Annotated in this window: 52 protein-coding genes and 1 pseudogene (1 of these 53 running past the window's edge); 33 read left to right on the top strand and 20 right to left on the bottom strand. The window is 71.6% G+C overall.

Annotation, left to right across the window (positions count from 1 at the left end):
• The 3 genes in view from efeB to NQU54_RS08470 are tightly spaced (at most 38 nt apart) and all read left to right on the top strand, a layout consistent with a single transcriptional unit that may run on beyond the window.
• On the top strand, positions 1-1,127 hold the 3' portion of the coding sequence (gene efeB / locus NQU54_RS08480) for an iron uptake transporter deferrochelatase/peroxidase subunit (protein WP_257630531.1). Its footprint begins 133 nt before the window's first position; the window shows 1,127 of its 1,260 coding nt (coding positions 134-1,260); its start codon lies off the left edge, out of view; it ends in the stop codon at positions 1,125-1,127.
• A 38-nt stretch (positions 1,128-1,165) separates the two neighbouring features.
• Positions 1,166-2,143: an iron uptake transporter permease EfeU gene (efeU, locus tag NQU54_RS08475; protein WP_100807429.1), complete on the top strand. Its 978-nt coding sequence runs from the start codon at positions 1,166-1,168 to the stop codon at positions 2,141-2,143.
• On the top strand, positions 2,076-2,999 hold the full coding sequence (locus NQU54_RS08470; protein WP_502362194.1) for an SCO2278 family lipoprotein: 924 nt from the start codon (positions 2,076-2,078) through the stop codon (positions 2,997-2,999). Before efeU ends, NQU54_RS08470 begins: the two co-directional genes overlap by 68 nt.
• Positions 3,000-3,115: 116 nt before the next feature.
• On the opposite strand, the gene NQU54_RS08465 is transcribed toward NQU54_RS08470, so the two are convergent.
• Positions 3,116-3,850: a bifunctional DNA primase/polymerase gene (locus NQU54_RS08465; RefSeq protein ID WP_079257379.1), complete on the bottom strand. Its 735-nt coding sequence runs from the start codon at positions 3,848-3,850 to the stop codon at positions 3,116-3,118.
• Between the two features lie 160 nt (positions 3,851-4,010).
• Between NQU54_RS08465 and NQU54_RS08460 the strand changes: the two genes are divergently transcribed.
• From NQU54_RS08460 to NQU54_RS08450, 3 genes are all read left to right on the top strand, one after another.
• Positions 4,011-4,913 (top strand): glycerophosphodiester phosphodiesterase, encoded by a 903-nt coding sequence (locus tag NQU54_RS08460; RefSeq protein ID WP_257630529.1) that lies wholly within the window; start codon positions 4,011-4,013, stop codon positions 4,911-4,913.
• A gap of 110 nt (positions 4,914-5,023) precedes the next feature.
• On the top strand, positions 5,024-6,040 hold the full coding sequence (locus NQU54_RS08455; RefSeq protein ID WP_257630528.1) for a small ribosomal subunit Rsm22 family protein: 1,017 nt from the start codon (positions 5,024-5,026) through the stop codon (positions 6,038-6,040).
• Between the two features lie 515 nt (positions 6,041-6,555).
• Positions 6,556-7,677: a methyltransferase domain-containing protein gene (locus tag NQU54_RS08450; protein WP_257630630.1), complete on the top strand. Its 1,122-nt coding sequence runs from the start codon at positions 6,556-6,558 to the stop codon at positions 7,675-7,677.
• A 25-nt stretch (positions 7,678-7,702) separates the two neighbouring features.
• On the opposite strand, the gene NQU54_RS08445 is transcribed toward NQU54_RS08450, so the two are convergent.
• The 3 genes from NQU54_RS08445 to NQU54_RS08435 all read right to left on the bottom strand — a co-directional run bounded on the left by NQU54_RS08445 (position 7,703) and on the right by NQU54_RS08435 (position 11,600).
• Positions 7,703-9,034: a cytochrome P450 gene (locus NQU54_RS08445; RefSeq protein WP_257630527.1), complete on the bottom strand. Its 1,332-nt coding sequence runs from the start codon at positions 9,032-9,034 to the stop codon at positions 7,703-7,705.
• Positions 9,035-9,183: 149 nt separating this feature from the next.
• On the bottom strand, positions 9,184-10,200 hold the full coding sequence (locus tag NQU54_RS08440) for a serine hydrolase domain-containing protein (RefSeq protein ID WP_257630629.1): 1,017 nt from the start codon (positions 10,198-10,200) through the stop codon (positions 9,184-9,186).
• Between the two features lie 59 nt (positions 10,201-10,259).
• The gene (locus NQU54_RS08435) at positions 10,260-11,600 is read right to left on the bottom strand and encodes a multidrug effflux MFS transporter (protein WP_257630526.1); all 1,341 of its coding nucleotides are present in this window, start codon (positions 11,598-11,600) and stop codon (positions 10,260-10,262) included.
• A gap of 91 nt (positions 11,601-11,691) precedes the next feature.
• Between NQU54_RS08435 and NQU54_RS08430 the strand changes: the two genes are divergently transcribed.
• Positions 11,692-12,717: a Gfo/Idh/MocA family protein gene (locus tag NQU54_RS08430; RefSeq protein WP_257630525.1), complete on the top strand. Its 1,026-nt coding sequence runs from the start codon at positions 11,692-11,694 to the stop codon at positions 12,715-12,717.
• A 201-nt stretch (positions 12,718-12,918) separates the two neighbouring features.
• On the opposite strand, the gene NQU54_RS08425 is transcribed toward NQU54_RS08430, so the two are convergent.
• The 5 genes from NQU54_RS08425 to NQU54_RS08405 form a co-directional block, all read right to left on the bottom strand.
• A complete protein-coding gene (locus tag NQU54_RS08425) occupies positions 12,919-13,218 on the bottom strand; it encodes a DUF6087 family protein (RefSeq protein WP_257630524.1) in 300 nt (99 codons plus the stop codon).
• Between the two features lie 26 nt (positions 13,219-13,244).
• Positions 13,245-14,369, bottom strand: coding sequence for an ATP-grasp peptide maturase system methyltransferase (gene tgmC, locus NQU54_RS08420; protein WP_257630523.1), 1,125 nt, complete (start codon positions 14,367-14,369; stop codon positions 13,245-13,247).
• Complete coding sequence (tgmB, locus tag NQU54_RS08415) at positions 14,366-15,325, bottom strand: ATP-grasp ribosomal peptide maturase (RefSeq protein ID WP_257630522.1); 960 nt, start codon at positions 15,323-15,325, stop codon at positions 14,366-14,368. Before tgmB ends, tgmC begins: the two co-directional genes overlap by 4 nt.
• Positions 15,322-15,633 (bottom strand): putative ATP-grasp-modified RiPP, encoded by a 312-nt coding sequence (gene tgmA, locus NQU54_RS08410; RefSeq protein ID WP_257630521.1) that lies wholly within the window; start codon positions 15,631-15,633, stop codon positions 15,322-15,324. The genes tgmB and tgmA overlap by 4 nt, the downstream gene beginning before the upstream one ends.
• A gap of 598 nt (positions 15,634-16,231) precedes the next feature.
• Positions 16,232-16,693 carry an ATP-binding protein gene (locus tag NQU54_RS08405; protein WP_257630520.1) on the bottom strand — a complete coding sequence of 154 codons (462 nt, stop codon included), beginning with the start codon at positions 16,691-16,693 and terminating at the stop codon, positions 16,232-16,234.
• Positions 16,694-16,987: 294 nt separating this feature from the next.
• Here NQU54_RS08405 and NQU54_RS08400 point away from each other — a divergent pair, with 294 nt between their 5' ends.
• Positions 16,988-18,307 carry an NsdA family TPR-like regulatory protein gene (locus tag NQU54_RS08400; RefSeq protein WP_257630519.1) on the top strand — a complete coding sequence of 440 codons (1,320 nt, stop codon included), beginning with the start codon at positions 16,988-16,990 and terminating at the stop codon, positions 18,305-18,307.
• A gap of 9 nt (positions 18,308-18,316) precedes the next feature.
• Here NQU54_RS08400 and NQU54_RS08395 read toward each other — a convergent pair whose 3' ends face one another.
• Positions 18,317-19,348, bottom strand: coding sequence for an NAD-dependent epimerase/dehydratase family protein (locus tag NQU54_RS08395; RefSeq protein WP_257630518.1), 1,032 nt, complete (start codon positions 19,346-19,348; stop codon positions 18,317-18,319).
• A gap of 458 nt (positions 19,349-19,806) precedes the next feature.
• Positions 19,807-21,429 (bottom strand): alkaline phosphatase D family protein, encoded by a 1,623-nt coding sequence (locus tag NQU54_RS08390; RefSeq protein ID WP_257630517.1) that lies wholly within the window; start codon positions 21,427-21,429, stop codon positions 19,807-19,809.
• A 184-nt stretch (positions 21,430-21,613) separates the two neighbouring features.
• Between NQU54_RS08390 and NQU54_RS08385 the strand changes: the two genes are divergently transcribed.
• The 3 genes from NQU54_RS08385 to NQU54_RS08375 all read left to right on the top strand — a co-directional run bounded on the left by NQU54_RS08385 (position 21,614) and on the right by NQU54_RS08375 (position 24,230).
• Complete coding sequence (locus tag NQU54_RS08385; protein WP_257630516.1) at positions 21,614-22,387, top strand: SDR family oxidoreductase; 774 nt, start codon at positions 21,614-21,616, stop codon at positions 22,385-22,387.
• Between the two features lie 228 nt (positions 22,388-22,615).
• Positions 22,616-23,227, top strand: coding sequence for a hypothetical protein (locus tag NQU54_RS08380; protein WP_257630515.1), 612 nt, complete (start codon positions 22,616-22,618; stop codon positions 23,225-23,227).
• 163 nt (positions 23,228-23,390) lie between these two features.
• The gene (locus tag NQU54_RS08375; protein WP_257630628.1) at positions 23,391-24,230 is read left to right on the top strand and encodes a glycosyltransferase family 2 protein; all 840 of its coding nucleotides are present in this window, start codon (positions 23,391-23,393) and stop codon (positions 24,228-24,230) included.
• A gap of 31 nt (positions 24,231-24,261) precedes the next feature.
• Here the strand turns inward: NQU54_RS08375 and NQU54_RS08370 are convergent, their stop codons facing one another.
• A complete protein-coding gene (locus tag NQU54_RS08370; protein WP_257630514.1) occupies positions 24,262-24,885 on the bottom strand; it encodes a TetR/AcrR family transcriptional regulator in 624 nt (207 codons plus the stop codon).
• Between the two features lie 171 nt (positions 24,886-25,056).
• On the opposite strand from NQU54_RS08370, the gene NQU54_RS08365 reads away from it, so the two are divergent.
• The 13 genes from NQU54_RS08365 to NQU54_RS08305 all read left to right on the top strand — a co-directional run bounded on the left by NQU54_RS08365 (position 25,057) and on the right by NQU54_RS08305 (position 40,355).
• Positions 25,057-26,226, top strand: coding sequence for a DMT family transporter (locus NQU54_RS08365; RefSeq protein ID WP_257630513.1), 1,170 nt, complete (start codon positions 25,057-25,059; stop codon positions 26,224-26,226).
• Positions 26,227-26,268: 42 nt separating this feature from the next.
• A complete protein-coding gene (locus NQU54_RS08360) occupies positions 26,269-27,471 on the top strand; it encodes a PP2C family protein-serine/threonine phosphatase (protein WP_257630512.1) in 1,203 nt (400 codons plus the stop codon).
• A gap of 25 nt (positions 27,472-27,496) precedes the next feature.
• The gene (locus NQU54_RS08355) at positions 27,497-29,941 is read left to right on the top strand and encodes a SpoIIE family protein phosphatase (RefSeq protein ID WP_257630511.1); all 2,445 of its coding nucleotides are present in this window, start codon (positions 27,497-27,499) and stop codon (positions 29,939-29,941) included.
• Between the two features lie 209 nt (positions 29,942-30,150).
• Positions 30,151-32,076 (top strand): molecular chaperone DnaK, encoded by a 1,926-nt coding sequence (gene dnaK, locus NQU54_RS08350; protein WP_257630510.1) that lies wholly within the window; start codon positions 30,151-30,153, stop codon positions 32,074-32,076.
• A gap of 42 nt (positions 32,077-32,118) precedes the next feature.
• Positions 32,119-32,724, top strand: coding sequence for a nucleotide exchange factor GrpE (locus NQU54_RS08345; RefSeq protein ID WP_257630509.1), 606 nt, complete (start codon positions 32,119-32,121; stop codon positions 32,722-32,724).
• A gap of 7 nt (positions 32,725-32,731) precedes the next feature.
• A complete protein-coding gene (locus tag NQU54_RS08340; RefSeq protein WP_257630508.1) occupies positions 32,732-33,712 on the top strand; it encodes a DnaJ C-terminal domain-containing protein in 981 nt (326 codons plus the stop codon).
• Positions 33,709-34,077 (top strand): chaperone modulator CbpM, encoded by a 369-nt coding sequence (locus tag NQU54_RS08335; RefSeq protein ID WP_257630507.1) that lies wholly within the window; start codon positions 33,709-33,711, stop codon positions 34,075-34,077. The genes NQU54_RS08340 and NQU54_RS08335 overlap by 4 nt, the downstream gene beginning before the upstream one ends.
• The gene (gene clpB, locus NQU54_RS08330) at positions 34,068-36,710 is read left to right on the top strand and encodes an ATP-dependent chaperone ClpB (protein ID WP_257630506.1); all 2,643 of its coding nucleotides are present in this window, start codon (positions 34,068-34,070) and stop codon (positions 36,708-36,710) included. The genes NQU54_RS08335 and clpB overlap by 10 nt, the downstream gene beginning before the upstream one ends.
• A gap of 5 nt (positions 36,711-36,715) precedes the next feature.
• A complete protein-coding gene (gene trxA / locus NQU54_RS08325) occupies positions 36,716-37,177 on the top strand; it encodes a thioredoxin (protein ID WP_257630505.1) in 462 nt (153 codons plus the stop codon).
• Positions 37,178-37,182: 5 nt separating this feature from the next.
• Positions 37,183-37,446: a UBP-type zinc finger domain-containing protein gene (locus NQU54_RS08320; protein ID WP_257630504.1), complete on the top strand. Its 264-nt coding sequence runs from the start codon at positions 37,183-37,185 to the stop codon at positions 37,444-37,446.
• The gene (locus tag NQU54_RS08315) at positions 37,446-39,278 is read left to right on the top strand and encodes an FAD-dependent oxidoreductase (protein WP_257630503.1); all 1,833 of its coding nucleotides are present in this window, start codon (positions 37,446-37,448) and stop codon (positions 39,276-39,278) included. The genes NQU54_RS08320 and NQU54_RS08315 overlap by 1 nt, the downstream gene beginning before the upstream one ends.
• Complete coding sequence (locus tag NQU54_RS08310) at positions 39,275-39,832, top strand: Hsp20/alpha crystallin family protein (RefSeq protein ID WP_257630502.1); 558 nt, start codon at positions 39,275-39,277, stop codon at positions 39,830-39,832. The genes NQU54_RS08315 and NQU54_RS08310 overlap by 4 nt, the downstream gene beginning before the upstream one ends.
• Before the next feature lie 16 nt (positions 39,833-39,848).
• Positions 39,849-40,355 (top strand): DUF2267 domain-containing protein, encoded by a 507-nt coding sequence (locus NQU54_RS08305; protein WP_257630501.1) that lies wholly within the window; start codon positions 39,849-39,851, stop codon positions 40,353-40,355.
• Between the two features lie 36 nt (positions 40,356-40,391).
• On the opposite strand, the gene NQU54_RS08300 is transcribed toward NQU54_RS08305, so the two are convergent.
• The gene (locus NQU54_RS08300) at positions 40,392-41,294 is read right to left on the bottom strand and encodes an alpha/beta fold hydrolase (protein WP_069869212.1); all 903 of its coding nucleotides are present in this window, start codon (positions 41,292-41,294) and stop codon (positions 40,392-40,394) included.
• 111 nt (positions 41,295-41,405) lie between these two features.
• On the opposite strand from NQU54_RS08300, the gene NQU54_RS08295 reads away from it, so the two are divergent.
• The 3 genes from NQU54_RS08295 to NQU54_RS08285 all read left to right on the top strand — a co-directional run bounded on the left by NQU54_RS08295 (position 41,406) and on the right by NQU54_RS08285 (position 44,863).
• Positions 41,406-42,284, top strand: a complete 879-nt coding sequence (locus tag NQU54_RS08295; protein WP_257630500.1) for a LysR family transcriptional regulator — start codon at positions 41,406-41,408, stop codon at positions 42,282-42,284.
• 70 nt (positions 42,285-42,354) lie between these two features.
• Positions 42,355-43,440: a tartrate dehydrogenase gene (locus NQU54_RS08290; RefSeq protein ID WP_257630499.1), complete on the top strand. Its 1,086-nt coding sequence runs from the start codon at positions 42,355-42,357 to the stop codon at positions 43,438-43,440.
• A 205-nt stretch (positions 43,441-43,645) separates the two neighbouring features.
• Positions 43,646-44,863 (top strand): serine hydrolase domain-containing protein, encoded by a 1,218-nt coding sequence (locus NQU54_RS08285; RefSeq protein WP_257630498.1) that lies wholly within the window; start codon positions 43,646-43,648, stop codon positions 44,861-44,863.
• Here NQU54_RS08285 and NQU54_RS08280 read toward each other — a convergent pair.
• From NQU54_RS08280 to NQU54_RS08260, 5 genes are all read right to left on the bottom strand, one after another.
• Positions 44,860-45,246: a VOC family protein gene (locus NQU54_RS08280; RefSeq protein ID WP_093707646.1), complete on the bottom strand. Its 387-nt coding sequence runs from the start codon at positions 45,244-45,246 to the stop codon at positions 44,860-44,862. The two genes, NQU54_RS08285 and NQU54_RS08280, sit on opposite strands and share 4 nt — an antisense overlap.
• Positions 45,247-45,386: 140 nt before the next feature.
• On the bottom strand, positions 45,387-45,980 hold the full coding sequence (locus tag NQU54_RS08275; RefSeq protein ID WP_306278496.1) for a hypothetical protein: 594 nt from the start codon (positions 45,978-45,980) through the stop codon (positions 45,387-45,389).
• 140 nt (positions 45,981-46,120) lie between these two features.
• Positions 46,121-46,777: a hypothetical protein gene (locus tag NQU54_RS08270; protein ID WP_257630497.1), complete on the bottom strand. Its 657-nt coding sequence runs from the start codon at positions 46,775-46,777 to the stop codon at positions 46,121-46,123.
• A gap of 61 nt (positions 46,778-46,838) precedes the next feature.
• Complete coding sequence (locus NQU54_RS08265; protein WP_372505833.1) at positions 46,839-47,474, bottom strand: response regulator; 636 nt, start codon at positions 47,472-47,474, stop codon at positions 46,839-46,841.
• 147 nt (positions 47,475-47,621) lie between these two features.
• Complete coding sequence (locus NQU54_RS08260) at positions 47,622-48,818, bottom strand: sensor histidine kinase (RefSeq protein ID WP_257630495.1); 1,197 nt, start codon at positions 48,816-48,818, stop codon at positions 47,622-47,624.
• Between the two features lie 256 nt (positions 48,819-49,074).
• On the opposite strand from NQU54_RS08260, the gene NQU54_RS08255 reads away from it, so the two are divergent.
• Positions 49,075-51,420 carry an MMPL family transporter gene (locus NQU54_RS08255; protein ID WP_257630494.1) on the top strand — a complete coding sequence of 782 codons (2,346 nt, stop codon included), beginning with the start codon at positions 49,075-49,077 and terminating at the stop codon, positions 51,418-51,420.
• A 376-nt stretch (positions 51,421-51,796) separates the two neighbouring features.
• Here the strand turns inward: NQU54_RS08255 and NQU54_RS08250 are convergent, their stop codons facing one another.
• Complete coding sequence (locus NQU54_RS08250) at positions 51,797-52,408, bottom strand: TetR/AcrR family transcriptional regulator (RefSeq protein WP_257630493.1); 612 nt, start codon at positions 52,406-52,408, stop codon at positions 51,797-51,799.
• A gap of 144 nt (positions 52,409-52,552) precedes the next feature.
• Here NQU54_RS08250 and NQU54_RS08245 point away from each other — a divergent pair, with 144 nt between their 5' ends.
• The 5 genes and pseudogenes from NQU54_RS08245 to NQU54_RS08225 all read left to right on the top strand — a co-directional run bounded on the left by NQU54_RS08245 (position 52,553) and on the right by NQU54_RS08225 (position 55,385).
• Complete coding sequence (locus tag NQU54_RS08245) at positions 52,553-53,287, top strand: SDR family NAD(P)-dependent oxidoreductase (RefSeq protein ID WP_257630492.1); 735 nt, start codon at positions 52,553-52,555, stop codon at positions 53,285-53,287.
• A 33-nt stretch (positions 53,288-53,320) separates the two neighbouring features.
• Positions 53,321-53,944, top strand: coding sequence for an NADPH-dependent F420 reductase (locus tag NQU54_RS08240; protein WP_257630491.1), 624 nt, complete (start codon positions 53,321-53,323; stop codon positions 53,942-53,944).
• Positions 53,945-53,985: 41 nt separating this feature from the next.
• Positions 53,986-54,492, top strand: a pseudogene (locus NQU54_RS08235) (arsenic resistance protein); the annotation flags it as partial.
• Positions 54,493-54,547: 55 nt separating this feature from the next.
• Positions 54,548-54,901 carry an arsenate reductase ArsC gene (locus NQU54_RS08230; RefSeq protein WP_372505832.1) on the top strand — a complete coding sequence of 118 codons (354 nt, stop codon included), beginning with the start codon at positions 54,548-54,550 and terminating at the stop codon, positions 54,899-54,901.
• A gap of 133 nt (positions 54,902-55,034) precedes the next feature.
• Complete coding sequence (locus NQU54_RS08225) at positions 55,035-55,385, top strand: DUF8825 domain-containing protein (RefSeq protein WP_257630489.1); 351 nt, start codon at positions 55,035-55,037, stop codon at positions 55,383-55,385.
• A gap of 398 nt (positions 55,386-55,783) precedes the next feature.
• Here the strand turns inward: NQU54_RS08225 and NQU54_RS08220 are convergent.
• The coding region (locus NQU54_RS08220; protein WP_502362193.1) for a site-specific integrase at positions 55,784-56,357 on the bottom strand (574 nt) is incomplete at its 5' end.

Below are 56,357 nucleotides of genomic sequence, written 5' to 3'. Positions count from 1 at the left end.
CGGTCGCCGACAGCGGCGCCGCGGTGCCCTTCCACGGGGCTCACCAGGCGGGCATCGCCACCGCGGTGCAGGACCGGCTGCACTTCGCGGCGTTCGACGTCACGACCGACGACCGCGCCGAGCTGATCGCGCTGCTGAAGGAGTGGACCAAGGCCGCGGCCCGGATGACCCAGGGGCACGCGGTCGGCGGCGGCGCGGTGAGCGATCTGGCGGAGGCCCCGCCGGACGACACCGGCGAGGCGCTCGGCCTCAAGGCGTCCCGGCTCACCCTCACCATCGGCTTCGGGCCCACGCTCTTCACCGACAAGAAGGGCAAGGACCGCTTCGGCATCGCCAGCCGCCGCCCCGAGGCGCTGATCGACCTGCCCGCCTTCCCGGGCGACAACCTCGAACCGGCGCGCAGCGACGGGGATCTGTGCGTGCAGGCGTGCGCGGACGACCCGCAGGTGGCCGTGCACGCCATCCGCAACCTGGCCCGCATCGGCATGGGCAAGGTGGCCATCCGCTGGTCGCAGCTGGGCTTCGGCAAGACCTCCTCGACCACGCCGGACGCGCAGACCCCGCGCAACATGATGGGCTTCAAGGACGGCACCCGGAACATCGCGGGCACCGACACCGCCGACCTGGACCAGCATGTGTGGGTGAGCGAGAAGGCGGGCCCGGCGTGGCTGGCGGGTGGCTCGTACCTGGTGGCGCGCCGCATCCGGATGCACATCGAGACCTGGGACCGCACCTCGCTGAGGGAGCAGGAGGACGTCTTCGGCCGGGACAAGGGCGAGGGCGCGCCGCAGGGCAAGCAGCGCGAGCACGACGAGCCCAACTTGAAGGCGATGCTGCCGGACGCGCACGTCCGGCTGGCGCATCCGGACTCCAACGGCGGGGTCCGGATCCTGCGCCGCGGCTACTCCTTCACCGATGGCACGGACGGTCTGGGGCGGCTGGACGCGGGGCTGTTCTTCCTCGCCTACCAGCACGACGTACGCGACGGATTCGTACCCGTACAGCGGCGGCTGGCGCGCTCCGACGCGCTCAACGAGTACATCCAGCACGTGGGTTCGGCGCTCTTCGCGATCCCGCCGGGCGTCCGGGACGCGGACGACTGGTGGGGCAGGGCGCTGTTCTCCTGACGGACTCCTGCTGGATCCCTGAAAGGAAGGCGAACCTCGTGTTCGGCAATTACCTGATCGGACTGCGCGAAGGGCTCGAAGCCAGCCTGGTGGTCTGCATTCTGGTCGCCTATCTGGTCAAGACCGAGCGCCGGGACGCGCTGCGCCCGGTATGGCTCGGGATCGCCGTCGCGGTCGCCCTGAGCATGTCCTTCGGCGCGGCGCTGGAGTTCGGCTCGCAGGAGCTGACCTTCGAGGCGCAGGAGGCGCTGGGCGGCTCGCTGTCGATCCTGTCGGTGGGCCTGGTGACCTGGATGGTGTTCTGGATGCGGCGCACCGCCCGCCATCTGAGGTCCGAACTGCACAGCAAGCTGGACGCGGCGCTCGCGATGGGCACCGGGGCGCTGGTGGCCACGGCCTTTCTCGCGGTCGGCCGGGAGGGCCTGGAGACCGCGCTGTTCGTGTGGACGGCGGTGCGGGCGAGCAACGACGGTACGGCGGACCCGCTGATCGGCGTGATCCTGGGCCTGGTCACCGCGGTGGTGCTGGGCTGGCTGTTCTACCGGGGCGCGCTCAGGATCAACCTGGCGAAGTTCTTCACCTGGACCGGTGCGATGCTGGTCGTGGTGGCGGCCGGGGTGCTCGCGTACGGCTTCCACGACCTCCAGGAGGCCGACTGGCTGCCCGGACTGCACTCGGTGGCCTTCGACATCAGCTCCACCATCGCGCCGGACTCCTGGTACGGCACGGTGCTCAAGGGCGTCTTCAACTTCCAGCCGGACCCGACCCGGCTTCAGGTGTGGATGTGGGCGCTCTACCTGGTCCCCACGCTCGCGCTGTTCCTGCGCCCCGGTAGGGTGTCGCCGTCCACAGCAGCCCCCAGGAATCGGGAGCCGGAGCCCCATGACACGCAGGACGCCCCGTCGGCAGGTGGCAGTTCCGACCGCAGCGGTGGTACTGACGCTGGGGATGACGCTCACGGGGTGCATGACGGTGCACGGCGAGCGGGAGAACATTCCGTCGGTGGACAAGGCTGAGGCGCCCGAGGCGCTCGAGCGGTTCACCGATACCTACAACAAGGCGTACCGGGAGCTGGATCCGGCGCTGGCGAGCCAGGTCGAGACGGGCCCGCTGGAGGCCATCACCACGGCCGACCTCAAGGCCCAGCACGCGACCTCCCCCGGCGGCAACCCCAAGTACCCGGCGCTGAAGCTGTCCGACGTCACCTACCGCATCCCCAGGCAGGTGGGCTGGCCGAAGTTCTTCGTCGCGGACACCGACAGCAACCGCGACGACAACCGCTGGCTGTTCGTCTTCACCCGCGGCGGCGCCGACGAGCCCTGGAAGGCGGCGTATCTGTCGATCCTCAGCCAGGACGAGGTGCCGGACTTCGCGACCGACAAGGACGGCTGGGCCGAGCCGGTCCCGGCCGAGGGGCCGACCCCGAAGCTGGCCACCCGGCCGGACAAGCTGAGCGCGGAGTACACCGACTACCTGATGACGGGCGAGGGCTCGGTCTTCGCCGACGGCCAGTCGACCTCGGGGATGCGGGAGACCCGGAAGAAGTTCCTGCGCACCCCGAAGTTCTGGACGGAGTACATCGACACCCCGGCGCAGGGCGCGCAGGACGCCCCGGTGGGGCTGCGCACCTCCGACGGCGGGGCGATCGTGTTCTTCAGCTCGCACCACCGGCAGAAGCAGACCATGGCGAAGGGGTTCCGGCCCAACCCGGACCCGCAGATCAAGGCGCTGATGACGGGCGAGGCGAAGAAGGCGGTGACGCTGACGAGGGTGGCCGAGTCGGCGGTGCGGGTCCCCGCGAAGGACGCGGCCGACCCGAAGGTGGTCTTCCTCAACCGCCTGGAAGGCGTAACCGCCGCGAAGGGCGAATAGCCCCGGAGGGTTTCGTTGTCGGGTGCGGGCCGGTGGGTGGGGTGTGCCCACCCGTTCCTCCCCCAGCTACCGCTGGGAGGTGCCCCCTCCGCGGAACGATTGCCCACACCCCTGCCCTACCGCCCCATGGGCCAAGCAGCAGCCTGATCCTGGTCCGAGCCCGCGAAGCGGGCACACGCGTCGGTGAGCGCCTCCAGCAGCGTCAGCGGATCCGGCAGCGGTCGCTCCGGCCCGAGCACCCACCCCACATGCCCGTCCCCGGGCAACCTCGCGGGCGGCACCAGCACATAGCTCCCCCGGCAGTGCCACCGCAGCCCCGGATGCTCGTCCATGGTCTCCGGATGGCAGTCCAGCTCACAGGGCCACCACTCGTCCTCGTCGTCGGGCGTGCCCCGCGTGGCCGAGAAGAACAGCATCCGGCCCTGCTGGAGATCGCCGCTGCTGGTGGCCACGGGCCCGACCTCGACCTCGGCCGCGCCCAGCCGCTCCAGGGCCAGCCGCCCGGCGTCCGCGGGCACGTCGAGCACATCGTGGACGATGCCGGTGGCGGTGATGAAGTTGGCCTGCGGATCGGCGCGCAGCCACTGCTCGACCTTGTCGGGGTCGGTGGTCGCCTGGGTCTGCCAGGCGAAGGAGACGGGGTGGCGGGCCGGGGTGGGACAGCCGATGCGGTCACAGGAACAGCCGTAGCCGGACGGGTGGGCGGCAGGTGCCAGCGGGAATCCGGCCGCCGCGGCGGCCATGAGCAGGTCCTCGCGGACGCCCCCGGCGCCCGCTCCCGTGCCCTTCTCGCCGCCCGCTCCGCTCCTCGGCCGACGCAGCCACTGGGAGAACCTGCCCTTGCGTTCCATCTACCGCCTCGCTTCACCGCCGGTACCGCCGGTACCCGATCAATGCTGCCACCATCCTGCTCCCGAAGTAGCCGGTGTCCGCATCCGGGGTGGGTGAGACCACCCCGACCGGGTGTCGATATCAGGGCATAACGGAATTCACGCCCCTAGCGTTCCCTTTATGATCAGCAGGCGTTTTCTGACCGCGATCGCGGTTCTCGGCCTCTCCATACCGGCCGCCGTCGCGGCCCACCCCACCGCTCGTCCGTCCGTACGACGCCTCATACCCCCGGCCGCGGAACCGGCGCGCCCGCGGCCCGCGCTCATGACACCGTCGGCCCGGAAGCCCGCCGTCGTCTACACGGCGCACCGCGGCGGCGCCCTGGAAGTGCCCGAGAACAGCATGTCCGGGCTGGCCACCGCCTTCAGCAGGCATGATGTCCAGGTCCTGGACTTCGACAGCCGGATGCTGCGGGACGGCACGCTCGTGGTGATGCACGACGCGACGCTGGACCGCACCACCGACCGGACCGGGCCGGTGCGGGCCCTGACCGCCGCCCAGTGGCGGAACGTCCGGCTGCGCCCCGACCCGTCCCTGCGCGGCACCTGGCGGCCCGAGCGGCCGCCGACCGTCGCCGAGGTGCTGGACCGGTTCGGCGGCCGGATCACCTTGATGGTGGAGGCCAAGGACCCGGAGAGCCTGCCGCGGCTGGCGAGGATGATCCGCGACCGGGGCCTGATCCGCTCCGTCTACGTCAACAGCAACCGCCCCGAGGTGGCCCGGGAGGCCCACCGGAAGGGGCTGCTGACCCAGCTGTGGCGGTCCGCCCGGCAGATGCGCACCGACACCCCGCGCGACTGGCGCGGCGTCGTCGATCTGCTGGACGTGGACTACCGGGCGCGCGACAAGGACGTACGGCGGGCCGCCGCCTCCGGGATACCGCGGGTGTGGGCGCACACCGTGGACACCCCGGCACAGCGGGACCGGATGGTGCGGCTGGGGTGCGACGGCATCATCACCGACGCGCCCGCCCGGCTGGTCTTCACGCCCGTAGGGCAGCCGCGGGCGCTCGGCGGAGGGTGAGGCAGCAGGCGCCGGCCCCGACGGTGAGGTACGCCGGCCCCGGCGGTGAGGACGCCGACCCCGGCGGTGAGGCGGAGTCGCCGCACGTCCCGGCCGGTAGAATCCGCCGAATGCACGCCCCCGACGCCATCCGCACCGACGAGACGCCGCCCACCGCCCTCGCCGGCCTTCTCGACGGTCTGCCGCCCCGCCAGGCGGCCCAGGCGGTCGACCGGCTGATCGGCCACTACCGGGGGCGCACCCCGACCGACGCGCCCGTGCTGCGCGACCGCTCCGACGTCGCCGCCTACGCCGCGTACCGGATGCCCGCGACCTTCGAGGCCGTGCGCGCCGCACTCGCCGCCTTCCACGCCCGGACGCCCGGCTGGGCCCCGGCCTCGCATATCGACATCGGCGGCGGTACGGGCGCGGCCGGCTGGGCGGTGGCCGCCACCTGGCCGCGGGGCGCGCACACCACGACGGTGCTGGACTGGGCCGAACCCGCGCTGACCCTCGGCCGCGAGCTGGCCCGGCAGGCGCCCTCCGAGGCGCTGCGCACCGCCCGCTGGCAGCGCCGGGCCATCGGTGACGGCCTCGCGCTGCCGGACGGCACCGACCTGGTCACGGTCTCCTACGTACTGGGCGAGCTGACCGAGGCCGACCGGCACGCCGTCGTGGCCGAGGCGGCGCGCGCGGCCCGCGCCGTGGTGCTGGTCGAACCGGGCACCCCGGACGGCTATCTGCGCATCCGCGAGGCCCGGGACCGGCTGCTGGCGGCCGGGCTGCGGATCGTCGCCCCCTGCCCGCACGGCGCGCTCTGCCCGATCGAGCCCGGCGCCGACTGGTGCCACTTCGCCGCCCGGGTCCGCCGCTCCTCCCTCCACCGGCGGGTCAAGGGCGGTTCGCTGCCGTACGAGGACGAGAAGTTCAGCTATGTCGCGGCCGTACGGTTCGACGCGGCGCCCGCCGCGGGGCGGGTGGTGCGCCGCCCGCAGATCCGCAAGGGCCAGGTGCTGCTGGATCTGTGCGGCCCCGAGGAGGGGCTGGGCCGGACCACGGTGACCAAGCGTCAGGGGCCGCTGTACCGGGCCGCCCGCGATGTCTCCTGGGGCGATGTCTGGCCGCCGGAGGAGGAGCCGCCCCGCTAGGCCCTCCGCTGGGAGTGCCCTGACCTCGCCGGAGGCGCGGGGCTGTATGCATGGGCGGCTCCGCCGCGTGGGCGCGTATGTGACGACCAAGCTTCTTGAGCCCCACCACGTCCACGGCGTCCCGGTACCTTCCAGCGGGCAGCGGCGACGGCGGGCGTCAGCGTCACCGCACTCAAGCGGGCGTTGACCGGACGTACGGCAACATGGACATGAAGCGGCCGAAGCCGTGTGTCCATGGGGCGGTACTGACACCGCGGTGGAGATCCGGACTCTCGGGAGGGGAAAACGATGAGCATGCAATTGGGTATTTTATTCGCACAAGGCGGCGGGCATGGAAAGGGCGACGACGGAGACGATGGGCACCCCGGGCAGCCGTGGACACCCACTGACGAGCCTCACCCGGACGGTTCGACGTCTCCCGGCGATGGGACGCACAAGAAGTGACAAGCTCGGCTGAGCAGACGGGGCGGCCCACTCGTGAGGAACTGGGCCGCCTCCTCCTCAACGCGGGCGCCATGTCGGCCGAGTGGGCCCCGGCTTATGAGGCCGTGCCTCGCTCCCGCTTCCTGCCTGCCCTGATATGGCCGCATGACATGGCCACCGGCCGATACTCCACGGTCAGTGCAGAGCAGGATCCGGAAGCGTGGCAGCGATACGCCGACTCTGACGACCCCATCGTCACGCAATGGGACGACGGCGCGCACGAGGGCCCCGAGCCGGGCAAGTCCTTCAGCTCCTCGTCGTCCATGCCGAGCCTGGTGTTCTCCATGCTGGCCGACCTGGATGTGAAGCCGGGACAGCGGGTGTTGGAGATCGGTACGGGGACGGGGTGGAACGCGGCTTTGCTGGCGTATCGTCTGGGCGCCGAGAACATCGTCACCGTGGAAGTGGACAGCGCCGTTGCCTCGGAGGCCCGGAAGTCCCTGGACCGCTTCGGGCTATCGGTGCAGGTGGTGCACGGGGATGGGCTCCTCGGGTACGGCGCACGGGCTCCGTACGATCGTGTCATCGCCACGTGCGGGTTGCGGAAGATCCCGTTCGCGTGGGTGGAGCAGTCGAAGCCAGGCGGGGTGCTCCTTGTTCCCTGGGGGACGTACTACGGTCCTGGCGAGGCGGCCGCCCGACTCGTGGTCGCTCGGAACGGACAGAGCGCGTCAGGGCCGTTCACGCGGCCCGTGGCGTTCATGCGTCTGCGCGCTCAACGGTTCGTGTGGCCCCGGCACGACGAGTACGTCCCGCCGGGGGCACTGGACGCTGCGGACACGTCAACCACGACGCTCACTGAGGCGCAGCTCTGCGGCACCGGGAGTTTCGACGCGGTCGGTTTCGCCTTGGGCCTTCGTGTCCCTGACGTTGCGCACAACCCCGACCGCAGGCGGGATGGTCGGCGGGCCGTGTGGTTCTACGGAACTGGGGGCAGCATGGACAGGTCCTGGGCGGTCGTCGTCTTCCGCGATGACCGCGAGGAAGCCAAGGTCTACCAGTCCGGCCCTCGCCGACTGTGGGGCGAGGTGGAGAGCGCCTACCACTGGTGGCTCAGCCATGGCGAACCGGATCACTCCCGGTTCGGTCTCACGGTCACGGCCGAAGAGACACACGCTTGGCTTGACGACCCGGTGAACTCCTGGTCCCTCTGAACTCTGAAACCAACAACGACATCGCCTAACCCGCGGCCGGCGCCGGGGTGAAGGTGACCGGGAGGGAGACCAGGCAGCGGTACCAGAGGGAGTCCATCCACTGGAGCTCATCGGGCTCGACAGCCAGCTCCAGATCCGGCACCCGGTCCAGCAGCACCTCGACCGCCGTCTCCGAGATGATTTTGCCGAGGTCGGGCGCGCCCGCCGGGCATCCGTAGTCGCCACCGGTGAAGGACACATACGCGTTGTTCCCGGCGTACCCCGCCCCGGTGTCGGGCCACAGCAGCGGGTCCGCGTTGGCGGCGGCGAGGCCGAGGACGAGGAGGTCGCCGGCGCGGATGCGCTGGCCCCCGAGCGTGGTGTCCCGGGTGGCGAAGCGCCCGATGACGTTCTGGAGCGGGGAGTCCGCCCACAGCACCTCGTGCATGGCCGCGCCGATGCTGCGGCGGTTGCCCGCGAGAGTCATGGTGAACCGGTCGTCGGTGAGCATCAGCCGGACGGTGTTGCCGATCCAGTAGGACGTGGCGGGCATGCCCGCGGCGATCATCACCATCAGGTCCCCGACGAGTTGCTCGTCGGTGAGGTCCGGGGAGTTCTGGATGAACCGGGAGGTGACGTCCGGGCCCGGCTCCCCGCGCTTCGCCGCCACCAGCCGCCACACCACCTCGGCGGCCCGCTGCTGCGCCGCCATGGCCTCGTTATTGGAGAGCAGCGAGACGGTCACCGCCTCCGCCATGTACTCCAGCTGGTCCTCGGGCAGGCCGAACATCTGCCCCATGGCGAGGGCGGGCACCGAGTAGACGTAGTCGAAGACCAGGTCGGCCTTGCCGCTGCCGACGAACTTGTCGATCAGCGAGTCGGCGAAGCGCTCGCAGTGCCGGCGCAGTTCGAAGGGGTCGACGGAGGCGAGGGCGTCGCTGACGGCCGCCGAGCGCCGCCGGTGCTCGTCCCCCTCCGTGAAGTGAATCATGGGGCTGTGGGCCACCCAGGGCATGAGGGGCCAGTCGGACGGCACCTCGTCCCAGCGGTTCCAGCGGCGCGAGTCGCGGCCGTAGGTCTGGACGTCCATGACAACCTGGCGTATCTCGCGATAGCCGAGGACGAGCCAGGCGGGGACGTCGGACTCCAGCAGGACCGGGGCGACCTGTCCGTGGTCGCGCCGCATCCGCTCATAGCTCTCGGCCGGATTCCGCAGGTACCGCTCCCCGTACAGCAGCGCGGGGGCGGCGAAGGAGGGGGCGGTGTGGGCGGGGCAGCCGGAGGGCGGCGCCGCCGGGTCCGGGCCGCCCGGCGCGTCTTCCGCGCCCGGCGGGGCCTGAGGGGCCGGAGAGTCCTGCGGGTCCTGGAGGTTCGTCACAGCGGTCTTCCTCATGGCGGTGGAGCAGCGCTGCCGTCCGGGGGGGGACACGGCAGTGCCAAAGGCTAACCAAGCGAACGGATCAGGCCAACTGCCCTGACGCCACCGGATGATGAGGAAAGCTCAGCCAGGCGCCCAGGCCGGCGCCGTCAGCCCAATGCCCGTGCCAGGGCCGTGGCCGCCGCCGCGCGGGGTGTGCTGTCGCCGGGGCGGCGGCGGGGATGCACCGTGGTGGCGAGCAGCACCAGATAGACCCCGCGGGCCCGGTCCACCACCAGGCTCGTACCGGTGAACCCGGTGTGCCCGGCGGCGCCCCGCCCCGCCAGCTCCCCCATGAACCACGGCTGGTCGACCTCGAAGCCCAGCCCCGGCGCGGTCAGCATCAGCTCGGTGGACTCCGCCGACAGCACGGGCCCGCCCCCGGCCAGCAGCGCCCGGCACAGCACCGCCAGGTCCCCGGCCGTCGAGAAGAGCCCGGCGTGGCCCGCGACCCCGCCCAGCGCCCAGGCGTTCTCGTCGTGCACCACGCCCCGCAGCATCCGCCGGTCCACCTTGCCCCAGGGCCGCCGCTGGTCCTCGGTGGCCGCGATCCGGGGCAGCCAGGAGGCGGGCGGGTTGAAGCGGGTGTCGGACATGCCCAGCGGGCCGGTGACCGCTTCCCGCACCAGCCGGTCCAGCGGGCGCCCCGCGGTCCGCTCCACAACGCGCTGGAGCAGCAGGAAGTTGAGGTCGGAGTAGCGGCGGGCGGTGCCGGGCGGGGTGACGGGCGGCTCGGCCGCGAGCCGGGCCAGCCGCCGCTCCCGCCCGGCCTCCTCGTACAGCGGCAGTTCGGGAATCAGCCCCGAGGTGTGGGTGAGCAGATGCCGCACGGTGATGCCGTGCTCGGCGGCGGCCGTGCACTCGGGGGCGTACGCGGCGACGTGCCCGTCCAGCGTGATCAGCCCGCGTTCGACGGCCCGCAGCGCCACGATCGTGGTGCACAGCTTGGTGAGCGAGGCGAGGTCGAAGACCGTGTCCTGCCGCCGGCCCCGGCGCACCGGCACCCAGCGGTCACGCGGCAGTTCCACGCCCCGGTCGGCACTCTCGTCGTACGCCGCGTAACGCACCGCCCAGCCGAAGCCCTCCTCGGCCAGCGGGCCGGACGCGGTCCCGGCGGCCAGGGCCACCCCCGAACACCAAGGGCGCTCCCCCTCGGGAAGCGCCCTGACGGTCTCCAGCAGCCGGGTCAGGCCACGGTCACGCTCTGCTTGGTACGTCGCTGCCACGGACGGCAGAGTCCCATGAAGCAGGCCATGGCGGCGAGCGCGCAGCACAGCTGGACGACGGCCATCGGCACCGCCGTGGTCTCCCCCGCGATCCCCACCAGCGGGGAGGCGACCGCGCCCAGCAGGAAGGTGGAGGTGCCCAGCAGCGCGGAGGCGGAACCGGCGGCGTGCGGGGTGCGGTTCAGGGCCAGCGCGTTGGTGTTCGGCATGGCCAGGCCCATCGCGGACATCAGCACGAACAGGCTGCCCGCCACCGGCACCAGACCGGCCTTCCCGAAGACCCCGGAGGCCAGCACGAGCAGCGCGGCCGCCGCGACGGTGACCACGGCCAGCCCCACGGCCAGCACCTTGTCCATGCTGACCCGGCCGACCAGCACCCGGCCGTTGAACTGGCCGGTGAGGACCAGGCCGATCGAGTTCAGCCCGAAGAGCAGGCTGAAGGTCTGCGGTGAGGCGCCGTAGATCTCCTGGACGACGAAGGACGACCCGGCCACATAGGCGAAGAGCGCGGCGAAGGCGAAGCTGCCCGCGAGCACATAGCCGATGAAGACTCGGTCGGCGAGCAGCCCGCGCATGGTGCGCAGGGTCTGGCCGAGCCCTCCGTCATGGCGCCGCTCGGACGGCAGCGTCTCGCCCAGCCGGCGCCAGACCACGAGGGTGAGCAGGGCGCCGATCACGGTGAGCACCACGAACACCCCGCGCCAGTCGGTGAAGCGGAGGATCTGGCCGCCGATGACCGGGGCCGCGATGGGCGCCACCCCCGAGATCAGCATCAGGGTGGAGAAGAAACGGGCCATCGCGATGCCGTCGTAGAGGTCCCGGACCACGGCGCGGGCGATCACGATCCCGGCCGCGCCGGCCAGCCCCTGGAGCAGCCGGAAGCCGATGAGCAGTTCGGCGGTGGGGGCGAAGGCGCAGACGGCGGTGGCGATGACGTAGATCACCATGCCGATGAGCAGCGGGCTGCGGCGCCCCCACCGGTCGCTCATCGGGCCGACCACGAGCTGGCCGAGCGCCATGCCCATCAGACAGGCGGTGAGGGTGAGCTGGGCAGTGGCGGCGGAGCTGTGCAGCGCGTCGGTGACCTCCGGCAGGGCCGGGAGGTACATGTCCATGGACAGCGCGGGGAGTGCGGTGAGCCCGCCGAGGATCAGGGTGACGAGAAGGCTCGTACGGCGCTGCGCGGTGAGCCCGGGAGGGGCGGCAGCGGAGGTGAGGGAGGCGGCGGAGGGATCGAGGGAGGGGGTTCCGGGACGGTCGGCCCGGGTGGGAGCGGCGGCCGGTTGGCCGGGCTGCTGCATGCGTACCTTCCATGAGTCGTTGATGCCTTCCTATGCTCTCAGCAATTCGAATGGGGTCGAACCTCTGTGCACAGGGGGGAACGGGGTCGAAATGGCCGGGTCAGGCGGGGTGGGAAGCGTGCGGTGGGGCGTTCTGGCGACCGGTGGGATCGCCGCGTCGTTCACCGCGGATCTGCTGGAGATGGCGGACGCGCAGGTCATCGCGGTCGGCTCGCGTCGGCCGGAGTCGGCGGAGCGGTTCGCGGAGCGGTTCGGGATACCCCGTGCCTATGGCGGCTGGAAAGAGCTGGCCGCCGATGACGACATCGATGTGATCTATGTCGCCACCCCGCACTCGGCCCATCGGGCGGCGGCCGGGCTGTGTCTGGAGGCGGGGCGGGCGGTGCTGTGCGAGAAGCCGTTCACCCTCGATGTCCGTCAGGCCGAGGAGCTGGTGGACCTGGCCAGGGCCCGGGGCCGCTTCCTGATGGAGGCGATGTGGACGTACTGCGATCCGGTGGTCCGCCGGATGACCGAGCTGGTCCACGACGGCGCGATCGGCGAGGTGCGGGCGGTGCACGCGGACTTCGGGCTGCCCGGCCCGTTCGACCCGGACCACCGGCTGCGCGATCCGGCGCTGGGCGGCGGCGCCCTGCTGGACCTCGGCGTCTATCCGGTGTCCCTCGCACAGCTGCTGCTGGGCGAGCCGGACGAGGTGCGGGCGGTGGGACAGCTCTCCCCCGAGGGCGTGGATGTGAACACGGGCCTGGCGCTGGGCTGGGACAGCGGCGCGGTGGCGCTGCTGTCCTGCTCGATCACCGCGGATACGCCGATGACGGCGGCGGTGACGGGGACGGCGGGGCGGATCGAGTTCCCGCGCGGCTTCTTCCACCCCGAGCGGTTCGTCCTGCACCGGCCGGGCCGGGATCCGGAGGAGATCACGGCGGTGGACGGGCTGCGCGCCTACCAGCGGGAGGCGGCGGAGGTGATGCGCTGTCTGCGCGCGGGCGAGACGGAGTCCCCGCTGGTGCCGCTGGACGGCACGCTGGCGGTGATGCGCACCCTGGACGCGGCGCGGGAGCGGCTGGGGGTGCGGTATCCGGAGGACCGGGGCGGCCGGGGCGGCCAGGGTGTATGAGCCCGGTGGGCCCGGCGCATGGGGTGTGACGCTGTTGGGTTAATTCGGGCCTGTGCGTGACGTCCGCCTTCAAGACCCAGTTGTGGTCTTGCAGGCCGATGTTGCCGTATGGGGTGGGCGCGGATGTCGATATCAAAGCACGCGGCACCGACAGCGCCCCGCACAGCGAGGGCCCCCGGTCATGGCGGGGCCCTCACGGGATCACGGTTTGCGGTGCTTTCCGGTCCCGGGTGCCATGGGGGGCCGCGCGGGCGGTGCGGCGCTGGGGGACGATTCCGGTGCCGGGTTGAGGATGCGGCAGGCAGCAGCGTAATTGTCCACCGTGGTCACCGGCTGCCAGGCGTAGCCGTCCCATTCGACGATCAGGCGTGGCACATCCGGTTCGACGTGGGCTGCGCGGTGCGGATCGCCGCCGAGGTGGACGGATTTCCGCTCACCGACCGGCCGCAGGCGCTTTCCCCTGCGGGCCGCCCACTCGTCCAAGGGTTCGTCATCGCCCATCGCCGTCCTCCTGGTCCTCGTGCTCGTCAGACCTTAGACCAGGACACGGACTGTCCCGCAGGGGTGACGGTGACCTCGAACCGGTCCAGCGCGGGGGCACCGTCGCCACGCCATCTGGTGACGTACGCGGCGATGTCATCCCACAGGCGTGCGGGTCCTCCTTGGCGCACGGTCCAGGCCCCGCGGTCGTCCTGAGCGAGTGCGGCCCATGCGCCGGCGGCTACATCGAGTAGGACGTGTTCGGTGCGGCCGTTGCGTTCCAGACTGAACCGCTGCGCCCGGGGTGCGGCGAGCTGGGCGACGAAGCGCGTGTTCCAGTCGTCCAGAACGGCCGCCCCGATCTCGGTGGGCTGCTCATCTGCGGCGTCCAGGTCGGGGAGTGTGCCGAGTTCGGGCGGCAGGTGCGGGCGCGCGAGCATGAAGGAGATCTGCCCCCCGAGGAACGGGCCGCGGGCGGTTCCGTCGTCGCCGACGGTCAGTCGGGCGAGTTCGGAGGAGTACAGCCAGCCGCACAGGGTGGCCAGGATGAAGCCGCCGGGTTTGGTCTGCTCCACCCACGCGTACGGCAGATCGAGCACGCCGCAGGTGGCAATGGTCCGGTCGTACGGGGCGCTGTCGGGGTGACCGGCAAGGCCGTCACCGACGACGAGTTCGGGGAAGTAGCCGCCGGTACCGAGAGCCACGGACGTGGACACGGACACGTCCCGGTCTACCTCTTTGGAGGTCACGAGGTGATCGCCGAGGCGCGCGCTCAGGAGGCCGGTCGAATAGCCGCTTCCGATCTCCTGCACCCGGTGGCCGTCTTCAACGCAGAGGTCTTCGAGCATCCGCACCACCAGAGACGGCATCGTGCGCGAAGAGGTCGGGGCTCGCATGATCGTGCCGTGGATGTCCCGCGGGACGATCGTCCCGGCGATCTGTGTCACAAGGGAATCATCCTCGTAGCAGCGTGCCAGCCAGCGGGGATCATCCGGCATGACCGGGCGCCACGCGGTGGGGCCAGGGCCGTCGACCCGATCGAAGAACCCGCCGCGCAGGTACTCATGCCGGGTGACGGTTTCCACCGCTACCCTCCACGGCGCAGTGCGGAGATGTCCACTGGCGGCAAGGCGTTCGGCCAGGTGCAGCCGTAGCATCTTGTCGTCGGTCACGTCGTCGTCTTCCTCTCCAGCAGATCAGCCATGGCCGCGACCATGGGGAGCCCGGTTTCCGGCTCCAGCCACGCCCACTGACCGGACGGGTTGCACTCCAGGAACCACCATTGCCCCTCGGCGTCCACGGCGAAATCAAAAGCGCCGAAGACGAGACCGAACAGGGACAGGTACCGGTACAGGGACGCCGTCAGGCCCAGCGGCGGCTCTACGAGGGTGTAGGTGAGCCGGTCGTAGTCGGTGCGCCAGTCCAACAGGTCCGAGCCGATGCGGACGGTGAACACGTGATCGCCGATGACAGTCACGCGGACGTCGGCCACCTTGTCGACTCGCTCCTGGAAGAGGTGGGCGGTGCCGGACACGGAATCGTCGATCTCGTCGGCGGTGACCTCGTCGACCTTCACCGTGCATGAGACACCGTCGTCGTTGCGATAGAGCGGAGCCGACAACGGCTTGTAGATGACCGGTCCGCCGGCCGCCTTGATGAAAGCGCGGGCCGCGTCCGGGGTGGAGGTGAGCAGCGTTGGGGGGACGGTGAATCCGGCGGTGACGGCGGCGGCGAGACCGGAGGGCTTGAACTCGGCGTCACCGATGCGGTGCGGGTGGTTGACGTACAGGCAGCCGGGGAGGGAGGCGAGGACGCCGCCGAGCCCGTAACGGGCCTGTGTGACGGCGAACCGGGCTGTCTGCTCGTCCAGGTGCGGGAAGGTGAAGCCGGAGGGGCGCCGGTAGTACAACGAGCGCACGGCGGCGAGATCCGCGGTGCGCGTCGGTGTGGTGAGGGTACCCGTCAGCCCCTCGCTGGTGATGTTGGCCGCGAACGACAAGGTGGCGGGGAAGTCCCCGGAGTCGAACCGCACGACCGGGACACCCCGGCCGTGCAGCTCGCCAATCACCAGGTCGGTCGTGGGGTCGTCCAGGTTGGTGACGACCAGAACCGGACCTGTGCGGGTCACTGGTCGCCGTCGTTCCCGGTGTCCTGGTCGCCACCACCGGAGCCGCCCCCGCTGGACCCGTCGGAGGGATTGCCGGTGTTGGTGGGCGGGTTGGTGCCGGTGCTGGTGCCGTGGCCGGGCATCATGACCGGCTGCCCGGACCCGTCGAAGTACCGCGCGGTCTGCGTGGCCGGGTCCAGCTCGGTGCGCGCGTATCCGGGGGTGAACTCCGGGTAGGGGGCCATGCGCTGAAGCCCCCAGGGGGCCCGCGTGAAGTGGCCCGAGGGAAGCGGGCTTCCGTTCGGAAGCCGGTCGGAGTGCACAAACAAAGTGGTTCCTCCTTCGCTGCCTTTCAGAACCCTGCCGTGGACCCGGCAGGGAGTCTTGGGGGCGGGCCCCGCTCGGGGTGAGGCGCCCGCCCGGTTCCCCGCGCGGCCGGTCTTGCGTGGCCAATTACCGCGCGGGAGCTTGGGGCCGTCCCGGACCGGCGGGCGGGCGTGGGAGAGGCCCGCGGCCCGGGACGGAGTTGGACCGGCGAGGGCCGGGGTTGTGACGTCCGGCCCGGCCCTCGCCGGGGTCTACAAGGGGTGCAGCAGCACCAGGAGCAGCGCGGCCGAAACTCCTGCGAGGGCCCAGGTCTGCCACCAGGCCCACCGCGGAGCCCCGCCGCGGCGGTGCCGCCGTCTGCGTCTACCGGTCACGGCCGCACTCCGAAGTGGCACGTGTGACCCTCCGCGCGGTCGGGGACCGCGAGGGCCGCAGGTTCCGCTGTCAAGAAGTCGGGGCGCGAGGCCGACGCGGGTGCAGCACGTGCGTCTGCGATCTGCGGGGCGAGGATCGCCGCCGGTGGGGCCAGCCCGAGGAGCGCCAGGACGCCGACGGCTAAGCCGGGACGGCTCGGCGGTTCGGTGCGTGCGTGGGCCCCCCTCACATGTCCGCCTTCAGCTCGGTCCAGACGGTTTTTCCGATGTGTGACGGCTGCACCAGCCAGCGGGCCGACAGGGCAGTCACCACCGCGAGCCCGCGGCCGTCCTCAGCGCCGTCGGACGCCTTTCGGGGCATGATGTGGCGACCGGACGAGTCCGCGACCGATACCCACACCGTTCCCGGGTCGGGACGTTCCAGCGTCAGGCGGCAGCGGCCCGGGTCATCCGGAGGTGCGCACGCCGGGCGGGCGTGCCGCACCGCGTTCGTGACCAGCTCCGATACGACGAGAACGACGTCATCTGTCATGTCTTCCAGGCCCCAACATGCCAGCGTCGTGCGGACGCTCTGCCGCGCCACCGACACCGACGACGGGTAGAGCGGGAGAGTCTGCGCGTACCCCGGCACCGTTCCCGTCAGCGGTTGCAGCGCTGACGGTCTGGGGGGAGCGGTAATGGTCATCATTGCCTCGCGCTCGGGGTCGGTTCGGTCCCGTCCGATCCCTAGGGGCGCGGGATCGGACGGGACCATGCGGGGCCCGCGTCAGGTCGACGCGGTGGTGCCTCAGAGTCCGCCAACACTGGGAGTCATCGCCAGGTCGCACTAGGTGTCATCTTGCGCTCTTTCAGGTGGCCCGGGCAGCGCGCGGGTAGCGTCAACGTGTCATGTGCGCTGAGGGTGTTGCGCCGCGAGGGGGTTGGCGCTCCCCTTCCAGTGAGGGAAGCGCCGGCGCGAGCGCGCCGAAGACCAGGGGGCGACATGAGTAACACGGCTCGGACGCTGCTGAAGGTCTTAGTGGATCAACGTCGGTGGCGTTACCGGGACTTCGAGCGTGCATTCCGCCGCGCGGCTGCTCAGACACTTGATGAGGCGTCGCGGAATCTGACCGTGTCCGAGGCGCAGTTCCGCCGCTGGACGGGCGGGAAGGTGCAGACCCTTCCAGGTCCGGAGGCGTGCGCAGTGCTCGAGCACATGTTCGGAGTCGACGCAGCAGCGCTGTTCGATGCGCCTCCCTCTGTGGCACCCGTACCCGCCTTCAACCTGGAAGACGAAATTGCCATGACTGCACGTGACGCCCAGAGCGAGGCCGCCGACGCCGCCGCTGCTTCCATCTCGGATACCGCCCTTGATCAACTGCGAGACGATGTGGCCACATTGGCGCGCACGTACAGCACGAAGGCCCCGTTCGACGTGTTCAAGGAGGCCCGGCGGCTGCGCGAGGACGCCGAGAACGCCCGCGGCCGGACGCAGATCCCGGCGCAGTCGCAAGAGCTGTTGATCGTGGCCGGGCAGGCGTGCGCGCTGCTGGCCACGGCCGCATTCGATCTCGGCTCCCTGGACGGCGCTAGGCGCCTGTGCCGGTCGGCTGCCCTGTACGGGGAGACCGCCCGGTTCGATCCGCTGCGCGCGTTCGCCGGTGGGACGCTCGCCTATATCGCCTACTTCCAGGAACAGCCGGCGGAGGCAACACGGCTGGCACGGCACGCGCAGGTGTTCACCGGTTTGGGGGATGTGGCACGGCGCAGGCTCGCGGCGATCGAGGCCCGCGCGTTCGGCTACCTCGGTGACCCGGTCTCGGCACAGCGGGCGTTGGACGCCTCGCAGGCCGACGGCCAGGGAGTGACGGACGATCTCCACGACGACGTGGCCGGGGAGTTCGGGTTCACCGTCGAGCGGCTGGCCATGTCGAACAGCTCGACCTGTCTCCTGCTCGGCGACGGGGGCCAGGCGGAGGCCGCGGCCGTTCGGGCGCTGAAGCTGGCCGCTGCGCGGCCGGCGGCACTGCGTTCGGCCCGGGTGGTCGGCGGGGCGGCTGCGGATCTGGCAGCCGCCCGGCTGCTGCGCGGGGACCTGGACGGCGCGGCCGATGCCCTCGAACGCGTGTGGGTGGTGCCGCGGGACCAGCGCGCTACCGGGCTGCTGACCCGAACGGCCCGGGTACGGCACGCCCTGACCGGCCAGCGGTACAGGGGCGCGGCGCTCGCCGGGGAACTCGGCGAGCGTATCGAAGACTTCACCCGCATGTCCGCGCAGCATCAGCTAGGAACCGGCGGCGCCCCGCTCGCGCTGGAAGGCTGACCCGCGCCGTCAGCCGGTCGCCCCCGGGAGAAAGGCAATGATCTTGGCCTCTTTCTCGGGGGCGATACCGTGTTCGGCCCACCGCGGATGCGCGACGGGCCGCCCGTCGGACCGGAGCCACGCCCAGGTGTCGGCGATCGTCTCGCCGAGCGGGCGGCAACGCAGACCGGCGGCGACGGCCCGGGAGGAGTCGACGGCCCACACCCCGGCGTGCGTGCGCCACAGGGGCATTTCCGTCCACTGCCTGACGCTGTGGCGGTCGAGGTCTTCCGGGGACGCCCACACGGGGCGTCCGGTGCCACCGGTCACGGTCAGACAGACGGTGATGAACTCGGCGAATGTCAGGCCCTGGGGGTGGGCGACGTTGAAGGCCGCGCCGGCATCTTCGGCGGCGGCCTGGTCCAGGGCGAATGCAGCGACGTCGCGGACGTCGACCGGCTGAATCTGCCGGTTGGCCGGAGACGGCGCGAGGAGGGGGCCGCCGCGCTCGGCGCGGGTCAGCCACCAGGGCAGGCGGCCGATGTATTCGCCGGGACCGAGGATCACGCCGGGGCGCAGGAACACCGCCCGGTCTCCGAGCGCTTCGGATACGGCCCGCTCGCCGCCCGCCTTCTGGAATCCGTACTTCGTGGGCGAGCCGTCCTGGCCGGTGTGGCCGAACGCGTCGTCGGCGTCCGGCGGGCAGTCGAGCAGCGCGGACGCCTCGGTGAGCGCACGGTGGGGCCAGTCGGCATAGACGGACACGGTGGAGATGTGCACCCACCTCCCGACCTGACCGGACAGAGCCCGCGCGGCGAGAAGGACGTCACGGGGCGGCAGTTCCGAACTGGACGTGTCCACCACCCCATCCCAGGGACCGGCGGCAGCAAGGCGCGCGAGGTCCGCGGCGTCTGTCCGGTCTCCCTGGACGGCCTCCGCTCCGGGCACATCGGGACCGGAACGGCCCCGGTTGAACGTCGTCACCTCCCACCCGCGTGCCAGTGCGCCGGCAACCACCTCTTTGCCCAGGAACCAAGTACCACCAAGAACGAGCATCCTCATGGGCTCTGATTCTGCCTGGCACAGCGGCGAGCCGTTCCCTCCGTCGGTCACGCCGCAGCGGACTCCGTGACCAGGACCAGAGACGCGACCGGGGCCGGGTAGCCCATGACCTCTGCCCACCCGGGCAAGCGCTCGCCCCACCGCCAGGCGCTCGCCGTCGTGGCGACGGCGGCGGGCGTCATGGCGTGCGCGCCGGACCCACCGGCCCGTCAAAAGCCGTGCTGGTGGCCCGGGAGTGGGTGGACGAGACCGCCTGGCTGCTCGGCGCCCCGCTGGCCACTGCGGCCGTCGTCTCCGCTTTGTGGGCCGGGCCCATATGGACCGCCGTCACGGTGGCGGGGCTTGCAACCGCCGCCGGTAGCGCTCGCGGAACTCCTCCTCCGGGATGCGGGGTGTCACCCATGAGCGGGTCGCCCTCGCGGCGCGCGGGTGGTGGCGCCGCGGGGGCGGTGGGCCCGTCAGACCTGCTTCAGGCCGGGGTTCCCGGCCTCGCTGGCGAACGACGCCGCCGTGGTGAGCGGCGCGTCCGGGGTGGTGACCGCGGAGACCGTCTTGTAGTCGGCCCGTGCCCGCTCCTCGTCCAGCGAGACCGTCACATAGCCGCGCCGGCCGTTGTAGAACTTCATATGCGGGTTCGCGGCCAGGTACGTGGCCCAGTTGTCGGGCTTGTCGGCGCCGTCCTTGCCGCTGGTGATGGAGGTGCCGACGAACTCCACGCCCAGGGTCCGGGAGCCCGGGTCGTCGAAGTCCTTCTTGATGTCGAAGGCGTAGTGCACATGGACATCGCCGGTGAGCACCACGAAGTTCTCCAGGCCCGCCTGCTCCACACCGGCCAGGATCCGCTCGCGGGAGGCGGGGTAGCCGTCCCAGGAGTCCATGGAGAGCTTGGAGCGCGCGGCGGTGGTGTTCTTCCGCTGGGAGAAGGTGACCTGCTGCGGCAGCACGTTCCAGGTGGCGGTGGAGCTCTTGAAGCCGTCGAGCAGCCAGCGCTCCTGGGTGGCGCCGGTGAGGGTGCGCGCGGGGTCCTCGGACTCCGGTCCCGGGTACTGCCAGCCGTCGCCGTACGCCTGGTTGGAGCGGTACTGCCGGGTGTCGAGGATGTCGAACTGGGCCAGCTTGCCGTAGTGGAAGCGGCGGTAGAGCCGCATATCGGCGCCGGCCGGCCGCTGCGGCATCCGCAGCGGCATGTTCTCCCAGTACGCGCGGTAGGCGGCGGCCCGGCGGATCAGGAACTCCTCGGACGGGCTGCCGTTCTCGTCGATGTCGCCCGCGTAGTTGTTCTCGGTCTCGTGGTCGTCCCAGGTGACGTACCAGGGGAAGGCGGCGTGGGCGGCCTGGAGGTCCTCGTCGGACTTGTAGAGCGCGTAGCGCAGCCGGTAGTCCCCGAGGGTCATCGTCTCCTTGTTGAACACCGCGGGGAGGGTGCGGTCGGTGTAGTTGCGGGCGCCGCCCGCGGCGCCCACCGCGTACTCGTACTGGTAGTCGCCCACGTGGAAGACGGCGTCCAGGTCCTCGTTCGCCAGATGGCCGAAGGCGGTGAAGTAGCCGTCGTGGTACGCCTGGCAGGAGACCAGACCGAAGCGGACGTCCTGGACCTTGGCGCCCGGGGCCGGGGTGGTGCGGGTGCGGCCCACCGGGCTGGTCCAGCTCCCGGCCTTGAAGCGGTACCAGTAGACACGGTCCGGATCGAGCCCCTTGGCGTCCACGTGCACCGTGTAGTTGAACTCGGCGTGCGCGGTGACGGTGCCCCGGTGGGCGACGCGCTGGAACCTCTCGTCGTGGGCGATCTCCCAGTCGACCGTGGCGGTGCCCTCCTCGGGCAGCCCGTTCCCCGGCTCGTACGGGCGGGGCGCCAGCCTGGTCCACAGCACGACGGAGTCGTGCAGCGGGTCGCCGGAGGCCACGCCGAGCGTGAAGGGGTTGTCGGCGAGCGCCCGCGGAGACACCTGCGCGGCGTGGGCGCCGGGCAGGTTGGTGGTGAAGGCGAGGGCGGCCGCGGCCCCTGTCACGGTGAGAAAGCGGCGGCGCCCGGGACGTGCGGCCGCGGCTCGTATGGCGCGCTGATGCGAGTCATGTGCCATGTGCTCTCCCCTGGCTCGTGGCCGGCTCGTGGTGTCACAGGCATTGGAGTGGCAGGGGACGGCCGGCCGTTTGCTTGCACACGACATCGATATGACCGCTGGGTGAGGTCCGTTTCCGGAAGGGACCTTTGCGGCGAATCGCCTCGGGTGGACAGGGAACTGACGTGGCGTACGCTGCCGGGCCATGAGCGACGGTCGTGTGTCGGTGGTGTCGAAAGTGGCGGTGGTGACGGGCGCGGGCTCCGGGATCGGCCGGGCGGTGGCGCTCGAACTCCTGGAGGCGGGCTGGTCGGTGGTGCTCGCGGGGCGCCGCGAGGAGGCCCTGGCCGAGACGGCGCGGCTGGCCGGTGGCGGGCCGCCGGCCCCCGTGGTGCCGACGGACGTGGCCGACCCGGCGCGGGTGGACGCGCTCTTCGCGGCGGTGCGGAAGCGGTTCGGACGGCTCGATCTGCTGTTCAACAACGCGGGCAGCTTCGGCCCGCGCGGCGTACCCCTGGAGGATCTGCGCCACGAGGACTGGCGGTCGGTGGTGGACACCAATCTGACGGGCGCGTTCCTGTGCGCGCAGGCGGCGTTCCGGCTGATGCGCGATCAGGAGCCCCGGGGCGGACGGATCATCAACAACGGCTCCGTCTCGGCGCACGCCCCCAGGCCGGACAGCGTGGCGTACACCGCCACCAAACACGCCGTCACCGGGCTCACCAAGTCGCTGTCGCTGGACGGGCGCCGGTACGACATCGCCTGCGGGCAGATCGACATCGGCAACGCGGCGACCGAGATGACGGAGCGGATGTCCGTCGGTGTGCCGCAGGCGAGCGGGGAGCTGGTGGCCGAGCCCGTGATGGACGTCGCGGACGTGGCGCGCACGGTGCGGCACATGGCGTCGCTGCCCCTGGCGGCCAATGTGCAGTTCGCGACGGTCATCGCGACGGCGATGCCGTACATCGGCCGCGGCTGACGGATGAGGGAACGTCACCCGTCGTAGATAACCCTCCGGTTGTGGAGATAATGTGAGGATGCGGGCATTTCACCCCATCGGCACAGCGGCCCCGAAGCCCTGGCCGGGACGATGCCCTCGCTCACCCCCGGACTGTTCGGCACCCGCTCCATATGGCAGGGTCGTCTTCACCGCGCCACAGCATTCACCGCCGCCCCACCACCGCCATCCGAACGAAGAGAGACCGCCGTGCGTTCTCTGCCGCTCACCTTGGTCGCCCGTCTGCTGCCCGTCGCCGTCCTCGCCGCCGCGGGGGTGGCCATGACGACGTCGAACGACTCGAACGAGGGCGCCGCCCCGGCGGGCCCCTCCCCACAGACCTCGGCCCCGGCCACCGGCGCCGCGGCACCGCGCTACACCAACCCGCCCGCGGAGGCGTGCGCCACTCTGCCGGAGTCGATGATCAAGGACCTGGTGCCGGGCGCCAAAACGGCCGGGAACGAGCTGAAGTCCAGCGACCTCAGCCGCCGCACGGGCTGCTCCTGGCACGCCCTGGACGGCTTCGACTACCGCTGGCTGGACATCGCCTACGACGTCAAGACAGTCGCGGGGCAGCACAGGAGCGAGGGCGGCAGCGCGGTGCCCGGCCTCGGCGACGACGCGTCGGTGACCGAGAAGACCACCAAGGACGACGACCAGGGCATACGGGAAGCCGTGGTGACCGTCCACCAGGACAACGCCACGGTCACCGTGACCTACAACGGCGGCGACTTCGAGAGCCACAAGGCCGCGGACGGCGATGAGATCCGTAAGGGCGCCATCGGCGCGGCCAAGAAGGCGGTCACGGCGCTCGACGGCTGACGGCCCGGGGCCCGGCCGCCGTTCAGGCGGTCTTTGATGAACATCAGCCGTACGGAAGTGTTCTTCCGGGTGAACGGTTACGATCGCGGGCATCGCAACCGAGCCCTGGAGTCCCACCGTGTCCGCCGTCACCGAACCGCGCCTGGGTATCGCCGTCCTCACCATGGGCAACCGGCCCAGAGAGGTGGCCGCCCTGCTGGAGTCGGTCGCCAAGCAGGACGTGCCCCCGGCCCGCGTCGTGGTCGTCGGCAACGGCTCCCCGCTCCCGGAGCTCCCCGCCGGGGTGACCGCGGTCGAGTTGGCGGAGAACCTCGGGGTCTCGGGCGGCCGTAACGCCGCCTGGCGGCGGCTGCGCGAGTTCGGCGACGTGGACGTCCTGATCGACCTGGACGACGACGGGCTGCTGGTGGACGCCGACGTCTTCCGCGGGGTGCGCGATCTGTACGCCGAGGACCCGCGCCTGGGCGTCGTGAGCTTCCGCATCGCCGACGAGACAGGCGAGACCCAGCGCCGCCACGTACCCCGGCTGCGCGCGTCCGACCCGATGCGCGGCGGCGAGGTGACCACCTTCCTCGGCGGCGGCCACGCCCTGTCGATGGCGATGCTGGAGCAGATCGGCGGCTGGCCGGACGAGTTCTTCTTCACCCATGAGGAGACCGACCTGGCCTGGCGGGCGCTCGACGCGCGCTGGAAGGTCCTCTACGCCCCCGAGCTGCTGCTCCAGCACCCCAGGACCTCCCCCGCCCGGCACGCCGTCTACCACCGGATGACCGCCCGCAACCGGGTCTGGCTGGCCCGCCGCCATCTGCCACTGCCGCTGGTCCCGCTCTACCTGGGCACCTGGACGCTGCTCACGCTGGCCCGCACCCGCTCCCTCACCGGGCTGCGGGCCTGGGCGGGCGGCTTCATGGAGGGCCTGCGCACCACCTGCGGCCGGCGCCGCCCGATGCGCTGGCGCACGGTGTGGCATATGACCAAACTGGGCCGCCCGCCGGTCATCTGACGGCCCGGCGTGCACCCGTGACCGACCGCCCCTACCGGGCGGCCAGCCCCAGGGCGGGGAAGACCGACGCCTCCAGGAAGCGGGTCAGATACTCGCGGTCGGCGGGCACGCCCTCGAGCAGGGGACGGACCCGCATCGCGCCGATCAGCTGGGTGGGGACGAACTCGACGGCCGGGTTGTCCGCGGCCACCTCGCCGCGCTCCACGCCCCGGCGGACCATCGCCTGGATCGTCTTGACCTCGTGCTCGATCAGCGCGGCGCGCAGCGCCTGGAGCAGATCGGGGTTCTGGAGCGCGGCGTGCCCGAGGGCGTACACCAGCGCGGTGTCACCGCCGCACACCTCCCCCGCCTCCCCCACCGCCGCGGCGACCGCGCGCAGATCGCCCGCGAGGGAGCCGGTGTCGATGCCTCCCAGCTCGAAGGGGCGCTTGCACGAGCGCAGCGCGGCGACGACGAGCTGGGGTTTGGTGCACCACTGCCGGTAGAGGGTGGAGCGGCTGGCGCGGGTGCGGGCGGCGACGGCCTCGATGGTGAGCGCCTCATAGCCGCCCTCCTGGAGCAGATCGAGGACCGCTTGGTAGAACTCCTGCTCCCGCTCGGGGCTGATCTTGGAACGGCGCTGCGGCGCGGCCGTCTCCGGGCCTTGCGTCGCCATCGGTACTCCTCCTCGGTCGACCGGGCTCCGGCTCTCCCGACCACGCAGTGTACCGACACACCGGTGTACCGAAACAGGCATGTACCGATACGGCTCTGCACCGGTACACTTCCGTATCGATACGCTTGTGTGCCGATAGTGCCAGGCAGTGCCCAGAGGAAGGCACGGTGGATGAATCCGACCGTCATAGCCGTCGCGCTCGCGCTCGCCTCGGCCGTCGCCTACGCGACCGCGGCCGTGGCCCAGGAGCGGCTGGCCGCCGTCGGCCACCCGGGCCGCATGCCACGGCTGCTGCTGCGCGGCGCCTGGTGGGGAGCGGTCGGCCTCAACTCCGGCGGTGCCCTGCTGCATGTGGCCGCGCTGCGGTACGGACCCCTCACCCTGGTCCAGCCGCTCGGCGCGCTGACCCTGGTCGCGGCCGTCCCGCTGGGCGCGCGGCTCGCGGGGCGACGGGTGGTCCGGGACGAGTGGCGGGGCATGGTCCTCGCGCTGCTCGGGCTCGGCGCCCTGCTGCCGGTCACCGCCGGGGAGACGCCGAGCCGTACGCTCAGCCTGCCGCAGGCGGTCGCGCTCGCCGCCGTCGTCCTGGCGTTCCTCGGGCTGTGCGTCCGGCCGGGGCGCACCGGGCGCGGAACGCCGGGCCGGGGGCTGCGGTACGCCACCGGGTCCGGGGTCGCCTCCGGCGTCGCCTCGGCGCTCACCCAGACCCTCACGGTCGCGCTCGCCGACTCCCGGGCCCCCGAGGCGGCCCTGGTGTCCTGGCGGACCGTGGTCGTGGCCGTCCTGGTCGCGGTCTTCGCGGTGAGCGGTCTGCTGCTCGCCCAGAGCGCCTACGGCAGCGGCCTCGGCGCACCGCTCGCCACCCTGACCCTCGCCAATCCGGTGGCCGCCGCCGCCATCGGGATCGTCCTGCTGGACGAGCGCTTCCGGGGCGGCCCGGCCGGCTGGGCCCTGGCCGCAGCGGGCGCGGCGGCGGCCGCCCGCGGGGTGGTCCTGCTCTCCCGGGCCCCCGGGGCGGGCGTGGCCGCGCGCGGGGACGCCATGGGCGAGGCGGCGATGGGCGTAAGCGAAGCCCCGGCTGCCGCGAGCGAGATCCCCGGGGCCGCACGGGAGCCCGCCATGGCCCTACGCGAGACCCCGGCGGCCGTACGAGAGACCCCCGTGGCCGTACGCGACACCGCCGTGGTCATCCGCGGGCCCCGCGTGCGGGACGCCGTACGGGACGCCGCCGTACACGAGACCGCCGTACGGCAGGTCCCCGTACGGGACGATCTCGCGCCCGGGGAGGCCGCGCGCGAGCCCGCCGCCGTCCCCTGGGAGCCGGTGCCCACGCCCCCGTGATCCCCGGGGCGTCGCCGGGCCCGCCGCCGTAAGGTTGACCGCATGGTGGACGCGAACGTGTCGACCTCGGCCGAGACCGCTGAGCAATTGCTGGAGGAGCTCCTCAGTGCCACCCATGAGGCGTCACCGACGGAGCTCCCGTTGGCCCTGGACCGCTACACCGAGGCCATGGGCATGGGCCGGACGGTCATCTACCTGATCGACCTCCAGCAGCGGATGCTGATGCCGCTCGACGAGGACGAGCCGCGCATGGGGCTCGACGACACCCTGGCCGGTTTCGCCTACCGCACCGACTCGGTGCGGATCGAGGAGGCGGGCGCGGGCGGGCTGACCATATGGCTGCCGCTGATGAACGGCGCGGAGCGGCTGGGGGTGCTGAAGCTGCGGCCGGCCTCCCTGGACGGGGTCATGCTCGCGCGCTGCCGGATGCTGGCCTCGCTCCTCGCCCTGATCATCACGTCCAAGCGGACCTATATCGACACCGTCGCGCAGTACACCCGCACCCGAACGATGAAGCTGCCCACGGAGATGCTGCGGGCCTTCCTCCCACCCCGCTCCATCGGCACCGGCCGGGTGGTCTCGACGGCCGTCGTGGAGCCCGCGTACGAGCTGGGCGGCGATGCCTTCGACCATTCGTTCACCGAGGACGTCCTGCACGCCACGATCCTCGACGCCATGGGCCACGACCTGGCGTCCGGGCTGACCACCTCCGTGGCGATGGCGGGCAGCCGCAACGCCCGGCGCACCGGAGCCGATCTGGAGGCCCTGGTCACCACGGTGGACGAGGCGCTGGCCAAATGGCTTCCGGACCAGTTCTGCACGGGCGTCTTCCTCCGGCTGCACATGCCCAGCGGAGTGCTGCGCTGGGCCAACTGCGGCCACCCCACCCCGCTGGTCATCCGCCATCGGCGGCTGCTGGACAAGGAGCTGGAACGGACCGCCGAACCGCCGCTGGGGCTGCCCGCGTGGCTGTCGGACACTCCCCGCCGGGTCCATGAGACGGCCCTGGAGCCCGGTGACCGCGTCCTGCTCTACACCGACGGAGTCGTGGAGTCGCGCGACGAGGAAGGCGAGCAGTTCGGCCTGGAGCGCTTCGCCGACCACATCATCCGGTCGACGGCCGCCGGGCAGAACGCCCCCGAGGTGCTCCGCCTGCTCATCCACGCGATCCTCGACCTCCGGCACCGCGAACTCAGCGACGACGCCACGATCTTGATGATCGAGTGGCATCCACCGGGTCCATGAGCCACATCCGTCGAGACGATCTCCGATGACGACACCCCCCGACCCCACCGCCCCCCGGGTCCGGCCGGACCCCACGCCCGGCGCCCCCGGCCTCGCCACCGCCACGGTCGACGACCACGGTGTGCTGACCGGGTGGAGCGAGGGCGCGCGGCGGCTGCTGGGCTACCGCGCCGAGGAGGTCGTGGGGCGGGCGGCGGCGGAGCTGCGCGCCGGGACGGCCGGCGGGGGCGCCGGCGGGGGCGCCGGGCCGTGCCTGGCGGACGGGCCCCGCTGGAGCGGACGGGTCGCGGTGTGCCACCGGGACGGCCATCAGGTGGAGGTCGAGCTGCTGGCCCACCGCGGTCCGCTGGACGACGGATCCATGGGCTGGCTCCTGGTCTCCGCCGCGCCCGGGGAACCGTCCGCCCATGAGCCGGGGGCGCCGGAGGACCGCGCGTTCGCCCACTGCCCGTGCGTGCTGGCGCTCTTCGACACGGACCTGCGGCTGGCGCGGGCGAACGCCGATATGCAGGCCGCCACCGCCCGCAGCGAGGAGCAGATGCGCGGGCTGCGGCTGACCGAACTGGTGGGTCACGGGGAGAGCGACCGGGTCGAGCAGGCCATGCGGCGGGTGCTGGAGAGCGGCGAACGGCTCGAGCTGGAAACCGATCTGCGGGCGCCGGGCGAGAGCCGTACGCACGCCTGGTCGGTCTCCCTGGCCCCGCTGCGCAACGAGACCGGCGCGTTCCACGGCGTGTGCTTCGCGGCCCGCGACACCACCGCCGAGCAGGACGCCCGGCAGCGGCTGCTGCTGCTCAACGAGGCGGGCGCGCGGCTGGGCAGCACCCTGGACCTGGACCGGATCACCCAGGAGCTGGTCGAGGTGGCGGTCCCCCGGTTCGCCGACTTCACCGGCGTCGATCTGCTCACCTTCCTGCACCGGGGTGACGAGCCCCCCACCGGGCCGCTGCGCCAGCCCATCACCCTGCGCCGGGCGGCCCACCGGTCCATCCTCGAGGGCACCCCGGAGGCGGTGCCCGACATCGGCGACCTGGCCACCCACCCCGAAGGCTCCCCCACGGCGAGGGCCCTGATCGAGGGCCGGGCGGAGCGGCTCCAGATGACCGGGTCACTGCTGAAGAGCTGGGAGGTGACCGACCCCGCCCGGGCCGCCCGGATCCGCGCGCAGGGCACGCATACGGCGATCGTGGTGCCGATGCGCGCCCGCGGGGTCACCCTCGGCGTGGTCCTCTTCGCCCGCCACCGCACACCGGCGCCCTTCAGCGAGGACGACGTACTGCTGGCCGAGGAGCTCACCGCCCGCGCGGCCGTCTGTGTCGACAACGCCCGCCGCTATCTGCGCGAGCGCAGCACGGCCGAAACCCTCCAGCGCAGCTTGCTGCCACAGCGGCTGCCCGAGCTGACCGCGCTGGACCTCGCCTCGCGCTATCTGCCCTCGGGCGCCCGGACCGGGGTGGGCGGCGACTGGTTCGACGCGATCCCGCTGTCCGGCGCCCGCGTCGCGATGGTGGTCGGCGATGTCGCGGGCCGTGGCATCCAGGCGGCCGCCAGCATGGGGCGGCTGCGTGCCGCCGTACGCACCCTGGCCGATATGGATCTGCCGCCCGGTGAGCTGCTGACCCACCTCGACGACCTGGTCATCCGGCTGACCTCGGACGAGAGCCCCGAGAACGACGAGAATCCCGAGAACGTCGGGGCCTTCGGCGCCACTTGCCTCTACGTGGTCTACGATCCGGTCTCCCGCCGCTGCACCGTTGCCGCGGCGGGCCACCCCGCACCGCTGGTGGCCGGTCCGGAGGGCACCGCCGAACCGCTCGCCCTGCCCACCGGTCCACCCCTGGGGCTGGGCGAACTGCCCTTCGAGACCATGGAGACCGAACTGCCCGAGGGCAGTCTGCTCGCCCTCTACACCGACGGTCTGATCAGCGGCCACGACCGTGAGAGCGGCGAGGGGCTGGAGACGCTGCGCGCCGTGCTGAGCCGTCCCGCGCCGTCCCTGGACGCGCTCTGCGACAACGTCCTGCGCGCTCTGCCCCCGACCCATCCCGACGACGACATCGCCCTGCTGCTCGCCCGCACCCGGGCGCTCCACTCCGACCGGGTCGTCACCTGGGACATCCCGGCGGACGCGGCCGCCGTCGCCGAGACCCGCCGGCACACCGCCGAGCAACTGCTCGCCTGGGAGCTGGACAACGCCCTCTTCACCACCGAGCTGATCGTCAGCGAACTGGTGACCAACGCGATCCGCTACGGCTACCCGCCCATCCGGCTGCGGCTGATCCATGACCGCGGCCTCATCTGCGAGGTCTCCGACGCCAGCAGTACGGCGCCCCATATGCGGCGGGCGCGGGTCTTCGACGAGGGCGGCCGCGGCCTGATGCTGGTCGCCCAGATGGCCACGCGCTGGGGCACCCGGCAGGGCACGGACGGCAAGACGATCTGGGTCGAACAGGACCTCTCCACGGACTGAGACCGACCGAAACGGAACGGGGACGGCCCGGCCACCCACCCCCTGTCCCACGGGTGCACTCGGGACGCCGATATTCGACCCCCGGGCGCAGGGACCAGCCACGGCCCGATTTGCCACTATATGAGGCATAGATTCCGTTCACCGATCCCGCTCCCGCGGCCGACCGGGCGATGAGTGCAGCCCATACGGCCGCCCCGGAAGGAGTCGCCATGGCCAAGGCAGTCGGAATCGACCTGGGCACCACCAACTCGGTGATCGCCGCATGGGAAGGCGGTGAGTCCTCGGTCGTTCCGAACTCCGAGGGCAGCCGCACCACCCCGTCGGTGGTGGCCTTCACCGACACCGGTGAACGGCTGGTGGGGCAGCTGGCCCGGCGCCAGGCGATCCTCAACCCCAAGGGCACCATCTACTCGGCCAAGCGGTTCATCGGCCGCCACTACGACGAGGTCTCCGGCGAGGCCAAGGCCGTGGCCTACGACGTCGTCCCGGACGAGCAGGGCCTGGCCCGCTTCAAGGTGCGCGAGAAGCTCTCCTCACCGGAGGAGATCAGCGCCCAGGTGCTGCGCAAGCTGGCCGACGACGCCGGGAAGCAGCTGGGCGAGCGGGTGACCGAGGCGGTCATCACCGTGCCCGCGTACTTCAACGACGCCCAGCGCAGCGCCACCAAGGACGCCGGTGAGATCGCCGGCCTGAAGGTGCTGCGGATCATCAACGAGCCGACCGCGGCCGCCCTCGCCTACGGCTTGGACAAGAAGGGCCACGAGACCGTGCTCGTCTTCGACCTCGGCGGCGGCACCTTCGACGTGTCCATCCTCGACGTCGGGGACGGGGTGGTGGAGGTCCGCTCCACCGCGGGCGACAGCCACCTGGGCGGCGACGACTTCGACCGGCGGCTGGTCGACCACCTCGCCGACAAGTTCCAGCAGGAGAACGGCATCGATCTGCGCCGGGACCCGCAGGCGCTCCAGCGGCTCTTCGAATCCGCCGAGAAGGCCAAGACCGAGCTGAGCTCGGTGACCCAGACCCAGGTCAACCTGCCGTTCATCACCGCGGACGCCTCCGGGCCGAAACATCTGACCGAGACCGTGATGCGGTCCACCTTCGAGCAGATCACCGGCGATCTGGTGGAGCGCTGTCTGGGCCCGGTCCAGCAGGCCATGGCGGACGCCAAGGTCGGCGAGAGCGATATCGACGAGGTGATCCTGGTCGGCGGCTCGACCCGGATCCCCGCCGTACAGGCCCTGGTCCGCCGGCTGACCGGCGGCAAGGAGCCCAATATGAGCGTCAACCCCGACGAGGTCGTGGCCCTGGGCGCCGCGATCCAGGCCGGGGTGCTCAAGGGCGAGGTCAAGGACGTGCTGCTGCTGGACGTCACCCCGCTGTCGCTCGGCGTCGAGACCCGCGGCGGCGTGATGACGAAGATCATCGAGCGGAACACCACCATCCCGGTGCGCCGCACCGAGACCTTCTCCACGGCCGAGGACAACCAGCAGGCCGTCGACATCGTGATCCTCCAGGGCGAGCGCGAGCGGGCCGCCGACAACCGGGTGCTCGGCCGCTTCCAGCTGACCGGCATCCGCCCGGCGCCGCGCGGCGAACCGCAGGTGGAGGTCACCTTCGATATCGACGCCAATGGGATCCTCAATGTCACGGCGCGGGACCGGGACACCGCCAAGGAGCAGTCCGTTCAGATCAGCGAGACCGGCAACCTCGACCGGGGCGAGGTCGAGCGCATGGTCCAGGAGGCCGAGCGCAACCGCGGCGAGGACCAGGCGCTGCGCGAGGCCGTGGACGCGCGCAACGAACTGGACGCCATCGCCTACCAGGTCGAGAAGCGCCTGTCCGAGATGGGCGACGCGGTGCCCTCCCATGAGAGGTCACGTGCCGAGATGCTGGTCGACGACGCCCGCGAGGCGGTCAGGAACCAGGCCGGCGTCGACCGGTCCAGGCCGATGCTCTCCGAGCTCCAGCAGGTCTACGCGGGCCTGGCCGCCCACGAGACGGCCGGTGCGGGCGCGGCCGGTGGCGCGGCGGCCGGTGGGGCCGGGGCGGGCGGCGCCCAGGGCACCGGGGCCGGAGCCGGGCGCGGCGGAGGCGATGAGGACGTCATCGACGCCGAGTTCGACAAGGGCTGACCGAACCGGCCAAAACCGACGAAGGCTGACTGAGAGGCCGCCATGTCCACTCAACCGCAGCAGCCCGAACCGGTGCCGGAGGGCGCCGTGACGGAGCCGGAGCAGGAGCGGGACCTGCCCGCCCCGGACGCCGTGGAGGCGGGCGGGGCGGGCGGGGAGGGCCCCGGCCCGGACGCGGCCGGCGGCCCCGCCCTGGACGAGACCGCGGCCGACGAGCAGGCCGCCGCGCTGGCCGAGCTCGACGACCGCTGGCGCCGCGCGCGGGCCGATCTGGAGAATCTGCGCAAGCGCCACGCCAGGGAGCTGGAGCGGGAGCGGGCCGCCGAGCGGGCCCGTACGGCGGCGGCCCTGCTGCCCGTCATCGACAACCTCGAACTCGCCCTCTCCCACGCCGAGGCCGACCCCGGCTCGATCGTGGAGGGCGTCAGGGCCATCCACGGCCAGGCCGTGGACACCCTGGCCCGGCTCGGCTACGAGCGGCACGGCGAGACGGGCGTGCCGTTCGACCCGGCCCTGCACGAGGTGGTCGGCGTGATCGAGGACCCCGAGGCCGAACCGGGCACCGTGGTCCAGGTGCTGCGCCCCGGCTACGGGGACACCGGCAACCAGCTCAGGCCGGTGGCCGTGGCCGTGGCGAAGCGGGAGTGAGACGGCCATGGCACGGGACTACTACGAGGTGCTCGGCGTCTCACGGGGCGCGAGCCAGGACGAGATCCAGCAGGCGTTCCGCAAGCAGGCCCGCCGCCACCACCCCGATGTGAACAAGGACCCGAACGCGGAGGAGCGGTTCAAGGAGCTCAACGACGCCTACAGCGTGCTCTCCGACCCCGGGACCCGTGCCCGCTACGACCGGTTCGGCGAGGACTTCCGCAAGATCCCCGAGGATTGGGAGGAGCGCGTGGGCACCGGTGCCGGAGGCGGCGGCGGGGGCTTCCGCGGCTGGACGACGGCCGGCGACGGCGGCCGGGTGCGGTTCACCCGCGGCTTCGGCGAGGACGTCGGCGGCGGGGGCGTGGACTTCGAGGACCTGTTCGGCGCGTTCTTCGGCGGCGGCGCGGGGCCGGGCGGACCTGGGCCGGGCGCCGGACGCGTCACCATCCCCGGCGCCGACCAGGAGGCGGAGCTGCCGCTCACCGTCGAGGACGCGTACCGCGGTGGCCGCCGGGGCGTCACCCTGGCCGGGCCCTCGGGGCAGCGCACCTTCGAGGTGAACGTACCGCCGGGCGTCATCGACGGGCAGCGCATCCGGCTGGCCGGGCAGGGCGGCCGGGGCACCGGTGACGCACCGGCCGGGGATCTGTACCTACGGGTGCGGATCCAGCCCCATCCGCGGTTCCGGCTGGACGGCCGGAACGTCCATGTGACGCTCCCGGTGAGCCCCTGGGAGGCCGCGCTCGGCGCGACCGTCCCCGTGCCCACACCCGGCGGCACCGCCAAGGTGACGGTCCCGCCCGGGTCCTCCGGCGGCCGCCGGCTGCGGCTGCGCGGCGAGGGCATGCCCGACCCGCGCGGGACCGACGGCGATCTGTACGCCGAGATCCGCGTCATGGTGCCGCCCAGCCTCGGCGACCGGGAGCGGGAGCTGTTCGAGGAGCTGGGCCGCACCTCCTCCTTCGACCCCCGGAGGGAGCGATGAGCACCCACGCATCCGGAACCGCCACGGCCCACCGGTACGTGCCCGTGGCATCCGTCCACTACGAGCTGGTGCCCGCGCGCAGGCTCTCCCTGGAGACCGTGGCCGGCCGCACCGGGCTCCACCCCGAACTGATCCGGCGCTTCGTCGCCCTCGGCCTGATCGACGCCGAGTACGACGCCGCCGGGCGGCCGGTGTTCGCCCCCGACACCCCGGCGGCGCTGGCCCGCGTCGAGCGGCTGCACACCGGGCTCTGCCTGAACTACGCCTCCATCGGTCTGGTGCTCGATCTGCTCGACCGCATCAACCGGCTCGAAGCCGCACTGCGCCGCAGTGGCGCGAGGAGTGAAGAACCACCATGGACATGAACCGCCTCACCCAGAAGTCCCAGGAAGCCCTCCAGGACGCCCAGACCAGGGCCCAGCGGTACGGCCACACCGAGGTCGACGGCGAACATCTGCTGCTGGCCCTCCTCGACCAGCCCGAGGGGCTCACCCCCCGGCTGATCGGCCAGCTGGGCGCCGACCCGGACGCGGTGCGCACCATGCTGGAGGCGCAGGTGGCCCGCAAGCCCAGGGTCACCGGCCCCGGGGCCACACCGGGGCAGATCTTCGCCACCCAGCGGCTGGCCCAGGTGCTGGACACGGCCGAGCGGGAGGCGAAGCGCCTGAAGGACGAGTACGTCTCGGTGGAGCACCTGGTGCTCGCGCTCACCGAGGAGGGGTCCGCCACCGCGGCCGGGCGGGTGCTCAAGGAGCACGGCGTCACCAAGGAGGCGTTCCTGGGCGCCCTCACCCAGGTCCGCGGCAGCCAGCGGGTCACCTCCGCCAACCCCGAGGTGGCGTACGAGGCGCTGGAGAAGTACGGCCGGGATCTGGTCCTGGAGGCGCGTTCGGGCAAGCTGGACCCGGTGATCGGGCGGGACGCGGAGATCCGCCGGGTGACCCAGATCCTCAGCCGCAAGTCGAAGAACAACCCGGTGCTCATCGGCGATCCGGGCGTCGGCAAGACCGCCATCGTGGAGGGCCTGGCCCAGCGCATCGTCCGCGGCGACGTGCCCGAGGGGCTGCGCGACAAGACCATCTTCGCCCTGGACATGGGCTCCCTGGTGGCCGGCGCGAAGTACCGCGGGGAGTTCGAGGAGCGGCTCAAGGCCGTGCTCGCCGAGGTCACGTCGGCCCAGGGGCGGATCCTGCTGTTCGTCGACGAGCTGCACACCGTGGTCGGCGCCGGGGCCGCCGAGGGCGCCATGGACGCCGGGAACATGCTCAAGCCGATGCTGGCCCGCGGCGAACTGCACATGATCGGCGCGACCACCCTGGACGAGTACCGCAAGCACATCGAGAAGGACGCCGCGCTGGAGCGCCGCTTCCAGATGGTGCTGGTGGACGAGCCGAGCGTGGAGGACACCGTCTCCATCCTGCGCGGCCTGCGCGAGCGTCTTGAGGTCTTCCACGGCGTCAAGATCCAGGACACCGCCCTGGTCTCCGCCGCCACCCTCAGCCACCGCTACATCAGCGACCGGTTCCTGCCGGACAAGGCCATCGACCTGGTGGACGAGGCATGCGCCCGGCTGCGTACCGAGATCGACTCCATGCCCGCGGAACTGGACGAGATCACCCGCCGGGTCACCCGGCTGGAGATCGAGGAGACCGCACTCTCCAAGGAGACCGACGCGGCCAGCCGGCAGCGGCTGGAGGAGCTGCGCCGGGAGCTGGCCGATCTGCGCGCCGAGGCCGACGCCAAGCACGCCCAGTGGGAGGCCGAGCGGCAGTCCATCCGCCGGGTGCAGGACCTGCGCCGGGAGCTGGAGGAGGTGCGCCTCGACGCCGAGGAGGCCGAGCGCGCCTACGACCTGGGCCGCGCCGCCGAACTGCGCTACGGCAGGCTCCAGGAGCTGGACCGCAAGCTGGCCGCCGAGGAGGAACAGCTGGCCACCCGGCAGGGCACGCACCGGCTGCTGCGCGAAGTGGTCACCGAGGAGGAGATCGCCGACATCGTCTCCGCCTGGACCGGCATCCCGGTCTCCCGCCTCCAGGAGGGCGAACGGGAGAAGCTGCTGCGCCTGGACCAGATCCTCCAGGAGCGGGTCATCGGCCAGGACGAGGCGGTCAAGCTGGTCTCCGACGCCATCATCCGGGCCCGCTCCGGCATCCGGGACCCGCGCCGCCCGATCGGCTCGTTCATCTTCCTCGGCCCCACCGGCGTCGGAAAGACCGAGCTGGCCAAGGCGCTGGCCGCCGCGCTCTTCGACACCGAGGAGAACATGATCCGCCTGGACATGAGCGAGTACCAGGAGCGGCACACGGTCAGCCGGCTGGTCGGCGCCCCGCCGGGCTATGTCGGCTACGAGGAGGGCGGTCAGCTCACCGAGGCGGTGCGGCGCAAGCCGTACTCGGTGGTGCTCTTCGACGAGATCGAGAAGGCGCACACCGATGTCTTCAACACTCTGCTCCAGGTCCTGGACGACGGCCGGATCACCGACGCCCAGGGGCGGCTGGTGGACTTCCGCAACACCGTGATCATCATGACCTCCAACATCGGCTCGGTGCATCTGCTGGACGGGGTCACCGCCCAGGGCGAGCTCAAGCCGGACGCCCGGAGCCTGGTGATGAGCGAGCTGCGCGGCCACTTCCGCCCGGAGTTCCTCAACCGGGTGGATGACATCGTGCTGTTCAAGCCGCTCGGCGAACCCCAGATCGAGCGGATCGTGGAGCTCCAGTTCGACGAGTTGCGCAAGCGGCTGGCCGAGCGCCTGATCGCCGTCGAGCTGACCCCGGCCGGCCGTGAGGTCATCGCCCACGAGGGCTATGACCCGGTGTACGGGGCCCGCCCGCTGCGCCGCTTCATCTCCCATGAGGTGGAGACCCTCATCGGCCGCGCCCTGCTGCGCGGCGACATCGAGGAGGGCGCCACCGTCAAGGTGGACGGCCGGCACGGTGAGTTGACGGTCACCTATGAGCGGCGGCCGGAGACCGCGGGACTCGGAAAGGCCGCGTGAGAGCGATGCCGAGCCAGACCGTCAAAGCCCCGGTCGTCACCTGCCCCGCCTGCGGGAAGATCAACAAGGTGCCGGTGGCGGCGGCGGGCCGTCCGCGCTGCGGCAACTGCGAGACCCCGCTGCCGTGGATCACGGACGCCGGGGAGCGGGACTTCGCCGAGGTCGCCGAGCGGGCCACGCCGCTGGTCGTGGTGGACCTGTGGGCCGCCTGGTGCGGACCGTGCCGCATGGTCAGCCCCGCACTGGAGCGGGTGGCCCGGGAACTCGCCGGAACGATCAAGCTCGTCAAGGTCGACGTGGACCGCAACCCCAGGATCGCCCAGCGGTTCGAGGTGCAGGCCGTGCCGACCCTGCTCATCCTGGACAAGGGGGAGTTGGTCGCCCGCCGCGCGGGCGCGGCGCCCGCCGGGACCCTGCGTTCCTGGGTCGAGCAGGTGATGACGGGCCGCGACAGCAAGAAAGGGTGAACGTCATGGCCATCGAGCCCGACCCGCATCTGTCGATGGTGCGTCCGGTCACCCCGCACACCCCCGAGGGGTGTGAGGAGTGTCTGCGTCTGGGGTCCCCCTGGGTCCATCTGCGGCTCTGCCTGACCTGCGGACACGTGGGGTGCTGCGACTCCTCGCCGCTCAAGCACGCCCGTGCGCACGCCTACGCCGAGGAACACCCCATCGTCGAGCCCCTGGAGCCGGGCGAGACCTGGCGGTGGTGCTTCGCCCACGAGGCCATGGCCTGATGGCGGGCGAGGACCGGTCCCCGGGGACCGCACCGCGGGCGGCGGCACCCGATGAGACCCCGGACCTGTACGGCGCGTATCCGCGGCTGACGCCCAAGCAGATCAGGTTTCTCTCCGGGCACGGCACCCGCCGCCCGGTGGCGGCGGGCGAGGTGCTCATCCGCGAGGGCGACCGGGGCGGGGACTTCTATGTCATCCTCGGCGGCTCCGTCGCGATCACCGAGTACTACGGCACCCCGGACGAGCGGCTCCTGAGACTCCACGGACAGGGGCGCTTCCTCGGCGAACTGGGCCTGCTCCAGGGGCAGGTGGCCTTCTACACCGCCCACGCCCGGGAGGCCGGGGAGGTGCTGGTCATCCCGGTGGACCGGCTGCGGGTGCTGGTGGCCCGCGACCCCGTCCTCGGCAATCTCGTCCTCCGCGCCTATCTGGGCCGCCGCACCCTGCTGGTCGGGGCCGGCGCCGGATTCCGCATCCTCGGCTCGCGCTACTCGCCCGACACCCGGCGGCTGCGCGAGTTCGCGGCCCGCAACTGGCTGCCGCACCGCTGGATCGACCTGGAGACGGACGCCGAGGCCGAGGCGCTGCTGCGGCGCTTCTCCGTCGCCCCGGAGGACACCCCGATCGTCATCTGGCGCGAGGAGCAGGTGCTGCGCAACCCCGGCAACGCCGAGCTGGCCCGGCTGATCGGCCTCTCCACACCGGCCGCCGGCGGCGACGACCACGACCTGCTGATCGTCGGCTCCGGCCCGGCCGGGATCGCCGCCGCCGTCTACGGCTCCTCCGACGGGCTGGCCACCACGCTCGTGGACGCGTTCGCCACCGGCGGCCAGGCCGGCACCTCGTCCCTGATCGAGAACTACCTCGGCTTCCCGTCCGGGATCTCCGGCTCCGAACTCGCCGAGCGGGGTGTGCTCCAGGCCCGCAAGTTCGGGGCCCGGGTGCGGATCCCGGCGGAGGCCACGTCCCTCGAACCGGACGGCGGCCACTACCGCGTGACCTTCGCCGACGGCACCGAGGCACTGGGCCGTACCGTCGTGCTGGCCACCGGTGCCCACTACCGCAGGCTGGACGTCCCCGGGATCGACCGGCTGGAGGGGACGAACGTCTTCTACGCGGCCACCGTCTACGAGGCGCGGCAGTGCGGCGCGGACCCGGTCGCGGTGGTCGGCGGCGGCAACTCCGCGGGCCAGGCGTCGCTGTTTCTCGCCGAACGGGTGCCCCGGGTGCACCTGCTGATCAGGGGCCCGTCCCTGGGCGCCGGGATGTCCCGCTATCTGGCCGACCAGATCGAGCGCCATCCGCGGGTGAACGTGGCGCTGGACACCGAGGTCCGCGAGGTGCGGGGCGATGACACCCTGCGGTCGGTCGTGGTGGAGCACATCCGCACCAAGGAGCGCCGCGCCCTGGACGCCTGCTCGCTGTTCGTCTTCATCGGGGCCAAGCCCTGCACCGACTGGCTCTCCGACGCCCTGGCCCTGGACGACGAGGGCTTCGTGCTCACCGGCGCCGAGGCCGAGGCCCGTGCGGCCCCCGGCGTCTGGGAGAGCCAGAGCCGCGGCTGTCTGCGCCTGGAGACCAGCCTGCCCGGGGTCTTCGCCGCCGGTGACGTACGCAGCGGCTCGGTCAAGCGCGTGGCCTCAGCGGCCGGTGAGGGGGCGATGGCCGTCCACCACGTCCATGACCACCTCGGCCACACCACCGCCGGCCTCCCGGGCCCCGGCGATGACCTCCCAGCTCCGTCCGGCCGGTCCGCCGCGCCGGGCGGTGATCCGCACGCATCCGCTACCGATGCGCATCCGCTCCATATGACCGGAGGTGAAGGGCGATGACCACACCCGCCCGACGACAGCAACAGCAGCGCCAAGGCGCGATGGACCGCCCCCGGGTCTGGGCGCGCAATCCGCTGGCGGAGTTCGACGACCTGCTCAGCCAGATGGGCGGTCTGCTCGAATCCACGGTCGGCGGGACGGCGATGCCCGGTCTCACGACATGGGCGCCCGCCGCCGATGTGACCGAAGGGGACGAGGCGTACCACGTCGAACTCGAACTCCCCGGTGTCCGGCGCCAGGAGATCAACATCGAGGTCAACGGCCAGGAGCTGACCGTCACCGGGGAGATCAAGGAACGGGAGCGCAAGGGCGTCCTGCGCCGCGGCGGCCGCCGCACCGGTCGTTTCGAGTACCGGCTGCTGCTGCCGAGCGAGGTGAACACCGAGGGCGTCAAGGCGGCCATGTCCGACGGCGTCCTCACGATCACCGTTCCCAAGGCGGAGACCGCCAAGCCCCGCCACATAGAGATCACCGAGAGCATCCAGGGCGAAAGCCGGCAGCAACAGCAACAGCAACAGCAACAGGAGCAGCAGCGGCCGCAGGGCGGCCTCTGAGGCCGCGCCGCCGGCCGTGAACCGGCTCTCCCACCCCCGCGGCGGCCGCCCCGCCGGGCGGCCGCCGCGGGCACCGGAAGGAAGAACACGATGGTTGCGACAGGCTTTCCCTCCTTCGACACCACGGTCGACAAGACCAACCGGCTCCTCAAGGAGATCGAGGACGCCTACGGCTGGCCCCAAGGCGCGCCGCAAACAGTCCTACGCCGCCCTGCGCGCGGTCCTGCACCAGCTACGGGACCGGCTGACGGTGGACGAGGCCGTCCAGTTCGGCGCACAGCTCCCGATGCTGGTGCGGGGCATCTACTACGACGGCTGGAAACCCGCCGAGACGCCCGTGAAGATGCACAGCGAGGAGTTCTTCCAGCGGATCCGGCACGATTTCCCGTACTCGATCCAGGGCGACACCGAACAGCTGGTCCACACCGTCCTGGAGATCCTCCAGCGCCATATCAGCGAGGGCGAGTGGGACGATCTGCGGGCCAGGATGCCCGCAGACCTGGTCACCGTCATACCGACGTAGCCGTACCGGCCGCCCGCCGAGACCCCGGCCCCCGGATCAGGCGGCGCCGTGGTCCGCGAGGAACGTCCGCAGTTGGCGCAGCGTCTCCTCCGGCGCCTCCTCGGGGAGGTAGTGGTCGCACGGCAGGGCCTGCCCGCGCACATCGTCCGCGTAGCCGCGCCAGACCCGAGGCACGTCGTAGTGGCGGCCGACGAAGCCGTGCGCACCCCACAGGGCCAGCAGCGGTGCGGTCACCCGGCGGCCCGCGGCGGCGTCCTCGTCGTCGTGGACCAGGTCGATCGTGGCGGCGGCGCGGTAGTCCTCGCAGCTGGCGTGGATGGCCGCGGGATCGGAGAAGCAGCGGACGTACTCGGCCTGGGCCGCCTCGTCGAACGGCGTGCCGCCGTGGTGGCGCGCCCCCATCCGGGCGCGGATCCAGAACTCGGGGTCCCGGCCGATGAGATGCTCCGGGATGCCGTTGCCCGCCGCCAGGAAGAACCAGTGGTAGTAGCCGAGGCCGAAGTCCTTGTCGGCGTGCTGGAAGACATGCCGCGTGGGCACGATGTCGAGGACCGCGAGCGCGGAGACCGCCCCCGGATGGTCCAGGGCCAGCCGGTGGGCGACCCGGCCGCCCCGGTCGTGGCCGGCGACCGCGAAGCGGTCGAAGCCCAGCTCCCGCATCACCAGCAGCTGATCGCGCGCCATGGCCCGCTTGGAGTACATGAGGTGCTCGGCGTCGGACGCGGGCTTGTCGCTGTCGCCGTAGCCGCGCAGATCGGCCAGGACCACACGGTGTGTGGCCGCGAGCGCCGGGGCGATGTGGTGCCAGATCACATGGGTCTGCGGATAGCCGTGCAGCAGCAGGAGCGGCGGCCCGTCCCCGGCGGTGCGCACATGGATTCCCACACCCTCGACATCGATGGTGCGGCGGTCGAAGTCGCCCAGCAGCTGATCGGTCATGGCCCGATCCCAGCAGCCGCCCGCGGTGCGCGTCCAAGACCCGTTGACGACAATCCTTATAAGCAACACCTATGGACCTGTCAGGGTGGCCGGACGCGGGGAGGCGGCGCGGTGGATGTGCGGCAGCTGGAGTACTTCCTGGCCGTGGTGGACCACGGCGGGTTCAACCGGGCGGCCTCCGCGCTGTATCTGTCACAGCCGTCCCTTTCCCAGGCCATCCGTGCCCTGGAGCGCGACCTGGGCAGCGACCTCTTCCACCGCATCGGCCGCCGGGCGGTCCTCACCGAGGCGGGCACGGCGCTGATCGAACCGGCGCGGGAGGCGGTGCGCAGCCTCCAGCTCGCGCGGGCGAGTGTGGAGTCGGTGCACGGGCTGCGCGGCGGCCGGGTGGACATCGCGGCCCCGCCCTCCCAGGCCGTCGAGCCGCTGACCGGGATGATCGACCGCTTCACCCGGGCCCATCCCGCGGTGTCCGTACGGGTGCAGGCCGCGTTCACCCCCCGCGATGTGACGGAGATGGTGCGCACCGGCGTATGCGAGCTGGGGCTGCTGGCCTCCCCCGACGCCGCACCGCAGGGCGACGTACGCATCCACCCGCTGATCGAGCAGCGGTTCGTACTGCTGACACCCCCGGACGGGCCGTTCCCCCCAGGGGTGCCGGTGCGCCATGAGCGGCTGGCCGGCCATCGGCTGATCGTGGGGCAGAAGGGGACCGGGATGCGCCGCTACGTCGATGACCTCCGGGCCGAGGGCGTCGAGCTGACCGTCGTGGTCGAGACCGAGCACCGGGTGGCGATCCTGCCGCTGGTCCTGCGGGGCGTCGGCCTGGCGGTGGTCACCGACGCCTGGCGCGGGCTGGCCGAGCGGGCGGGGGCGCTGGTCCTGGATCTCGAGCCGACCACCAGCCTGCATATCGCGCTGGTCAGCAGGCGGGCCCAGCTGACCCCGGCGGCGCGGGCGTTCATGAGCACCGCCATGGAACGCTCATAGGGCGGACCTATAAGGCACATCCGATCTGTGTCTTGGACGCGGAGGACGCGCCCCTGCTGCAATCCCCTCCATGACGAACCGCCGCACGACCAACCACCGCATCGCCCTGATCCCCGGCGACGGCATCGGCAACGAGGTCATCCCGGCCGCCCGCCGCGTCCTGGACGCCGTCGCCGCCCGGCACGGCCTCGGCTTCACCTACGAGACGTTCGACTGGTCCTGCGAGCGCTACCTCAGCCAGGGCGCGATGATGCCCGAGGACGGTCTGGACCGGCTGCGCGGCCATGACGCGATCCTGCTCGGCGCCGTCGGCTACCCCGGCGTCCCCGACCATGTCTCGCTGTGGGGTCTGCTGATCCCCATCCGCCGGGGCTTCCAGCAGTACGTCAATCTGCGCCCCATCCGCGTCTTCGAGGGCGTGCCCAGCCCGCTGCGCGGGGCCGGGCCCGGCGATGTGGACCTCGTCGTGGTCCGCGAGAACGTCGAGGGCGAGTACGGCGAGATCGGCGGCCGCCTCGGACGGGGGCTGCCGGAGGAGATGGCCGTCCAGGAGGCGGTGTTCACCCGTAAGGGCGTCACCCGCGTCCTGGACTACGCCTTCTCCCTGGCCGAGCGGCGCGGTGGGCGCCTCACCTCGGCGACCAAGTCCAACGGCATCGTCCACACCATGCCCTTCTGGGACGAACTCGTCGCCGAACGCGCCGCCGCGCACCCAGAGGTGGCCTGGGACCAGGAGCACATCGACGCCCTCGCCGCGAAGTTCGTCCTCGACCCTCAGCGCTTCGACGTCGTCGTGGCCTCCAACCTCTTCGGCGACATCCTCAGCGACCTGGCCGCCGCGGTCGCGGGCAGCATCGGCATCGCCCCCGCGGCCAACCTCAACCCCGAACGCGACTTCCCGTCCATGTTCGAGCCGGTCCACGGCTCCGCGCCCGATATCGCGGGGCGCGGTATCGCCAACCCGCTCGGCGCGATCTGGTCCGCCGCCATGCTGCTCGACCACCTCGGCCACCCCGAGGCGGCCACCCGCGTCACCGACGCCATCGCGACCGTCCTGGCGAAGACCCCCGTCCGCACCCCCGACCTGGGCGGCACGGCCACCACGGAGGACTTCACCGACGCCCTGCTCGAACTGCTCCGACCCCACCGCCAGTAGGCGGCGGCCACCTCCTCCGGTAGGCGACCTCGGCGGCGAAGAGTGCTGGCCGGGTGCGGGCGGTCCGCTCCAGCGGACCGCCGCCGGACCGGGCCGGGGTGGGGCTGTCCCCCGGGCGCTCCGGGGGCTGGCCGGATCGATCCCAGGCCCGGCGATCTCTAACGTGACCATACGGCCGCGATGGGGAGCCGGGAGGGGACATCACGTGGGCCTGATCAAGCGCAAGCGTGTGCTGGGGAGCGGACTCGCGCTCACCGTGGCGATGGGCGTCACGGCGGCGGCGCTGATGGACGACGGCGCCGAGGCCGGACCACGAATCGCCACCACCGCCGCGGCCGCCGACCACACCCCTCGGCTGCGCGCGCTCCTGCACCGGCTGACCACGGTCGACGGCGCGCCCGGAGCGCTCGCGGAGGTGCGGAACCGGCGCGGCAGCGCGGTGCTGACCAGCGGCGTCGCGAACGTGAGCACCCATGCGCCGATCCACCGCGACAGCAGGTTCCGGATCGGCAGCATGACCAAGCCGTTCGTGGCGACGGTCGTGCTCCAGCTGGTGGGAGAGCGTCGCGTCGCCCTCGACGCACCGGTGGAGCGCTATCTGCCCGGTGTCATCCGCGGACACGGCAACGACGGCCGGGAGATCACCGTCCGTCAGCTGCTCCAGCACACCAGCGGCGTGCCCGACATCCTCGAATACCTCCCCCCGCAGGAGGTCCTCGAGGACCCGCTCGCCCACCACGACATCCGCGACCTGGTGAACATCGCGCTCGCCCACCCCCCGACCTTCGAACCCGGCACCGCCTGGCGCTACTCCAACACCAACTACCTGCTGGCCGGCCTGCTCATCGAAAAGGTGACCGGCCATGCGTATGGCGAGGAGATCCGCCGGCGCATCATCGAACCGCTCGGTCTGCGCGAGACCTATGTGCCGGGTGACGCCCCGGCGATCCCCGGACCGCATCCGCGCGGGTACGTACGGCCCGGCGAGGACGCGCCGCTCATGGACATCACCGCCATCAACCCCACGGTCGCGGGCCCGGCCGGCGAAATGATCTCCAGCGGCACCGACCTCAACCGCTTCCTGGACGCGCTCGTACGCGGCAGGCTGCTGCGCCCGGCCCAGTTGCGGGAGATGATGCGGACCCGCCCGACCGGCAACCCGGACGGCCGGGCGTACGGCCTCGGCCTGGAGAGCAGACCACTGCCCTGCGGCGGCCGCTACTGGGGCCACAGCGGCGACATCCCCGGATACGGGACGGTGGGCGGTGCCACGGCCGACGGCGGCCAGGCGACGGTCATGGTGAACATCGGCCCGCATGGTCCGGACGCCCAGGACGACGACATGAAGGCCGCCGTCCAGACGGCCCTCTGCGAGAGCCGTCCGCACGAGCGGCGGCATGCTCCGGAGGGGACGAGGCCCTAGGCCGGCCGACCCCCGGCACGCTCCCACTGCGCCTCGTCCCACTCGACGTATTCGATCTGAACGCCACCGGGCAGCCCGGCGGTCAGGTTCCGGCCGGTGGGAACGGCCTGCGGACCGCGCACGAGCTCCGCTCCCGCCCGGTCGAGGCGTGCCTGACACTCATCGAGGTCGTCCACGATCAGCGTCGCCGACGTGGCCTTGTACGGCTCCAGCGTTCGCTCGTCTCCCGCCACGACCAGAACCTGGCCGATGGCGGCCAGCTCCAGGCCGTTCGGCATCGTGAATCGGGTGGTGACCGGCTCGCCGGTGACGGTCCCGAGGGATGTCAGAACCGCGTCCAGGTCGGCGGCGTAGACGCGCGCGTAGGTACGGAAGATACGCATGCCTACCAGCAAGGCGTGATGAACCACCGCTATTCCGCCCGCCACCGGCGGCGAGCGGTATGAGTGGGCGGACGGCGGTGGTTCCCGGGGCGGGCCGGGCCGCCATCCGCGAGTGGTTCGACGGCATCTCGTGCTCGGGCTTACGGGTGGTACTTCTCCTCGACCGTATCGGCACCGCCGGACTTGGAGTCCATGGTGACGCGAACGGTCACGGCGTTGGTCTTCGCCGCCTTCTCCAACTGGTCCACGGTGCACTTCGAGGTGCCGTAGCCGTCCTCGCCGAGGGACACACTGCCGTCGTCGGCGGAGCAGATCGCGGCCCCGCCGAGGATCCGCGTGGCGTTGGCGACGAGGAACGCCTGGTCCATACCGCCGTCCTCGGGCTTGACGATCAGCTTGCCGGGCGCGAGGTACTCCAGCCTGCCGACGATCGTGCGCTCGTTGCCCGCGTCGGCCGCGCCGCCCCCGGGGGTGGCGGACCCGCCGCCGTTGCCGTCTGCGGGCGGCGCCGTGGAGGACGTGCCGCCGTCCTCGCCCTGCGAGCCGGAGTTGTCCGAGGAGGAGCCGCCCGTGGGCTGGGCCGAGGCCGAGGAGCCGGCGGAGTCCGCCGCCTCGGAGTCGGGCCCGCAGGCCGTGGCCCCCAGGCTCAGCGCCGCGGCGGCGACGATGGCGGCGGCGATACGGCGGCCGGCGCGGCCACGGAAGCGGTTGGTGGCGGTGGCGGTGTTCATCATGGCCTCTCGATGCTGTGCTCTGTCGTCTCTCTCCCGGACGACAATCAGCTTCGAAGACCGGATTGTTGTTCTGCTAACAGACAGCTAATGCGGCGCTGTCCCGGCCCATCGACCACGCAAGCGGCCGTCATGACCGCCGATCAGCCGCTGACGGTACGGAGGAAGTGGTCCGCGTCCTCGGGTTCGCCCAGCCGTCCCAGCTCCAGCCAGGAGCCGTCGGCGAAGCGAAGCCGGAACGTGGCGAAGCCGCGCGGCTGGCCCGCCTCGCCCTCGACGCGGACCTGATCGAGGGGGAACTCCGCGACGATCCGGAAGTCGTCGGCCCTGGTGGGCGACAGCCGACGGCGCGGCGACGTGGCGATACAGACGCGCTCGCGGGCCAGCATGACCAGGCGTTGGGGGTTGGGCGAATGCCCGTACCAGCGCAGCAGCAACTGGCCCGCGGTCAGGTCCCAGTCGCCGTCGAAGGCACCGTCGGCCGTACGGCCGCGGGAGGCGGAGGGCCGGGCGTCCGGCCCAGTCCGCCGCGGTCCGCGGCTACGGGACCGCTGGAACGGCTGCTCAAGTCGGGTACTCAGCGCGTCGATCAGCATCACCGGGACGACGACGAAGAAGAACACCACGGCCCCCACGTACAGCAGCCAGTGGCGCCCCGGCTTCAACCGCCCCTTGCCCGCGGCCCGGTGCACCTCTTGGGGCGGTACGGGGATGCCCTTGTGAACCTCGCACCAGACCAGGGCCACGGGCTCCTCGCCCAGGATCTTCCGGGCCCGCCGATGTACCGCACGCTTCGCCATGCGGAAATCCTAGGGCGGGCCCTTGCCCATCGAGCCCGCCATGTCCCGGCCGACGGCCGTCTCATCTGCTCCCGCGGACCGCTCCGTGTTCCCAGGCCCAGGCCGCCACCTCGACCCGGTTGCGGGCGTTGAGCTTGGCCTGGATCCGTCCCAGGTACGTTTTCACCGTCGACAGCGACAGGAACAGCTCATCGCCGATTTCCTGGTTCGTGCGCCCTACGGCCACCAGCCGGACGATGTCCCGCTCCCGTTCGCTGAGACCGGCGGCATCGGACGCCTCGGGTGCCTCCAGTGCCCGTACCGTCCCGCGTTCCGTCGCTTCCAGCCGCCGCAGGAGCCGCACGGTGACCGCCGGGGAGACGAGGGCATCGCCCCGTGCCGCCGCCTGGACCGCCTCCACCAGAAGGTCGGGAGAGGCGTCCTTGAGCAGGAAACCGCATGCGCCGTTGCGCAGTGCGGTTCGTACATAGTCGTCCTGGTCGAATGTGGTGATCACGACGACGTTCAGCGGATCGGCCACGCCGGGACCGGCCAGCTGTCGCACGACCTCCAGCCCGTCCAGCCGCGGCATGCGGATGTCGGCCAGCACGACCCGGGGGCGCAGACGACGCGCGAGTTCGATGCACTCCACGCCGTCGGCCGCCTCACCGACCACCGTGATCCCCGGCTGCACCCCCAGGATCAGGCTGAATCCCATCCGCACCAGTTCCTGGTCATCGGCGATGACGACGTCAATCCGGGGTTCGGGCACTGACCGTTCCTATCATCACGGGGCTGTGCGGCGTCGGGATGGCCCAAGCCGCTTCGTCCTGGCGGCCCGGCTCGGGCAGCGCTCGGCTTGGGGTCATGACGGTGCGAGCGGGAGGGCGGCGGATACTTCCCAGCCGCCGCCGGGCAGCGGCCCGGCGCGCAAGGTGCCGTCGAGGGCCTCGATGCGCTCTTGGAGTCCGAGCAGGCCGAAGCCGCCCCGGCCCCCGGCCGGCGTGAGCGCCCTGCGGTGCGGTGGGGTGTTGGTGACGGTCACGCGCAGTCGCTCCGTATCGGCGTCCAGGCGGACGATGGTGTGCGCGTCCGGTGCGTGGCGGCGTACGTTGGTCAGGGCTTCTTGGACCAGGCGGTGGGCGGAGGTCTCCACTTCGGGCCGCAGTCGGGCCACCCGCGCCGCCGCCGTGGCTTCGAGGCGTGCCGTATCGGCTTCGGTGGGCCCGGAGCCGGGCGACGCGGCGGCGCAGTGGGCGGACACGAGTTCACCGAGATCGGTGAGCAAGTCGCCCGGCCACAGTGGTGTGTTGTTCTCCTCGCGCAGGACGCGGACCAGACGGCGCGTGGATTCCAGGGTCTCTGCGCCGGACCGGGCGATGTTGCGCAGGATGGGCTCGATCTTGTCGGGTGCGGCGGCCTGGATGGACAGGGCGGCGTTGGCCTGCACGATGATGCCGGTCATGTGATGGGCGATGAGATCGTGCAGATCGCGGGCCAGGGCGAGGCGCTCCCCGTGGCGGACCTCGCGGGCCGTGCGCTCTCTGCGCGCTTCCAGGGCTCGGATGGTGTAGCCGAGGGTGATGAAGATGGCGAGCGCGACGGTCAGCACATAGCCACCGGTGGTGAACGCCTCCCAGGACCCGGTGCGCAGGGGCAGCAGCAGTACGGTCGCGCTGATCAGGACGGTTTCCGCCGCCGCGGCGGCCGTCCGGCCGGATTGGGCCGTGGTGCGCAGGCCCATGCACAGCAGGCCCAGTGTCTCCAGAACTCCCCACCACGCCATGGTGCTCGGTGCGATCAGGCTCCAAGCGGTGAGTGCCAAGGACAGTGACACCACGGCGGCGACGCAGGTGTCCAGCGACGGCGACCAGGGGGTCTCCAGGACGGCCAGGGCGATCAGAGGGCCGGTGGCCACAACGGGCAGCCAGGCGGTTCCGGACGCCATGGAATTGCTCCTGACCACGGCGATGTCCGCGAGCCAGGTGAGAACGAACGCGAACAGGCCGCTGACGGTGACCAGCCGCCTGATGTGCGGAGTACGCGGAAGATGTCGATCCACGCCGCTCAGCGTACGTACCGGGTGGGCGCGGGGCTGTCGGCCGTTCGGCCGACAGCCCCGCGCCCACCCGGTACGTACGGCTGACGTGACGCCGCGTGTCCCGGGCCGACGATGGTGATCGCGGCGGTCGGCGGCATTCACCGAGGTCCGGCCTCCGACCGGCGCGCCGTCCCCGGAGGGGGCGTGTGCGGCACTTCCCGCTGTCCCGACCTCCCCTCTCCCAACGTCGCATGAGTAGAAAGTCTTCCGCACCCTCATGGCCACCTTCCTGCACTGGATCGGTCGGACCGCCTTCAAGCGGCGCCGGCTGGTGCTCCTCTTCTGGGTCATCGTCCTTGCCGCCGTGGGCGCCGCCGCCGCGCACACCACCGGCGGTTCGACGTCCTCCTTCACCCTGCCCGGCACCGAGGCGCAGCGCGCCAACGACCTGCTGAGCGAGAAATTCCCCGCGGCCAACGCGGGCGGCGCCACCGCCCGCGTGGTGCTGCGGGCCCCGCACGGGGAAAAGATCACCAGCACCGGCAACCGGGCCTCGGTGGCCGCGACCCTGAAGAACCTGGCGGCCTCCTCTTCCCGGGTCGGTGCCGTCAGCGACCCCTTCACGAGCGGAACGGTCAGCGAGGACGGCGCGACCGCCTACACCACGGTCGCCTACCGGTCCGCGGCCGCGGACCTCACCGATCGCGACCACGAGCGGTTCGACGACGCCCTGCACGAGGGCAGGGAGACCGGGCTGACGGTCGAAGCCTCCGGCAACGCGGTCGCCACGACGGAGGAAGGCACCTCGGCCGAGGCCATCGGCTTCGCCCTGGCGGCGATCATCCTCCTCCTCACCCTCGGCTCCTCGATCGCCGCAGGTCTTCCGCTGCTGACGGCCGTGATCGGGGTGGGCATCAGCCTCGCCGCGCTCACGGCGCTGGGTCCGGTCTTCGACCTGAACAGCAACACATCGGCACTCGCCTCGATGCTGGGCATCGCGGTCGGCATCGACTACGCGCTGTTCATCGTCTCCCGCTACCGCTCCGAACGTGCCGCGGGTCACGACGCCCGCGAGGCAGTGGGCCGGGCGAACGGCACCGCGGGATCGGCCGTCGTCTTCGCCGGCCTCACCGTCATGATCGCCCTCGTCGGCCTGGCCGTGGTCAACCTCCCGGTGCTGACCGCCATGGGCATCGCCGCCGCCGGGGCCGTCGCCGTCGCCGTCCTGGTCGCCATCACGCTGGTCCCGGCCATGCTCGGCTTCGCCCCTGAGCGCGTCCGCGGACGTACCCGCGACCGCGCGGTGGGCCGCGGCGGCCGTGAGGCCGAGGCACCGCGCGGCAGCCATGACACACAGGCGTCCCGCGACAGCCGTGAGGCGAAGGCGCCCCGCGACAGCCGTGAGGCGAAGGCGCCCCGCGACAGCCGTGAGGCGAAGGCGCCCCGCGACAGCCGTGAGGCCAGGGCGCCGTTCGGCCGCCGGTGGGCCGAGGCGGTGGTGCGCCGACCGGTGCGGGTTCTCGTCACCGCCGTGGCGGCGCTGGCCGTGATCGCGCTCCCGGCCACCGGGCTGGAGCTCGGACTGCCCGACGACGGCTCCCAGCCGCCGTCCACCACCCAGCGCCGGGCCTACGACATGCTCGCGCAGTCCTTCGGGGAGGGCTTCAACGGCCCCCTGACCGTGGTCGTCACCGACCAGTCCGCGGCCACCGCCAAAAAGACCGCCGCCACCATGCACGAGAAGATCCGCGAACTCGACGATGTGGCCCTGGCGACCCCCGCCGTGTTCAACCCCTCCGGTGACACCGCCATCATCTCCGTCGTCCCCGACAGCGCGCCGTCCGGCGACGCGACCAAGGACCTCGTCACCGGTATCCGTTCCCTGGCGGCAACGACGGAGAACTCCATCGGCGCCCGGAGCATGGTCACCGGGACCACCGCGCTGAACATCGACATCTCCGACAAGTTCAGCGCCGCGCTGATGCCCTACCTCCTGGTCGTCGTCGGACTGGCCGTCCTGGTCCTGATCCTCGTCTTCCGCTCCCTTCTCGTGCCGTTGAAGGCGGCGCTCGGCTTCCTCCTGTCCGTCCTGGCCTCACTCGGCGCCGTGGTGGCCGTCTTCCAATGGGGGTGGCTGAAGGACCTGTTCGGCATCGAACAGACCGGGCCGATCATGAGCCTGATGCCGATCCTCACCGTCGGCATCGTCTTCGGCCTGGCCATGGACTACCAGGTCTTCCTGGTCACCCGCATCCGCGAGTCCTACGTCCACGGCGCCGATCCGCGTCAGGCCATCTCCACGGGCTTCCAGCACAGCGCGCAGGTCATCACGGCCGCGGCCCTCATCATGATCTGCGTGTTCGCGGGCTTCATCGGCTCCACCGAATCCGTCATCGCGGCCCTCGGATTCGGCCTCGCGGTCGCCGTCGCCCTCGACGCCTTCATCGTCCGCATGACCATCGTGCCCGCGGTCCTGGCCCTCCTCGGCCACCGGGCGTGGTCCCTGCCCGCCTGGATCGACCGCGTCCTGCCCAACGTCGACATCGAGGGCGAGCAGTTGGCCAAGTCCCGAGCGGCCGACGCGCGGCCGGAACCCGCGACCGAACTCAGCACCCGGCCCTGACCCGGATCCACACCATGAGAGCGGCGCCCACCCGCGGTGGTGCGCCGCCTCACGCAGGCCAGTGGCTTTGAATCCGTTCTGGCTGAACTTTTCGCACGTCATTGGCTCGTGGTGGCGTCTGGCCGACCGGGCCGAACTCGCGGCATTCAAGGAGCGGAGGCTCTCGGCGGAGCTGAAATGCGGTTGCGCAGCCGCGCCCACAACGCAGCCCCTGACGCCGGTCTCCCCGGCGGCTTCCGCTGCGGCCTTCAGCAGGCGGGCGGCCGGTTCCGTAAAAGCCGGCGGGTCCGGGTCAGGTGCCGGGCGGCTGGTGTCGCGTACCAGCCGGACGGCCGCGCGACCGGCAGCGCGTCCAGCCCGGCCGCGGAGTGCCGAGTTAACTCGACACTTCCTCCCGTCGCCGGTCGTCGCCGGCTGTGGCGGGGATGGCGTTGTCGATGAGGACGGCGGCGATGGCGGCGGCGGCGGGGAAGGCGTCGGCGTTGAGGACCCGGGTGCGGGCCGCGGCGCCGTCGATGAGCAGCGCGAGCTGCTCGCCGAGCTGTTCGGGGTCGGCGGCGCCGGCTTCGCGGGCGGTGTCGGCGAGCCGCGCGGCGACGGCTTTCTTGTAGTCGCGTGCGCACTGGGATGCGGGGTGCTGGGGGTCGTGGAGTTCGACGGCTGCGGCGATGTAGGGGCACAGGGGGGTGGTGGGGGGAATGTCGAAGGCGGCGAGGAGCCGTTCGCGCGGCGTGAGGTCGGTGCGGTCGAACACGCCGGACAGAACGGAGGGGTCGAACCGGCGCAGGTACTCGGCGACGAGCTCGTCCTTGCCGGTGAAGTGCTGGTAGGCCGTGCGCTTGGACACCTCGGCCGCCGCGCAGAGCTGGTCCATGCCGGTGCGGTTGATGCCCTGCTCGCGGAACAGCTGCTGGGACGCGCTGAGGATGCGCTCGCGGGCGCCCCGGCCGCGGCGGCGGCCCTTGGGGCCCTTCTCCAACTCCGTCATGCCCCCATGGTACCCCAGCCGGGTAACGACCGGTGTACATAGTTTGCGCCCCGGCCGCCCGCCCCGTACTGTAAGCACACAGGGCGGTGTACATAACACCGTCATCCCAGGTGCGCACGGCACCACCGACCCAAGGGAGCGACCATGGGAAAGCTCGACAGCAAGGTAGCGGTCATCACCGGCGGCACCACCGGCATGGCGCTGGCCGGCGCGAAGCTGTTCGTCGACGAGGGAGCGCACGTCTTCATCACCGGCCGCCGCCAGGACGCCCTGGACGAGGCCGTCAAGCAGATCGGCCGCAACGTCACCGGCGTCCAGGGCGACGCCGCCGACCTGGACGACCTGGACCGCCTGTACGACACCGTCAAGCGGGAGAAGGGCAGCCTCGACGTGCTGTGGGCCAGCGCCGGCGTGGGCGAGCCCGCCCCGCTCGGCGAGATCACCGAGGCCCACTTCCACACCGCGTTCTGGCTCAACGCCCGCGGCACCCTGTTCACCGTCCAGAAGGCCCTGCCGCTCTTCAACGACGGCGGCTCCATCCTCATGACCGGCTCCAACGCCTCCCTCGGCGCCTTCCCCGGCTGGAGCGTCTACGCCGGCAGCAAGGCCGTCCAGCAGGCATGGGCCCGCGTCTGGCTCAACGAGCTCAAGGACCGCCGTATCCGCGTCAACGTCCTGACCCCCGGCCAGGTCGCCACCGCCAAGCAGGAAGAGCTCTTCGACGAGGCCACCAAGCGCCAGTTCGAGTCCCTCATCCCCCGCGGCCAGATGGGCCGCCCCGACGAAATCGCCACCGCCGCCCTCTTCCTCGCCTCCGACGACTCCAGCTACGTCAACGGCATGGAACTCGTCGCCGACGGCGGCACCACCGCCATCTGAACCGAACAACACACAACCAGGGCAGGACATCTCATGAGCGACATCAGCATCATCGGCACCGGGAACATGGCCCGCACCATCGGCGCGCGGGCGGTAGCGGGCGGCAACACCGTCGAGGTCATGGGCCGCGATCGGTCCAAGGCCGCCGACCTGGCCAAGGCTCTCGGCGGCGGCGCCACGACGGGAGAATGGGGCACCGCCCCGGCGGGGGACATCGTCATCGTGGCCCTGTTGTACGACGGTGTCGTGCCGGCCGTCACCCAGTACGGAGACGCTCTCGCGGGCAAGGTCGTCGTCGACATCAGCAATCCCTTCAATTCCACGTTCGACGGGCTGGCCCACCGCGAGGAGACCTCGATCGCACAGGAAGTCGCCAAGGCGGCCCCGGCCGGCGCCAGCGTGGTGAAGGCGTTCAACACCATCTTCCGTCATGTCCTGGAGAAGGGCCGGCCCGACGTCTTCATCGCCGGCGACAGTGCGCAGGCCAAGGCAAGCGTGGAGGCGTTCATCGAGAGCCTCGGGCTGCGCCCGCTGGACGTCGGCGGCCTGAAAATGGCGCACTGGCTGGAAGGAGCGGGCGTGGTCACGGTGGGCCTCGCCAACCACGGGGTGGGGAACTTGGACTTCGCCCTCAGCATCGCCGAACTTCCCGTCTGAGCCAGCTCTGAGCGGCGCACTCCCCGCCGACAAGGCGGCGCATCCCACTGCTGGCCGGATTCCTCACCCGCCGCCTGGGCGAAAGAGCCCGGGGCCGCACCTGGTACGAGACCAGGCTGATTCCGCGCATCGGACCGTTCGCCCTGTACGGGCTGCTGTTCACCATCGTCGTGCTCTTCGCCCTCCAGGGAGAAGCGATCACCTCGCGGCCCGTCGACGTAGTGCGCATCGCGCTGCCGCTGCTGGTGTACTTCGCCGTGATGTGGGCCGGATCCATGGCCCTTGGACGCGCGGTCGGACTGGACTACCCGCGGGCGGTCACGCTGGCCTTCACCGCGGCGGGCAACAACTTCGAACTCGCCATCGCCATCGCGACCTTCGGCGCCTCCTCCGGACAGGCCCTGGCCGGAGTCGTCGGCCCGCTCATCGAAGTCCCCGCCCTGATCGGCCTGGTCCACGTCGCCCTCGCCGCACGCCGCTTCTTCCCCGCACCCGCCACCGACACCGTTCCCCCGGTCACCGCCCCGGAAGGCCCCGCCCGTGTCTGACATCCACAAGCCCTCGGTGCTGTTCGTCTGCGTCCACAACGCGGGCCGCTCCCAGATGGCCGCCGCCTTCCTCACCCACCTCGCCGGCGACCGCATCGAGGTCCGCTCCGCCGGATCCGCCCCCGCCGACACCGTGAACCCCGCCGTGGTTGAGGCCATGGCCGAGGTCGGCATCGACATCGCCGCCGAAACCCCCAAGATCCTCACCATCGAGGCCGTGCAAGCATCCGACGTCGTCATCACCATGGGCTGCGGCGACGCCTGCCCCGTCTTCCCCGGCAAGACCTACCTCGACTGGAAACTCGACCCAGCCGGACGAGGAACCGCGGCGGTGCGACCGATCCGCGACGACATCCGCACCCGCGTCCAAAACCTGATCACCGAACTCACCCCGGGCGACCGCGCATGACCGCAGCAAGTACAGCGCTCAGGACCCGCCAGCCAAAGCGCTCACTCGCCGACTTCGGCGCTCACTCACAATTGGCGACACTCCGAGCGATACTCACTGCCCCAAAGAATCGAACAGGTTTATGATTCCGGACATGGCCAGAGCCTACGAGTTCCCTGAGGACCTGCTCACCGCGCAGGAAGAGCTTCACCAGGTCGTCCACACCCTCAGGGCGCTGTGCGACCGTCTCCCGTGGCCTGTCGAGCCCCATCCCGGCTTCCACGACCCGGGATCCTGGCGCCCGCGGCGGCGCCCCGCGCCCGACGGCTGGTCCGAGGAAGACCAGGCGGAAGTGCAGCGGCTCCGGGGCCGGCAGCAGGAGCTGAGCATCACCCTCGCCACACATCCCTTCTGGGAGACGCTGGAGGGACCGGACCTCGTCACCGCACGGATGGTGCTCAAGCACGTCCACCACACACCAGCCGTCGACGCACCCGCCGCATAACGGTGACGGACCCCTTCGGCCCCGACAGCCCGGACCCGGACACTCCCGGGAACTCCCAGGTAGAGGAGGGGAGCGCAACGGCCCGGCCGAGCGCCCTCCACAGGGCAAAAGCCCTGGTCAGAGCCATGGCGGCGGACGAGTCGGCCTGTACGCCGGGGACAGTAGGGGCTCCCCCACAGATACCCTCCGACCTGCACCTACATGCCGCATCACCGATCGTGATGCACATCTGGTGCACAACCTTCCGAAGCCGAGGAACCCCAGCCGCATGGAAGTCAACTTCGCCGATCATGAGTGCTGCCCTCCTCGTGTCTCCGGGACCTTGTGCCGTGGCTACGATCAATCTGCCAGCGAAACGCCCGTCCTACCCGGTAAGCACCGCAGGTTACATCCATCGCTCACCGAGGTCGTTGGGAGCTCCTTCGTTCACGCTCGGCTCGGGGTGTCAGGGCAACCTCAGGCAGGCCAGCAGGCGCTGCGATGCCGTACAACTCCTCGAACGAGGCGGGAGCGTTCTCCCAGTCAACTTCCCAAACGAGGTAGCCGTACGTATCCAGCGTCTCGGCCAGCCGTGCGTGGCGCATGCGCGCCTGCACCTTGCGCGGCTCCAGGCCCGAGGCGACCAGCACGGCATCAGCAAAATGCCGAAGGTCCCGGAATGTGGCCTTCTTCGGGATCTCCACTCCTCGCACCCGAGCCCGCTCCTTCGCCAGGTTGAACGCCCGACACAGGGCGTTCTCTCGTACGGGCGTCCAGTACCTGGTTACTGTGACCAGGTCTCCGTACTCCTCAGGGACGGGGGGCAAACCTCGCTTTTCCCTCTTACGTAGCGCCGCAGTCGACAGAGGCGCTCGCCAACGAGCCATGTGCGCCTTGTACTTGTCGAGCAGGAAGGAACCAACATCGAGCACCGCTTGACTGGCTTCCGTCTTCAAGGGCACTGCTTTCCCCCGTTGCCGCTGTTCCTCCACT

It is taken from the genome of Streptomyces malaysiensis subsp. samsunensis (assembly GCF_024519315.1).
GTDB lineage: Bacteria > Actinomycetota > Actinomycetes > Streptomycetales > Streptomycetaceae > Streptomyces > Streptomyces malaysiensis.
Note: the sequence above shows the minus strand (reverse complement) of the source record. Positions and strands in the feature narration are given on the sequence as shown.

Bases quoted from the DNA above. Each gene is read 5' to 3' on its own strand.
- NQU54_RS08435 (WP_257630526.1), bottom strand. From the start codon at position 11,600: ATGCAGCAGCCCGGCCAACCGGCCGCCGCTCCCACCCGGGCCGACCGT.
- NQU54_RS08365 (WP_257630513.1), top strand. From the start codon at position 25,057: ATGAATCCGACCGTCATAGCCGTCGCGCTCGCGCTCGCCTCGGCCGTC.
- NQU54_RS08370 (WP_257630514.1), bottom strand. From the start codon at position 24,885: ATGGCGACGCAAGGCCCGGAGACGGCCGCGCCGCAGCGCCGTTCCAAG.
- NQU54_RS08400 (WP_257630519.1), top strand. From the start codon at position 16,988: ATGAGTAACACGGCTCGGACGCTGCTGAAGGTCTTAGTGGATCAACGT.
- NQU54_RS08250 (WP_257630493.1), bottom strand. From the start codon at position 52,408: ATGACGGAGTTGGAGAAGGGCCCCAAGGGCCGCCGCCGCGGCCGGGGC.
- NQU54_RS08450 (WP_257630630.1), top strand. From the start codon at position 6,556: ATGTCGGCCGAGTGGGCCCCGGCTTATGAGGCCGTGCCTCGCTCCCGC.
- NQU54_RS08265 (WP_372505833.1), bottom strand. From the start codon at position 47,474: ATGGGATTCAGCCTGATCCTGGGGGTGCAGCCGGGGATCACGGTGGTC.
- NQU54_RS08340 (WP_257630508.1), top strand. From the start codon at position 32,732: ATGGCACGGGACTACTACGAGGTGCTCGGCGTCTCACGGGGCGCGAGC.
- NQU54_RS08245 (WP_257630492.1), top strand. From the start codon at position 52,553: ATGGGAAAGCTCGACAGCAAGGTAGCGGTCATCACCGGCGGCACCACC.
- NQU54_RS08275 (WP_306278496.1), bottom strand. From the start codon at position 45,980: ATGATGAACACCGCCACCGCCACCAACCGCTTCCGTGGCCGCGCCGGC.
- NQU54_RS08320 (WP_257630504.1), top strand. From the start codon at position 37,183: ATGGCCATCGAGCCCGACCCGCATCTGTCGATGGTGCGTCCGGTCACC.
- NQU54_RS08405 (WP_257630520.1), bottom strand. From the start codon at position 16,693: ATGATGACCATTACCGCTCCCCCCAGACCGTCAGCGCTGCAACCGCTG.
- NQU54_RS08335 (WP_257630507.1), top strand. From the start codon at position 33,709: ATGAGCACCCACGCATCCGGAACCGCCACGGCCCACCGGTACGTGCCC.
- NQU54_RS08425 (WP_257630524.1), bottom strand. From the start codon at position 13,218: ATGGGCGATGACGAACCCTTGGACGAGTGGGCGGCCCGCAGGGGAAAG.
- NQU54_RS08355 (WP_257630511.1), top strand. From the start codon at position 27,497: ATGACGACACCCCCCGACCCCACCGCCCCCCGGGTCCGGCCGGACCCC.
- NQU54_RS08345 (WP_257630509.1), top strand. From the start codon at position 32,119: ATGTCCACTCAACCGCAGCAGCCCGAACCGGTGCCGGAGGGCGCCGTG.
- NQU54_RS08375 (WP_257630628.1), top strand. From the start codon at position 23,391: ATGGGCAACCGGCCCAGAGAGGTGGCCGCCCTGCTGGAGTCGGTCGCC.
- NQU54_RS08395 (WP_257630518.1), bottom strand. From the start codon at position 19,348: ATGAGGATGCTCGTTCTTGGTGGTACTTGGTTCCTGGGCAAAGAGGTG.
- NQU54_RS08225 (WP_257630489.1), top strand. From the start codon at position 55,035: ATGGCCAGAGCCTACGAGTTCCCTGAGGACCTGCTCACCGCGCAGGAA.
- NQU54_RS08270 (WP_257630497.1), bottom strand. From the start codon at position 46,777: ATGGCGAAGCGTGCGGTACATCGGCGGGCCCGGAAGATCCTGGGCGAG.
- NQU54_RS08315 (WP_257630503.1), top strand. From the start codon at position 37,446: ATGGCGGGCGAGGACCGGTCCCCGGGGACCGCACCGCGGGCGGCGGCA.
- NQU54_RS08465 (WP_079257379.1), bottom strand. From the start codon at position 3,850: ATGGAACGCAAGGGCAGGTTCTCCCAGTGGCTGCGTCGGCCGAGGAGC.
- NQU54_RS08290 (WP_257630499.1), top strand. From the start codon at position 42,355: ATGACGAACCGCCGCACGACCAACCACCGCATCGCCCTGATCCCCGGC.
- NQU54_RS08360 (WP_257630512.1), top strand. From the start codon at position 26,269: ATGGTGGACGCGAACGTGTCGACCTCGGCCGAGACCGCTGAGCAATTG.
- NQU54_RS08280 (WP_093707646.1), bottom strand. From the start codon at position 45,246: ATGCGTATCTTCCGTACCTACGCGCGCGTCTACGCCGCCGACCTGGAC.
- dnaK (WP_257630510.1), top strand. From the start codon at position 30,151: ATGGCCAAGGCAGTCGGAATCGACCTGGGCACCACCAACTCGGTGATC.
- NQU54_RS08390 (WP_257630517.1), bottom strand. From the start codon at position 21,429: ATGGCACATGACTCGCATCAGCGCGCCATACGAGCCGCGGCCGCACGT.
- NQU54_RS08430 (WP_257630525.1), top strand. From the start codon at position 11,692: ATGGCCGGGTCAGGCGGGGTGGGAAGCGTGCGGTGGGGCGTTCTGGCG.
- clpB (WP_257630506.1), top strand. From the start codon at position 34,068: ATGGACATGAACCGCCTCACCCAGAAGTCCCAGGAAGCCCTCCAGGAC.
- NQU54_RS08385 (WP_257630516.1), top strand. From the start codon at position 21,614: ATGAGCGACGGTCGTGTGTCGGTGGTGTCGAAAGTGGCGGTGGTGACG.
- NQU54_RS08310 (WP_257630502.1), top strand. From the start codon at position 39,275: ATGACCACACCCGCCCGACGACAGCAACAGCAGCGCCAAGGCGCGATG.
- NQU54_RS08240 (WP_257630491.1), top strand. From the start codon at position 53,321: ATGAGCGACATCAGCATCATCGGCACCGGGAACATGGCCCGCACCATC.
- NQU54_RS08460 (WP_257630529.1), top strand. From the start codon at position 4,011: ATGATCAGCAGGCGTTTTCTGACCGCGATCGCGGTTCTCGGCCTCTCC.
- NQU54_RS08255 (WP_257630494.1), top strand. From the start codon at position 49,075: ATGGCCACCTTCCTGCACTGGATCGGTCGGACCGCCTTCAAGCGGCGC.
- NQU54_RS08455 (WP_257630528.1), top strand. From the start codon at position 5,024: ATGCACGCCCCCGACGCCATCCGCACCGACGAGACGCCGCCCACCGCC.
- NQU54_RS08300 (WP_069869212.1), bottom strand. From the start codon at position 41,294: ATGACCGATCAGCTGCTGGGCGACTTCGACCGCCGCACCATCGATGTC.
- NQU54_RS08470 (WP_502362194.1), top strand. From the start codon at position 2,076: ATGACGCTCACGGGGTGCATGACGGTGCACGGCGAGCGGGAGAACATT.
- trxA (WP_257630505.1), top strand. From the start codon at position 36,716: ATGCCGAGCCAGACCGTCAAAGCCCCGGTCGTCACCTGCCCCGCCTGC.
- NQU54_RS08230 (WP_372505832.1), top strand. From the start codon at position 54,548: ATGGCCGCCGCCTTCCTCACCCACCTCGCCGGCGACCGCATCGAGGTC.